The sequence below is a fragment of the Mesorhizobium sp. M0106 genome, from assembly GCF_040322715.1.
Taxonomy (GTDB): Bacteria; Pseudomonadota; Alphaproteobacteria; order Rhizobiales; family Rhizobiaceae; genus Mesorhizobium.
In genome coordinates this window covers 171,673-226,258 of the sequence record NZ_JAMYUA010000001.1, presented here as the reverse complement: position 1 = coordinate 226,258, position 54,586 = coordinate 171,673, and the positions used below count along the sequence as shown (strand labels likewise).

Annotated in this window: 60 protein-coding genes and 1 tRNA gene (2 of these 61 running past the window's edge); 38 read left to right on the top strand and 23 right to left on the bottom strand. The window is 62.8% G+C overall.

Going from position 1 to position 54,586, the window contains the following annotated elements; all coding sequences use genetic code 11:
- The 5 genes from NKJ55_RS01070 to NKJ55_RS01050 all read right to left on the bottom strand — a co-directional run.
- Positions 1–1,213, bottom strand: the 5' portion of a protein-coding gene (locus NKJ55_RS01070; protein WP_352448293.1) for a hypothetical protein. It extends 227 nt beyond the left edge of the window; the window shows 1,213 of its 1,440 coding nt (coding positions 1–1,213); its start codon is at positions 1,211–1,213; its stop codon lies off the left edge, out of view.
- A gap of 200 nt (positions 1,214–1,413) precedes the next feature.
- Positions 1,414–1,596 (bottom strand): hypothetical protein, encoded by a 183-nt coding sequence (locus tag NKJ55_RS01065; protein ID WP_352448292.1) that lies wholly within the window; start codon positions 1,594–1,596, stop codon positions 1,414–1,416.
- Complete coding sequence (locus tag NKJ55_RS01060) at positions 1,596–1,784, bottom strand: DUF3606 domain-containing protein (protein WP_352448291.1); 189 nt, start codon at positions 1,782–1,784, stop codon at positions 1,596–1,598. Before NKJ55_RS01060 ends, NKJ55_RS01065 begins: the two co-directional genes overlap by 1 nt.
- 233 nt (positions 1,785–2,017) lie before the next feature.
- On the bottom strand, positions 2,018–2,248 hold the full coding sequence (locus NKJ55_RS01055; RefSeq protein ID WP_352448290.1) for a hypothetical protein: 231 nt from the start codon (positions 2,246–2,248) through the stop codon (positions 2,018–2,020).
- A gap of 407 nt (positions 2,249–2,655) precedes the next feature.
- Positions 2,656–3,090 (bottom strand): DUF3597 domain-containing protein, encoded by a 435-nt coding sequence (locus tag NKJ55_RS01050; RefSeq protein WP_352448289.1) that lies wholly within the window; start codon positions 3,088–3,090, stop codon positions 2,656–2,658.
- A 505-nt stretch (positions 3,091–3,595) separates the two neighbouring features.
- On the opposite strand from NKJ55_RS01050, the gene NKJ55_RS01045 reads away from it, so the two are divergent.
- The 4 genes from NKJ55_RS01045 to NKJ55_RS01030 all read left to right on the top strand — a co-directional run bounded on the left by NKJ55_RS01045 (position 3,596) and on the right by NKJ55_RS01030 (position 6,272).
- The gene (locus NKJ55_RS01045) at positions 3,596–4,204 is read left to right on the top strand and encodes a YdeI/OmpD-associated family protein (protein ID WP_352448288.1); all 609 of its coding nucleotides are present in this window, start codon (positions 3,596–3,598) and stop codon (positions 4,202–4,204) included.
- Positions 4,205–4,661: 457 nt separating this feature from the next.
- A complete protein-coding gene (locus NKJ55_RS01040) occupies positions 4,662–4,934 on the top strand; it encodes a hypothetical protein (RefSeq protein WP_352448287.1) in 273 nt (90 codons plus the stop codon).
- A gap of 271 nt (positions 4,935–5,205) precedes the next feature.
- Complete coding sequence (locus NKJ55_RS01035; RefSeq protein ID WP_352448423.1) at positions 5,206–5,613, top strand: hypothetical protein; 408 nt, start codon at positions 5,206–5,208, stop codon at positions 5,611–5,613.
- Between the two features lie 383 nt (positions 5,614–5,996).
- The gene (locus NKJ55_RS01030; protein ID WP_352448286.1) at positions 5,997–6,272 is read left to right on the top strand and encodes an Arm DNA-binding domain-containing protein; all 276 of its coding nucleotides are present in this window, start codon (positions 5,997–5,999) and stop codon (positions 6,270–6,272) included.
- Positions 6,273–6,383: 111 nt separating this feature from the next.
- Here the strand turns inward: NKJ55_RS01030 and NKJ55_RS01025 are convergent, their stop codons facing one another.
- Together NKJ55_RS01025 and NKJ55_RS01020 are read right to left on the bottom strand one after the other, a co-directional pair.
- The gene (locus NKJ55_RS01025) at positions 6,384–6,689 is read right to left on the bottom strand and encodes a hypothetical protein (RefSeq protein WP_352448285.1); all 306 of its coding nucleotides are present in this window, start codon (positions 6,687–6,689) and stop codon (positions 6,384–6,386) included.
- A 296-nt stretch (positions 6,690–6,985) separates the two neighbouring features.
- A tRNA-Ser gene (locus NKJ55_RS01020) sits at positions 6,986–7,075 on the bottom strand.
- Positions 7,076–7,504: 429 nt separating this feature from the next.
- Between NKJ55_RS01020 and NKJ55_RS01015 the strand changes: the two genes are divergently transcribed.
- The 3 genes from NKJ55_RS01015 (at position 7,505) to NKJ55_RS01005 (ending at position 9,762) form a co-directional block, all read left to right on the top strand.
- On the top strand, positions 7,505–7,828 hold the full coding sequence (locus tag NKJ55_RS01015; RefSeq protein WP_352448284.1) for a hypothetical protein: 324 nt from the start codon (positions 7,505–7,507) through the stop codon (positions 7,826–7,828).
- A 66-nt stretch (positions 7,829–7,894) separates the two neighbouring features.
- Positions 7,895–8,557, top strand: coding sequence for a peptide-methionine (S)-S-oxide reductase MsrA (gene msrA / locus NKJ55_RS01010; RefSeq protein ID WP_352448283.1), 663 nt, complete (start codon positions 7,895–7,897; stop codon positions 8,555–8,557).
- 215 nt (positions 8,558–8,772) lie between these two features.
- Positions 8,773–9,762 carry a BMP family lipoprotein gene (locus NKJ55_RS01005; RefSeq protein WP_292657345.1) on the top strand — a complete coding sequence of 330 codons (990 nt, stop codon included), beginning with the start codon at positions 8,773–8,775 and terminating at the stop codon, positions 9,760–9,762.
- An 84-nt stretch (positions 9,763–9,846) separates the two neighbouring features.
- Here NKJ55_RS01005 and NKJ55_RS01000 read toward each other — a convergent pair whose 3' ends face one another.
- A complete protein-coding gene (locus NKJ55_RS01000; RefSeq protein WP_352448282.1) occupies positions 9,847–10,056 on the bottom strand; it encodes a SlyX family protein in 210 nt (69 codons plus the stop codon).
- A gap of 181 nt (positions 10,057–10,237) precedes the next feature.
- Between NKJ55_RS01000 and NKJ55_RS00995 the strand changes: the two genes are divergently transcribed.
- From NKJ55_RS00995 to deoA, 6 genes are read left to right on the top strand one after another with little or no spacing between them, the layout of a single operon-like run.
- The gene (locus tag NKJ55_RS00995) at positions 10,238–11,770 is read left to right on the top strand and encodes an ABC transporter ATP-binding protein (RefSeq protein ID WP_352448281.1); all 1,533 of its coding nucleotides are present in this window, start codon (positions 10,238–10,240) and stop codon (positions 11,768–11,770) included.
- Positions 11,767–12,906 carry an ABC transporter permease gene (locus NKJ55_RS00990; RefSeq protein ID WP_023675313.1) on the top strand — a complete coding sequence of 380 codons (1,140 nt, stop codon included), beginning with the start codon at positions 11,767–11,769 and terminating at the stop codon, positions 12,904–12,906. Before NKJ55_RS00995 ends, NKJ55_RS00990 begins: the two co-directional genes overlap by 4 nt.
- A 1-nt stretch (position 12,907) precedes the next feature.
- Positions 12,908–13,879, top strand: a complete 972-nt coding sequence (locus NKJ55_RS00985; protein ID WP_352448280.1) for an ABC transporter permease — start codon at positions 12,908–12,910, stop codon at positions 13,877–13,879.
- A 6-nt stretch (positions 13,880–13,885) separates the two neighbouring features.
- Positions 13,886–14,278 (top strand): cytidine deaminase, encoded by a 393-nt coding sequence (gene cdd, locus NKJ55_RS00980; RefSeq protein ID WP_023675315.1) that lies wholly within the window; start codon positions 13,886–13,888, stop codon positions 14,276–14,278.
- Entirely contained in the window at positions 14,275–15,093 is an 819-nt protein-coding gene (locus NKJ55_RS00975; RefSeq protein WP_352448279.1) for a purine-nucleoside phosphorylase, read from the top strand. The genes cdd and NKJ55_RS00975 overlap by 4 nt, the downstream gene beginning before the upstream one ends.
- On the top strand, positions 15,093–16,412 hold the full coding sequence (deoA, locus tag NKJ55_RS00970) for a thymidine phosphorylase (protein WP_352448278.1): 1,320 nt from the start codon (positions 15,093–15,095) through the stop codon (positions 16,410–16,412). The genes NKJ55_RS00975 and deoA overlap by 1 nt, the downstream gene beginning before the upstream one ends.
- Before the next feature lie 109 nt (positions 16,413–16,521).
- Here the strand turns inward: deoA and NKJ55_RS00965 are convergent, their stop codons facing one another.
- The 3 genes from NKJ55_RS00965 to NKJ55_RS00955 form a co-directional block, all read right to left on the bottom strand.
- The gene (locus tag NKJ55_RS00965) at positions 16,522–17,082 is read right to left on the bottom strand and encodes a TIGR02281 family clan AA aspartic protease (RefSeq protein ID WP_352448277.1); all 561 of its coding nucleotides are present in this window, start codon (positions 17,080–17,082) and stop codon (positions 16,522–16,524) included.
- 100 nt (positions 17,083–17,182) lie between these two features.
- Complete coding sequence (gene upp / locus NKJ55_RS00960) at positions 17,183–17,812, bottom strand: uracil phosphoribosyltransferase (RefSeq protein ID WP_023675320.1); 630 nt, start codon at positions 17,810–17,812, stop codon at positions 17,183–17,185.
- Positions 17,813–17,954: 142 nt separating this feature from the next.
- A complete protein-coding gene (locus NKJ55_RS00955) occupies positions 17,955–18,929 on the bottom strand; it encodes an adenosine deaminase (RefSeq protein WP_352448276.1) in 975 nt (324 codons plus the stop codon).
- 167 nt (positions 18,930–19,096) lie between these two features.
- On the opposite strand from NKJ55_RS00955, the gene ubiE reads away from it, so the two are divergent.
- The 3 genes from ubiE to coaBC all read left to right on the top strand — a co-directional run bounded on the left by ubiE (position 19,097) and on the right by coaBC (position 23,035).
- On the top strand, positions 19,097–19,873 hold the full coding sequence (ubiE, locus tag NKJ55_RS00950) for a bifunctional demethylmenaquinone methyltransferase/2-methoxy-6-polyprenyl-1,4-benzoquinol methylase UbiE (protein ID WP_352448275.1): 777 nt from the start codon (positions 19,097–19,099) through the stop codon (positions 19,871–19,873).
- Positions 19,874–19,937: 64 nt separating this feature from the next.
- Positions 19,938–21,512 carry a 2-polyprenylphenol 6-hydroxylase gene (gene ubiB, locus NKJ55_RS00945; RefSeq protein ID WP_352448274.1) on the top strand — a complete coding sequence of 525 codons (1,575 nt, stop codon included), beginning with the start codon at positions 19,938–19,940 and terminating at the stop codon, positions 21,510–21,512.
- Positions 21,513–21,577: 65 nt separating this feature from the next.
- Complete coding sequence (coaBC, locus tag NKJ55_RS00940) at positions 21,578–23,035, top strand: bifunctional phosphopantothenoylcysteine decarboxylase/phosphopantothenate--cysteine ligase CoaBC (protein ID WP_352448273.1); 1,458 nt, start codon at positions 21,578–21,580, stop codon at positions 23,033–23,035.
- On the opposite strand, the gene NKJ55_RS00935 is transcribed toward coaBC, so the two are convergent.
- From NKJ55_RS00935 to rpsU, 4 genes are all read right to left on the bottom strand, one after another.
- Positions 23,032–24,489 carry an MFS transporter gene (locus NKJ55_RS00935; protein WP_352448272.1) on the bottom strand — a complete coding sequence of 486 codons (1,458 nt, stop codon included), beginning with the start codon at positions 24,487–24,489 and terminating at the stop codon, positions 23,032–23,034. The genes coaBC and NKJ55_RS00935 overlap by 4 nt on opposite strands.
- Positions 24,490–24,899: 410 nt before the next feature.
- Positions 24,900–25,373 carry a DUF992 domain-containing protein gene (locus NKJ55_RS00930; RefSeq protein ID WP_352448271.1) on the bottom strand — a complete coding sequence of 158 codons (474 nt, stop codon included), beginning with the start codon at positions 25,371–25,373 and terminating at the stop codon, positions 24,900–24,902.
- Positions 25,374–25,509: 136 nt separating this feature from the next.
- Positions 25,510–26,355, bottom strand: coding sequence for a tetratricopeptide repeat protein (locus tag NKJ55_RS00925; protein WP_352448270.1), 846 nt, complete (start codon positions 26,353–26,355; stop codon positions 25,510–25,512).
- Between the two features lie 161 nt (positions 26,356–26,516).
- Positions 26,517–26,789, bottom strand: a complete 273-nt coding sequence (gene rpsU, locus NKJ55_RS00920; protein WP_023675331.1) for a 30S ribosomal protein S21 — start codon at positions 26,787–26,789, stop codon at positions 26,517–26,519.
- Between the two features lie 207 nt (positions 26,790–26,996).
- Here rpsU and NKJ55_RS00915 point away from each other — a divergent pair, with 207 nt between their 5' ends.
- Complete coding sequence (locus NKJ55_RS00915) at positions 26,997–27,284, top strand: type II toxin-antitoxin system RelE/ParE family toxin (RefSeq protein ID WP_352448269.1); 288 nt, start codon at positions 26,997–26,999, stop codon at positions 27,282–27,284.
- A gap of 1 nt (position 27,285) precedes the next feature.
- Positions 27,286–27,576: an addiction module antidote protein gene (locus NKJ55_RS00910; protein ID WP_352448268.1), complete on the top strand. Its 291-nt coding sequence runs from the start codon at positions 27,286–27,288 to the stop codon at positions 27,574–27,576.
- A gap of 135 nt (positions 27,577–27,711) precedes the next feature.
- Here the strand turns inward: NKJ55_RS00910 and NKJ55_RS00905 are convergent, their stop codons facing one another.
- The 3 genes from NKJ55_RS00905 to NKJ55_RS00895 all read right to left on the bottom strand — a co-directional run bounded on the left by NKJ55_RS00905 (position 27,712) and on the right by NKJ55_RS00895 (position 29,448).
- A complete protein-coding gene (locus NKJ55_RS00905) occupies positions 27,712–28,098 on the bottom strand; it encodes an SET domain-containing protein (RefSeq protein WP_352448267.1) in 387 nt (128 codons plus the stop codon).
- 109 nt (positions 28,099–28,207) lie between these two features.
- Entirely contained in the window at positions 28,208–28,966 is a 759-nt protein-coding gene (locus NKJ55_RS00900) for an SDR family oxidoreductase (RefSeq protein WP_352448266.1), read from the bottom strand.
- Positions 28,967–29,073: 107 nt separating this feature from the next.
- Positions 29,074–29,448 carry a YrdB family protein gene (locus NKJ55_RS00895; protein WP_352448265.1) on the bottom strand — a complete coding sequence of 125 codons (375 nt, stop codon included), beginning with the start codon at positions 29,446–29,448 and terminating at the stop codon, positions 29,074–29,076.
- A gap of 199 nt (positions 29,449–29,647) precedes the next feature.
- Here NKJ55_RS00895 and NKJ55_RS00890 point away from each other — a divergent pair, with 199 nt between their 5' ends.
- Genes NKJ55_RS00890 through NKJ55_RS00865 form a run of 6 tightly spaced genes read left to right on the top strand, consistent with a single transcriptional unit; the run spans position 29,648 to position 35,467 of the window.
- Complete coding sequence (locus tag NKJ55_RS00890) at positions 29,648–30,901, top strand: sarcosine oxidase subunit beta (RefSeq protein ID WP_352448264.1); 1,254 nt, start codon at positions 29,648–29,650, stop codon at positions 30,899–30,901.
- Positions 30,901–31,323: a hypothetical protein gene (locus tag NKJ55_RS00885; protein ID WP_352448263.1), complete on the top strand. Its 423-nt coding sequence runs from the start codon at positions 30,901–30,903 to the stop codon at positions 31,321–31,323. Before NKJ55_RS00890 ends, NKJ55_RS00885 begins: the two co-directional genes overlap by 1 nt.
- 8 nt (positions 31,324–31,331) lie before the next feature.
- Positions 31,332–31,628 (top strand): sarcosine oxidase subunit delta, encoded by a 297-nt coding sequence (locus NKJ55_RS00880; RefSeq protein WP_292519105.1) that lies wholly within the window; start codon positions 31,332–31,334, stop codon positions 31,626–31,628.
- Positions 31,625–34,618 (top strand): sarcosine oxidase subunit alpha, encoded by a 2,994-nt coding sequence (locus tag NKJ55_RS00875; protein ID WP_352448262.1) that lies wholly within the window; start codon positions 31,625–31,627, stop codon positions 34,616–34,618. The genes NKJ55_RS00880 and NKJ55_RS00875 overlap by 4 nt, the downstream gene beginning before the upstream one ends.
- Complete coding sequence (locus tag NKJ55_RS00870) at positions 34,611–35,189, top strand: sarcosine oxidase subunit gamma (protein ID WP_352448261.1); 579 nt, start codon at positions 34,611–34,613, stop codon at positions 35,187–35,189. Before NKJ55_RS00875 ends, NKJ55_RS00870 begins: the two co-directional genes overlap by 8 nt.
- A 53-nt stretch (positions 35,190–35,242) precedes the next feature.
- Positions 35,243–35,467: a hypothetical protein gene (locus tag NKJ55_RS00865; protein WP_023675341.1), complete on the top strand. Its 225-nt coding sequence runs from the start codon at positions 35,243–35,245 to the stop codon at positions 35,465–35,467.
- 103 nt (positions 35,468–35,570) lie between these two features.
- Here NKJ55_RS00865 and NKJ55_RS00860 read toward each other — a convergent pair whose 3' ends face one another.
- Together NKJ55_RS00860 and NKJ55_RS00855 are read right to left on the bottom strand one after the other, a co-directional pair.
- A complete protein-coding gene (locus NKJ55_RS00860; RefSeq protein WP_352448260.1) occupies positions 35,571–35,810 on the bottom strand; it encodes a DUF680 domain-containing protein in 240 nt (79 codons plus the stop codon).
- Between the two features lie 177 nt (positions 35,811–35,987).
- A complete protein-coding gene (locus tag NKJ55_RS00855; RefSeq protein ID WP_023675343.1) occupies positions 35,988–36,629 on the bottom strand; it encodes a TetR/AcrR family transcriptional regulator in 642 nt (213 codons plus the stop codon).
- Positions 36,630–36,712: 83 nt separating this feature from the next.
- Here NKJ55_RS00855 and NKJ55_RS00850 point away from each other — a divergent pair, with 83 nt between their 5' ends.
- The gene (locus NKJ55_RS00850; RefSeq protein WP_352448259.1) at positions 36,713–37,333 is read left to right on the top strand and encodes a hypothetical protein; all 621 of its coding nucleotides are present in this window, start codon (positions 36,713–36,715) and stop codon (positions 37,331–37,333) included.
- Between the two features lie 35 nt (positions 37,334–37,368).
- On the opposite strand, the gene NKJ55_RS00845 is transcribed toward NKJ55_RS00850, so the two are convergent.
- From NKJ55_RS00845 to NKJ55_RS00835, 3 genes are all read right to left on the bottom strand, one after another.
- A complete protein-coding gene (locus NKJ55_RS00845; protein ID WP_031211357.1) occupies positions 37,369–37,863 on the bottom strand; it encodes a MaoC family dehydratase in 495 nt (164 codons plus the stop codon).
- Positions 37,864–37,902: 39 nt separating this feature from the next.
- Entirely contained in the window at positions 37,903–38,718 is an 816-nt protein-coding gene (locus NKJ55_RS00840) for an SDR family oxidoreductase (protein ID WP_352448258.1), read from the bottom strand.
- A 505-nt stretch (positions 38,719–39,223) separates the two neighbouring features.
- The gene (locus tag NKJ55_RS00835; protein WP_352448257.1) at positions 39,224–40,051 is read right to left on the bottom strand and encodes a MurR/RpiR family transcriptional regulator; all 828 of its coding nucleotides are present in this window, start codon (positions 40,049–40,051) and stop codon (positions 39,224–39,226) included.
- A gap of 145 nt (positions 40,052–40,196) precedes the next feature.
- Between NKJ55_RS00835 and NKJ55_RS00830 the strand changes: the two genes are divergently transcribed.
- The 13 genes from NKJ55_RS00830 to NKJ55_RS00770 all read left to right on the top strand — a co-directional run.
- Entirely contained in the window at positions 40,197–41,021 is an 825-nt protein-coding gene (locus NKJ55_RS00830) for an N-formylglutamate amidohydrolase (protein ID WP_352448256.1), read from the top strand.
- A gap of 22 nt (positions 41,022–41,043) precedes the next feature.
- Complete coding sequence (locus NKJ55_RS00825) at positions 41,044–42,606, top strand: amino acid permease (protein ID WP_352448255.1); 1,563 nt, start codon at positions 41,044–41,046, stop codon at positions 42,604–42,606.
- A gap of 100 nt (positions 42,607–42,706) precedes the next feature.
- Entirely contained in the window at positions 42,707–44,077 is a 1,371-nt protein-coding gene (locus tag NKJ55_RS00820) for a glutamine synthetase family protein (protein ID WP_023675351.1), read from the top strand.
- 179 nt (positions 44,078–44,256) lie between these two features.
- The gene (locus NKJ55_RS00815) at positions 44,257–45,645 is read left to right on the top strand and encodes an aldehyde dehydrogenase family protein (RefSeq protein ID WP_352448254.1); all 1,389 of its coding nucleotides are present in this window, start codon (positions 44,257–44,259) and stop codon (positions 45,643–45,645) included.
- Positions 45,646–45,687: 42 nt separating this feature from the next.
- A complete protein-coding gene (locus tag NKJ55_RS00810) occupies positions 45,688–46,179 on the top strand; it encodes a DUF2569 domain-containing protein (RefSeq protein WP_352448253.1) in 492 nt (163 codons plus the stop codon).
- A 38-nt stretch (positions 46,180–46,217) separates the two neighbouring features.
- Positions 46,218–47,390 (top strand): iron-containing alcohol dehydrogenase, encoded by a 1,173-nt coding sequence (locus NKJ55_RS00805; protein WP_352448252.1) that lies wholly within the window; start codon positions 46,218–46,220, stop codon positions 47,388–47,390.
- Positions 47,391–47,631: 241 nt separating this feature from the next.
- On the top strand, positions 47,632–48,738 hold the full coding sequence (locus NKJ55_RS00800; RefSeq protein WP_352448251.1) for an ABC transporter substrate-binding protein: 1,107 nt from the start codon (positions 47,632–47,634) through the stop codon (positions 48,736–48,738).
- A gap of 64 nt (positions 48,739–48,802) precedes the next feature.
- On the top strand, positions 48,803–49,717 hold the full coding sequence (locus tag NKJ55_RS00795; protein WP_023675356.1) for an ABC transporter permease: 915 nt from the start codon (positions 48,803–48,805) through the stop codon (positions 49,715–49,717).
- The gene (locus NKJ55_RS00790) at positions 49,714–50,505 is read left to right on the top strand and encodes an ABC transporter permease (protein WP_352448250.1); all 792 of its coding nucleotides are present in this window, start codon (positions 49,714–49,716) and stop codon (positions 50,503–50,505) included. Before NKJ55_RS00795 ends, NKJ55_RS00790 begins: the two co-directional genes overlap by 4 nt.
- A gap of 16 nt (positions 50,506–50,521) precedes the next feature.
- Complete coding sequence (locus NKJ55_RS00785) at positions 50,522–51,586, top strand: ABC transporter ATP-binding protein (protein ID WP_352448249.1); 1,065 nt, start codon at positions 50,522–50,524, stop codon at positions 51,584–51,586.
- A 148-nt stretch (positions 51,587–51,734) separates the two neighbouring features.
- On the top strand, positions 51,735–53,285 hold the full coding sequence (locus NKJ55_RS00780; RefSeq protein ID WP_023675359.1) for a cation:proton antiporter: 1,551 nt from the start codon (positions 51,735–51,737) through the stop codon (positions 53,283–53,285).
- Between the two features lie 89 nt (positions 53,286–53,374).
- On the top strand, positions 53,375–54,289 hold the full coding sequence (locus NKJ55_RS00775; RefSeq protein WP_352448248.1) for an endonuclease/exonuclease/phosphatase family protein: 915 nt from the start codon (positions 53,375–53,377) through the stop codon (positions 54,287–54,289).
- A 7-nt stretch (positions 54,290–54,296) separates the two neighbouring features.
- On the top strand, positions 54,297–54,586 hold the 5' end (the start) of the coding sequence (locus tag NKJ55_RS00770) for an EamA family transporter (RefSeq protein ID WP_023675361.1). The gene runs 556 nt beyond the window's last position; only the first 290 of its 846 coding nucleotides appear in the window; it begins with the start codon at positions 54,297–54,299; its stop codon lies off the right edge, out of view.

The window sequence follows — 54,586 nt, the reverse complement described above, 5'->3', positions numbered from 1 at the left end:
ACGTCCTGATGCCATGAAAAATCAGCGTACCGCCGAAATCGTAGGAGTTCAGCAGATTGCCCGACAGATTATGGGTTTGGGCGAAGGCCAGTGCGTCCCTCGCCGAGGTCTTCTGGCTCGGCGCGACCGGATAGGTCGTGAAGGCGGCAGCCGCCAAAACCAGCAAAACGGCAAGTCCAGCGCAAATCCTGGAAAATTTCCGTGCGAAAAATTGTTCAAGTCCGTCGCGCTTTTCCGCCGCCCATTTCTCGGCTGAAAGCACTGGATATTGTTGCGCGACCTCGACGGTAAGGACCACCGGCACGAGAAGAAAGAACAGGTACATGAACCGTATGTGGGTGAGATAGACGTGCAACGTGAAGACAAGGAACAGCGCCTTGGCCCAGCCAATGCGCAATCTCGACACGACCAGCCCGAAAAACGCCACCAGCAGGATCACCTCCTGGAGGGTATGCCGCGAGGCGTCGAATGGCTGCCACTCCGCAATGTAAGGCACCGCCTCATTGCCATAGGCCACGGTGAATGTGGCGAGTATTGCCTTGACGCCATAGGGGTTGAGCAGGCTGACCAGCGGGCAAAGCAGCCCGAAAGCAATCCACTTGGCCAGCAGCCGGGGGTTCGATAAGCGCGTGCGCATAAGCAGATCGAGGCCGGCGAAGGCGGCGATGACGAAACCGAAGGTGAAGGTGGCGTGGAGATTGGCCCACACGCAAAGCAGCGCCAGCAGCCATAAAGGCGGCGCTTTCCCGTCGCGTGCGGCCTGGAAAAGACCGGCGGTCCAGACGACGATAATGGGCAAGGTAAAGATGTGCGGTCGGGCGACATAGATTGGCCCGATCACGAGCGCGAGCACCAGCGTCAGTCCTATCGCCAGCGTCGGCTTCAACCACGCGCTGAGATACCACGACGTCAAGAAGGCCGTCAGCGCGATTACCGCAGTCGCCAGCAGCACCACGCCGTTCCAACCGCCGGCTTCATAGGCAATTGCAAGGAGAACCTGGCTAAGCCATTCCTTGGCGATCCATGGCTGGCCGGCAAAAGTGTAGGAGTAAATGTCGATGGTCGGGAATGTGCGGCTTGCCAGCATATCAATGCCGACCTTAATGTGCCACCAGCTATCGGGATCCTGCAGGAGGGAGGTGGCAAAGGCGAGGAGCGCCGCCGCCATCACAACCGCGGCCAACAGGCAAAACACCAGCCTCACATGCTGCATGTCATCTATCGACGGCCTCGCCTCACCAGACATCCCGCGCATATGGCATCCCTGAGCCGCGACAGCGGAAGGCATAGGCCGAATTTGTTAGAAAACCGATAAGCCGCAGGATTGCGGCCCCTATGCCGCGCGTCCAACCGGCTGGGCGCGTTCAGCAGCGATTGTCAAGTTGCGGGTGACGCACAAAGACCTTCGGCGGCTCAGCCCTCGGCCTTGAAGTTCTTGGCTTCCTTCTCGACCTTCGGGCTGTCCTTGCCGTGCTTGCGCATCAGATCCTTCGCCTGCTTCGGCGAAACGTCGGTGGTTTCAGCCAGGTGCAGAGCCTTCTTTTCGTCCGCATCGCGCGTCTTGCGGTCGGCCATTGCGGTTTTCTTGTCAGCCATTACAACGCTCTTATGCTCTCGGCGATTTCGTTCAGCACCTTGCGGTCGGTGCCGTGGCGCTTGATCAGCGTACGGGCCTGATCCGGGGTAATGCCCGCTTCCTCGGCGAAATGATGTACCTCATAATCTTCGCCGCCCGCCACTCGTGAGCGGTCGCGACTATCGGTCTTGGTTTTGTCGTCGGCCATGGCAGCTCTCCTCATCTCGACGAGAGCATAACGGGCAAGATTTCAGCGAGTTCCTTCGAGCGTGTCGCCCAATTGCCTGCCCTCGGGCATGACCCGGTATGCGCGGCGATTTTGCTCAAAACAAGGGCTTGGTGTCAGGCCGGCCTTCGCGCACAAAAAGGCTGGCCTCTTTGGCGGCGCTGCCAACCGCCCGCCACTGCTCCTGGGAGCAGCCTGGTATTCGTTCCGGATTGCTAATGGGAGCGATGGTCGAACACGACACCCATGGTCCTACCAACGGCCGTCATGACGATAAGCTCGACCAGATCGTCGTCACTGTTGCCGCAGGTCGGAGCCGTCCTGCGAACGATGTCCAGCATCGCCCTCGTCGATATGGTGTCGCCGGCACCGAACCGTGAAAGCGCAGATGAAACAAGCTCTTGGGCCGTCAAGTCGGCGACCGTCACCCGCTGCACCACGTTCATTGGCTTCCTCCCACCATGAACCCTCGCCCGGGAGAATGATACGCCGAACGTCGCGTTTCGCCAGCAAAATGGTGGTCCTACCAGCGTGCGGACGGCGACCGAAAATCATCGGTTTTGAGTGAGACAAGCCGGGCGAGGCGGCAGCGCTTTTGTGCCATGCGACTTCGCCATAGACCCAATCCCGGCGGCCGGGATCGGTCTCAATTTTATTTACTGGCAGTCTGATGCTTGGCAGTGGGGTCTGCTCGGTTGCGGCCGAAGCCAGCGCAGCAAGAACCACGGTGCGGGCAGGACCGGGACGGTTCGTCGTTTCACGGAAACGCCGAACCGGTCTGCATTTTTTGCTTGACGCAATTCCCGACGGAAAACCGTTCACACGTTTTCCTGGAATTGCTTGTCTTGTGACTCTAGGCGGCCAGGTCGCTCGGAAGCTTGCCGCCATTCTCGGCCAGCTTTTTCATCAGTGCGTCGTGCAGCCACAGATTCATCGTTACAGTGTCGTTCATATCGCCGGTGTAGTTCAGCTCGTGGGCAAGCTCCTTGCGGGCGCCGAGGCTGCTGTCGATATTCAGAGCCTTCATCAGGTCGACGATCGAATTCTTCCAGTTGAGTTTCTGCCCCTTCGCGGCCACCGCCTTGTCGAGAATGGCAGCGATGTTCGGGGCAGAGAACGGCGCGGCCGGCGCGGTCGAGGCCGGGGTTGCAGCCGGGGCGGATCGGGTAGGCGCCGTCGGCTGGGTGGCCGTGCTCGAAGCAGGCGCGGGAGACGGTTGCGCCGGCGGCGCTTCGGCCGCAACCGCGTTTCCGAAAATCGCACCTTTGATACTGTCGAAAATGCCCATTGCTATCTCCTGTGTGCCTTGACGGTCGGTGAGGCGACCGGTGCCGAATGCCGCATTGAGCGCCCTGGTTGTACGGGACCACGAACATGGCTGAAGGGCAACTCCGAACTGGCCGAAAGGTAAAGGCTTGGTTGCGCTGAAAAATCGGCCGATACGGCAACAGTTCGGGCCGTATACAGCTCGAGAGACCGTCAAGTGCAATGGATGACGGCCGAATTGAGGGCTCTCGGCACGCATCGGGCTAAATTAGAAGTTGCAAATAGATATGCGGATGCCGAGCGATTCCATACCAGTAAAATCAGTGTCGGTGGCTAATGGAGGCATTGGAGCGGTACGAGGAGGGAGACGCTCTTGATGATGAAAATAGAAAGATCGTCTAGGTTTCGTATTCGCATCGTTGAGAGGAGCGAACCATGATCCTAGTTGTCGGAGCTGAGATGAGCGCGCGCGCGGCCGGCAACCGGTTCGGCGTCGTTACGCGCCTGCGTCACGGGCGGACCGGCTGATGGCGCCCGTCAAGGTCGACCCCGCCAAGGTGCGCGAGTTCAGGGATGCCGAAAGCTTCCATGCCTGGCTTGGCGAGCATCACGACAGCGAGGACGAAGTCTGGATCAAGATCCATAAGCTCGATTCGGGGCTGCCGTCGATCACTCCGAAGCAAGCCATCGACGTGGCGTTGTGCTGGGGCTGGATCGATGCGGTGCGCAAGGCCTTGGACGGCAAAAGCTACCTGCAGCGCTACACCCCGCGCGGCAAGAAGAGCACCTGGAGCCAGATCAATGTCGACAATGTCGCTCGGCTGATCGAGGAGGGCCGGATGACCGAGCATGGGCTGAGGCAGGTCGAGGCAGCCAAGGCCGACGGCCGCTGGGCGCGCGCCTACAAGAGCGGCAAGGAGATGAAGATCCCCGACGACCTCCAGGCGGCAATAGACGCCGAGCCCATGGCGAAAGAGATGCTGGCAAAACTCAGCCAGCAAAACCGCTTCGCGCTCGCCTTCCGCATCCACAACATGAAAACCGAAGCCGGACGCAAGAAGAAGATCGCGGCTTTCGTGGAGATGCTGAAGCGCGGCGAGACGATCTATCCGCAACGAAATCGCGATTCTGGATGAGCATTTGGCCGCGCTTGCCTGCTGCGTCGTGTGCTCGCCCTGTCGGCGAGCCCCGAATGCGGCCGGATCGCAGCTCAAGCGCATTCCTGGCGATGTCGCCGACGATTTGTTTTCGACCAGCGTCGCCTGACATTTCGACTCCATTTCTCATTCGTTTAATCGATGTAGGAACAAAGCTCCGTCCCCACAGTCGGCATACGTATATTAGCAGGCGCTTCTATGACGTTTTTTGCCCATTCAGGAGCCGACTGGCACGTGGGCCGTGTTTGATGCGACGGTGGACGTGCCTGCGGACTTCGCTGGCAGTTGCCTTATCGGCTTGCCGCGGGAGCGGGCGGAGTGGCTCGCAGCAAGAGCCAATCGAAATGCTGCAAAAGGCACTTCGATTTGCCGGTTGTCAGTTGCCGGGCCAACACAAGCCGCGGTTCTTAGACTTAGACCGATAGGAGAGACTTCGATGATGCACGAACAGGTAATGGAAGCTGCGTTGGCAGCCAGGAACCAGGAAGTGGATATTTGTGGTGTCTTCGACATCACCAACAAAACCGATGCGCCAATTGGCTCTCGCCGATTGGGCGAGGCTATCCACTTTGTCGCCAATGCACCTATCGTTGGCTATGATGTTCACGCCGCCGTCATCAGATATGGCCCACTCGGAACCCCCAGCCTCAGAGCAACAGATTGCGAACAGCTGTGGGAGAAGTTTGGCGAGGCCCTGCTGCAACACTGACGGGCAGACCTTTGGCGCGTATGGGCACCACCATCGCGCAGGACAGTTCGCTAGCGAGAACGACATCGAAGCCTGGCCGGTGATGTTGCAATTAAATTAGCGTAAGCGCATATTTTTTGCCGGCTGGACTCGCAACCGGCCAGGCCCGGCGACCGGTCGCCAACGGGCTGTCAGGCCGGCAACACATGCTTCCGCAGGCCCGACGGTCCCTTGGCAAGATCGCCGGAACCACAGCATGATGCGGCGGCAAAACGGGTTTGGGAGAAATAGCATGCCTAAAGTTTCGGAGCTCTTTTTCAAGACAGCCATCGTCTTTCTTATTCTGGGAATTGCAGCTGGCCTGCAGATGGCAATTTCAGGCGATCACGGCGCGTTTCCGGCTCACGCGCACATCAACCTGCTGGGGTGGGTCACCAGTGCAATATTCGGCGGCTATTATGCGCTGAATCCGGCGAAGGCTGCCCGCAGGAGCGCCATGATCCACTACGGCGTCTACAATCTCGGCCTGGTCGTGATGCTGCCGGCTCTTTACCTGATGCTGCAGGGAAACCCGGCGCTCGAGCCGATCGTCGCCACCGGCTCAATGATTGTCGCTGTCGCCGTGCTGATCTTTGCCTTCGTGGTTTTCTCCGCCGAAACAGAGCGCTCGGTCTCGGGAATACAAGCGGTCCCGCGCTAGACGGGGCGGCGATGGCGCCGAGTCGGCCAAGCCCGTGCTTCTGGTGAAGCGCGGGCCGATTGGTTGTAGGCTGATCTGAGGTAAGGGTGCGGCGAAGATGAAAGCCGCTCCGTAGCCTTCGCGCCCCCCTCTGCCTGCCCCAAGATACCTGCACCGCAGCGGCAGTAGCCGTCCAGCGTCCCTTTAGGCTGGCGAACCGGTGAGATTTATCTGGCGGAGAGAGCGGCAGCCAGTCGGCTGTTCGTCTGCGGCCAATGACGTCCAATAACGCTTTGAAATCAAGCCGTTAATTTTTCAGTTCGTCCAACGACATTCATTGCCGTCCAACAAAATCGCCGATACAATGTGGGTGAAAATGTGGGGTGGGGTGAGTTGGGCGGACGATGCAAAAATCGGGAAAGCACCCGGACAAGGCGCTAAGCGCGATCGAGGTGCGGCAGGCTAAGACTCCGGGACGATATGCCGATGGCAATGGCCTTTACCTCGTCGTGGACCCGTCGGGAGCGAAGCGTTGGCTCCTCCGGATCATCGTCCAAGGCAGGCGTAGAGACATCGGATTGGGCGGCACGTCGATCATCTCGCTCGCCGATGCACGAGAAACCGCGCTAGCTTACCGCAAGAAGAGCCCAAATTTCGTGCGCGCAAACCGGATTCGATGACAAAATTTGCAGGCCGCGAACGCAAAATTCTACCCGCGCGAAGCACTATCAGAGGCAAAAATCAGCATGCAGAACAGCCAAAAATCGCTGCGCGGGCCCCAAGTGTCCCCTCTATTTGATCGTCAATCGACCGGTTAAATGCAACAATAGAAACAGCGCAAAGGACACAGTAACGGCAGCGAGAACTGCGATGCACGCCTTTCTTTCGGTCGGCTTGGCGTATCGCATCAGTATCAAGAGACCAAAAATGGAAGCCAGCGGAATCAGGTATTGCCTGACTAATTCGGGCTCCGCAATCCAAGCTCCGGGTACATCGTAGCGGAACATGTGCCAGATCAGTGAAGCAGTCAGTGCCGCATGCATCAATGCCAGCAGCCCAAGTACAGCGATGGCAATCCACTTCAGTATCGTCACCATCTTTCGCTCCCCACAGGATCGGGCGACAGGTCAACACGCCCACCAAAATCAAAGCCTCTCCACACACCCGCCAACGTCGCCGTCGTCCCCGTAGTGACAGGACCATCCGGCCCCAGACTCACATAGTTGGAGGGGCGCTCAACTTCGCTCCACAATGAAGCGCTCTTGCTAGAGATAGCGTCCAGAGAAAGCCTGTGACAGCCATTTTAATCCACACAATTATGTGGGGCAAAAAGTGGGTCAAATACTGCGAGCCATGAAATTTATTAGGTATTTCAGCAATTTGGCGAGGCAACTGGCGGAGAGAGCGGGATTCGAACCCGCGTTACGGTTTCCCGTAAACACACTTTCCAGGCGTGCGCCTTCAACCACTCGGCCACCTCTCCGTCTTTTTAGCATTTTCGACGCGGCCGGTTTCGCCGCGCGGGTTGGGGAGATGCATCTCCTTTGGGATTCCGGCCGGAATTCCGGCCGTGGGCGCCGTCAACCAGCGGATACCCTTTCCCCGCACCCGAGCCGTCAAAGCAACAGGCGCGGGGCTCATCTAGTCGATCCGGTGCCGAATGCCAAGACATAACGGCAGTCTATTCGCTTTGCCGGATACGGATGCTCAGCCCATGTTATCGGAGCACCCGTTGGGAGCCTATCGAAAGGAGCGGCGGAGGTGTGCTTGCCGTCCCCGGCGCGCCGACGGTTTCGGCGAACCCGGCTGCCGTAGGTTCAACTTCGCGTGTCGCGATTGCGGATAAAGCACGCAGATCCTATTTAACAGTCCACACGACATTCTGATAAACTCCTGGGGAGGAAGGGTCCGGATGTTCCGCTTTATCTTCCGTCTTGCCGCAATGATTGCGCTTTCGGTTTCGGTCATCATGGCCGTGCTCGATGCGACCCGCTCGGTGGCGGCTTCGGCGCTGGTGATGACCCCGCTCAACACCAGCTGGCTCGCTGTCTCGCCGGATACGCGCAGCGCCTTCGAAAGCTTCGTCCGCGATAAGATCAACCCGCTGCTGTGGGACGGTGCCATCGCCTGGGTGCTCAGCCAGCCCGGCTTTGCCGTGTTCGCGGTGCTGGCGTTCATTCTTTATGCCATCGGTTACAGGCGGCAGCGCCCCAGCGGGCGGTTCGCCGCAACCTGACATTTCCAGCCTGACCCGGTGTTCCCGTACCAGGAAGGCTCAACCAAGAAGAAAAGGAAGCCACACATGTTTCTCAGCGACATGCTGAACAAGAAGCTCAACCTGCCGAAACCCTCCGAGGCGTTGCCCGGCCGCGACCGGCCGATCCCGACCGCATCGAAGCACTTTGTCTCGAACAGGCCGCTCAAGGGTCCTTATCCCGAAGGGATGGAAACGGCGATGTTCGGCCTGGGCTGCTTCTGGGGCGCCGAGCGCCTGTTCTGGCAAGTCGAGGGCGTCTGGGTCACGGCGGCCGGCTATGCCGGCGGCGTCACGCCCAACCCGACCTATCAGGAAACCTGCACGGGGCTCACCGGCCATGCCGAAGTCGTGCTCGTCGTCTACGACCCCAAGATCGTGTCTTATGCCGAGCTCTTGAAGCTGTTCTGGGAAAGCCACGACCCGACGCAAGGCATGCGCCAGGGCAATGATGTCGGCACCACTTACCGCTCGGCGATCTATACGTTCAACGACGCTCAACACCAGGCTGCGATCGCCTCGCGCGACGCCTACGAGGCTTCGCTGCGCGGCGCCGGACGCGGCAAGATCACCACGGAGATCGCGCCGGCGCCGGAATTCTACTTCGCCGAGGAAGACCACCAGCAATATCTGGCGAAGAACCCCTACGGCTATTGCGGCCTGCAGGGAACCGGCGTCTCCTGCGCCATTCCGGCCGCCGTCTCCGCCTGATTTTATGCCCCTGACGCAAGGAATATGCTGTGGCGCCGCGATGCGGCGCCATGCTTTTCCAAAAGGTCAAAATTCCACGTGAATTTTGTTTCGGGCCGTGCCAGATTGACCCGAAGCGGGAGGAAGACACTCCTGCCCGACACCGCACGCCTGCCGGAGAACCGGGCCGGCATGCGATGCATAATGGACAAATAACCGACAGGGGTGTGGATCACATGAAACGTATCGTTCTCGGCCTCATGGCCGCAGCTGCAATGGTTCTTCCGGCCTTCGCCGCGGACATTCAACCCGCGATCCTCTATGATCTCGGCGGCAAGTTCGACAAGTCGTTCAACGAGGCGTCCTTCCACGGCGCTGAAAAGTTCAAGACCGAGACCGGCATCCCCTATGTGGAATTCGAGGTCAGCAACGCCACCCAGCGCGAGCAGGCGCTGCGCCGTTTCGCCGAGGACGGCCGCAACCCGATCGTCATGGCGGGCTTCTCGTGGGCTGACGCGCTTGACAAGATCGCCACCGAGTTCCCCGACACCAAATTCGCCATCATCGACATGGTCGTCGACAAGCCCAATGTCCGCTCGCTGGTCTATAAGGAGCAGGAAGGCTCCTACCTCGTCGGCGTGATGGCGGCGATGGCTTCCAAGACCAAGAAGGTCGGCTTCGTCGGCGGCATGGACATTCCGCTGATCCGCAGGTTTGGCTGCGGCTATGTCGGCGGCGCCAAGGCGGCCGGCGCCACCGACGTCATCCAGAACATGACCGGCGATACGCCAGCGGCCTGGAACGATCCGGCCAAGGGCGGCGAGATCGCCAAGACGCAGATCGACCAGGGCGCCGACGTGGTCTACGCGGCGGCAGGCGGCACCGGTGTCGGCGTGCTGCAGGCAGCGGCCGACGCCGGCAAGCTCGGCATCGGCGTCGATTCCAACCAGAACGGCCTGCAGCCCGGCAAAGTGCTGACCTCCATGGTCAAGCGCGTCGACGTTGCCGTCTACAACACCTTCATGGATGCCAAGGACGGCAAGTTCACGGCCGGCGTTAACGATCTCGGCCTCAAGGAAGGCGGCGTCGACTACGCAATGGACGACAACAACAAGGCGCTTGTCGACGATGCAATGAAGGCGGCGGTCGAAAAGGCCAAGGCCGACATCATAGCCGGCACCATCAAGGTGCACGACTACATGTCGGACAATGCCTGCCCGTATTGATCGATTGCTGTTATTGATCGACTGGCACTGCTGAACTGACGAGCCGCCGGGTGAAAGCCCGGCGGTTTTGTCTTGTCGGCCCGCTCACCAGTGCGGCGGCTTGGTCACCGGCACGTCGGGTGCGGCCTGTTCTTCCAGTGCCAGGAAGCGCTCGGCCAGCGCGTCGAGCTTGCGCTGCATGCGCTCGATCACCTTCCACTGCTCGGCGATCTGGCCGGACAGTTCCTCGATGGTCTTCTCCTGCTCGGCGGCGCGGATTTGCAGCGTCGTCAGCCGGTCGTCGGGCATGGTCATTTGAAATCCTCGATCAGGCGATTGTGCAGGCTGCGGCCACGTTGGAAATTGACAAGCATGGCGGGATTTGTCGAGAGTGAACCCTGCTCCAGCCAATTGGCACAGACCCAATTGGCACAGACTGGGCGTCATGCTAGGCGTTTGACCAAGCGGTAAAAAAATAACAGTGGGAACAGGCTGCATGGCGCAAGCCGCAATCGAGCTGATCGGCATCGACAAGAGCTTTGGCGCCGTGCGCGCCAACCGCGACATCAATCTGGAGATTATGCGCGGCACTATCCATGGCATCGTCGGCGAAAACGGCGCCGGCAAGTCGACGCTGATGTCGATCCTCTACGGTTTCTACCAGGCCGATTCCGGCGAAATCCGTGTCGGCGGCCAGCCGGCATCGATCAAGACACCGAATGATGCGATCGCGCTCGGCATCGGCATGGTGCATCAGCATTTCATGCTGGTCGACAATTTCTCGGTGCTGGAAAACGTCATTCTCGGCGCCGAAAGCGATGCGCTGCTGAAGAAGAGCATCGCCAAGGCGCGTTCCGAGCTGGAGCGGCTCGAGCGCGAATACGGGCTCGAAGTCGATCCCGACGCCATCATCGAGGAGTTGCCGGTCGGCCTGCAGCAACGCGTCGAAATCCTCAAGGCGCTCTATCGCGGCGCCGAGATCCTGATCCTCGATGAGCCGACAGGCGTGCTGACGCCGGCCGAGGCCGACCACCTGTTCCGCATCCTCAGGCAGCTGAAGGAGCAGGGCAAGACGATCGTGCTGATCACCCACAAGCTGCGCGAGATCATGGCGATCACCGACACGGTGTCGGTGATGCGCCAGGGCACGATGGTGGCGACACGCGAAACCAGGAAGACCACGGTCGAGGAGCTTGCCGAGCTGATGGTCGGCCGGCGCGTGCTGCTGCGCGTCGAAAAGGGCGAGGCGAAGGCCGGCGGCGTCAAGCTCGCGGTCAAGAACCTGACGGTCAAGGATTCCCGGGGCGTCACAATGGTCGACGACGTCTCCTTCGACGTCCATGCCGGCGAGATCGTCGGCATTGCCGGCGTCGCCGGCAACGGGCAGTCCGAACTGCTCGAGGCGATTTCCGGCATCAGGCATGCCGTTTCGGGCTCCGTTATGCTCGACGGAAAGCCGATCGACCTCACCGGCGCCGCCGATCCCGGTGAACTGCGCGAGCGCGGCCTCGCCCATGTGCCGGAGGACCGCTATCATGTCGGCCTGGTGCTGGCCTTCGAGGAGAACGAGAATTCGATCCTCGGCTACCAGGACGACGAGCGCTATCTGAAGGGGCCGTTCCTTGACATCGATGCCATCCGTAACGATGCCAGGGACAAGATCGTCAAATATGACATCCGACCGGCGGACTGCCGCCTCAAGACCGCCAATTTCTCCGGCGGCAACCAGCAGAAGATCGTGCTTGCGCGGGAAATGGAACAAGATCCCGGCGTGTTGATCGTCGGCCAGCCGACACGCGGCGTCGATGTCGGCGCCATCGAATTCATCCACAAGCGCCTCATCGCCATGCGCGACCAGGGCAAGGCGGTGCTGGTGGTTTCGGTCGAGCTCGACGAGATCCGCTCGCTGTCCGACCGCATTCTGGTGATGTTTGCCGGCCGCATCGTCGGCGAACGCGGCCCCGACGCGACCGAGGGCGAGCTCGGCCTGCTGATGGCCGGCGTCGAGCAGCGCGAGGCGGCGGAATGAGCACTCCCTATGCCAAGCTGCCGGCCTGGGCCGACTACGTGCTGATCCCGCTGATCAACCTGTTCGTCGCCTTCGTCGTTGCCGGCTTCGTCGTCATATTGGTTGGCGAGAACCCACTGCGCGCAGCCGTCGTCCTGGTCGAGGGTGCCTTCGGCCGCGGCCAAGGCATCGCGTTCACGCTTTTCTATGCCACCACCTTCATCTTCAGCGGGCTTTCGGTAGCGGTTGCGGCGCATTGCGGCCTGTTCAACATCGGTGGCGAGGGCCAGGGCTATATCGCCGGTCTCGGCATTGGCATTGTTTGCCTGGCCTTCGACAGCGTGCTGCCTTGGTGGCTGACCTTCCCGATCGCCATTATCGCCGCCGCGGCGATGGGCGCGCTGTGGGCGCTGATCCCGGCCTATCTGCAGGCCAAGCGCGGCTCGCACATCGTCATCACCACCATCATGTTCAATTTCATCGCCGCCAGCGTCATGGTCCGTGCGCTGGTCGGGTACTTGAAGCCCCCCGCCTCGATGGCACCGCAGACGCGCACCTTCCTCGAAGGCGCGCAACTGCCGAAGCTCAACTGGGTCATCGAATTGTTCGGCGCCAAAATCCGTTCGGCGCCATTCAACGTCAGTTCCCTGCTGGCGCTAGCCATGGCCTTCCTGGTGTGGGTGCTGATCTGGCGCACCAAGCTCGGCTACGAGATGCGCACCTATGGCCACAGCCCGAAAGCGGCGCGCTATGCCGGCATTTCGGAGATCCGCATCATCATCATCGCGATGATGATCTCGGGCGCGCTAGCCGGCATGATGGCGCTCAACCCGACGATGGGCGACCAGCACAATGTCGCGCTCGAATTCGTTTCGGGCGCCGGTTTCGTCGGCATCGCGGTGGCGCTGATGGGCCGCCTGCATCCGGTCGGCATCGTCATGGCGGCAATATTGTTCGGCATGCTCTACCAGGGCGGCGCCGAACTCGCGTTCGAGATGCCGGCGATCAGCCGCGACATGATCGTTATCATCCAGGGCCTCGTCATCCTGTTCGCCGGCGCGCTCGAGCATATGTTCCGGCCCTACGTCCAGGCGTTGTTCGCCTCGCTCAGCCCGAAATCGGTCGGCATGGAAGCGGTCAAGGGGAAGGGCGCCTGAGATGGATTTCTTCAACGCCATCGTACAGGTCCTGGACTCGACCATCCGCCTGTCGGTGCCCTTGCTGCTCGCCTGTCTCGCCGGCCTCTACTCGGAGCGGGCCGGCGTCTTCGACATCGGGCTCGAGGGCAAGATGCTTGCCGGCGCCTTCGCCGGTGCGGCCGCCGCCTCGGTCTTCCACTCGGCCTATCTCGGCCTCGGCATGGCCATCCTCATTTCGGTCGCCTTCGCGCTGATCCACGGCTTTGCCTCGATCACCCATCGCGGCAACCAGATCGTCTCTGGTGTCGCGATCAATTTCATTGCCGCCGGATCGACGATCATGCTCGGCCAGGCCTGGTTCCAGCAAGGCGGGCGCACGCCGGCGCTGGCCGCCGGCGAGCGGTTCGAGGCAATCACCTGGCCAGGCGCGGAGGCGTTCAGGAGCGTGCCGATCCTCGGGCCGATCTATTCGGAACTCATCTCCGGCCACTCCGTGCTGGTCTATCTCGCCTTCCTGGCCGTGCCGTTCACCTGGTGGGTGCTGTTTCGCACCCGCTTCGGGCTCCGCCTGCGCGCCGTCGGCGAGAACCCGGCCGCGGTCGACACCGCCGGCATCTCGGTCGCCTGGCTGCGCTACCGGGCGCTGATTTGCACCGGCGTGCTCACCGGCATTGCCGGCGCCTATCTGTCGATGGTGCAGAATGGCGGCTTCGTGAAGGACATGACCGCTGGCAAGGGCTACATCGCGCTGGCCGCGCTGATCTTCGCCAAATGGAAACCGGTCAACGCCATGTTCGCCTGCCTGCTGTTCGGCTTCCTCGACGCCGCGTCGATCCGCCTGCAAGGCACGCCGCTGCCGCTGATCGGCAAGGTGCCGGTGCAATTCATGCAGGCGCTGCCCTATGTGCTGACCGTCATCCTGCTTGCCGGCTTCATCGGCAAGGCAATCCCGCCGCGCGCCGGCGGCGTGCCTTATGTCAAGGAACGCTGATCTATCATGGCTCATGATCTGTTCGAAGCGGCGAAAGCCGCCATGGCCAAGGCCTATGCGCCCTATTCGAAATTTCCGGTCGGCGCGGCGTTGCGCACCGAGGACGGCCGTGTCTTCACCGGCGCCAATGTCGAGATCGCGTCCTATCCGGAGGGCTGGTGCGCCGAAACCACCGCGCTCGGCCACTACGTCATGGGCGGCGGCGGCAAGATCACGGAAATCGCCGTGATCGCCGAACGCGTGGCAAAATGCTCGCCCTGCGGCGGCTGCCGGCAGCGGCTGGCGGAATTCTGCCGGCCGGAGACGAAGTTCTATCTGTGCGATGATAGCGGCGTGGTCGAGACCGTGACCATGGGCGAGTTGCTGCCATACGGGTTTGAAGGCGATGTGCTGAAATGAAGGAAGCGCTCGATCACCTCGTCGAAAGGCTGGACGGGCTGGCGCCGACTACCGCCTTGGTGCTGGGGTCAGGGCTTGGCGGGCTTGTCGACCAGGTCGAGGATGCGGTGCGCATCTCCTACGCCGACTTGCCGGGGTTTCCCCGAAGCGGAGTCAGCGGCCATGCGGGCGAGGTGGTGGCGGGGCTCTTTGCCGGCACGCCGGTGCTGATGCTGTCCGGCCGGGCGCATTATTACGAGCACGGCAACGCGGCGGCGATGCGGCCGGCACTCGAGGTGCTCGCCGGCCTCGGCATCTCCAGGCTGATCCTCACCAACGCCGCCGGTTCGGTCGATCCCGGGATGGGCCCGGGCTCGGTGATGCTGATCACCGATCACATCAATTTCTCGGGCTCCAACCCGCTGATCGGCGAACCGAGCGACCGCCGTTTCGTCGGCCTGACCGAAGCCTACGACGCCGGTCTCCGCTCCGCCATCGAGCAGGCGGCGAAGGCCACCGGTACCACGCTGCACAAGGGCGTCTATATGTGGTTCTCCGGCCCATGCTTCGAGACGCCCGCCGAGATACGCATGGCGCGCGTCATGGGCGCCAACGCGGTCGGCATGTCGACGGTGCCGGAGGTCATTCTCGCCCGCTTCCTTGGGCTGCGCGTCGCCGCGTGTTCGGTCGTGACCAACCTTGCCGCCGGCATGACCGGAGCCGAGCTGTCGCACCAGGAGACCAAGGACATGGCGCCGGTCGGCGGTGCGCGGCTGGCGACCATCCTGCAGCGTGTTTTTCAGGACGGGCTTCCGGAGCACAGGGTCGACGCCTGATGCTTCCCCAGGAAATCATCCGCCGCAAGCGCGACGGCCAGAAGCTCTCGGCTGAGGAGACAGCGTTCTTTATCGGAGGTCTGACCGCCGGCACAGTCACCGACGCGCAGGTCGGCGCCTTTGCCATGGCGGTGTTCTTCAACGGCATGAGCCGCGACGAGGCGGTGGCGCTGACTATGGCGATGCGCGATTCCGGCGATGTGCTCGACTGGTCGGATCTGCCCGGCCCGGTCACCGACAAGCATTCGACGGGCGGCGTCGGCGACAATGTCTCCTTGATGCTGGCGCCGATCGTCGCTGCCTGTGGCGCCTATGTGCCGATGATTTCCGGCAGGGGTCTCGGCCATACCGGCGGCACGCTGGACAAGATGGATGCCATCCCCGGCTATATCAGCCAGCCGGATGTTGCGCGGTTCCGCAAGACCGTGCTCGAAACCGGCTGCGCCATCATCGGCCAGACCGCCGATCTCGCACCCGCCGACGCCAGGCTCTACGCGATCCGCGATGTGACAGGAACGGTGGAATCGGTGCCGCTGATCACCGCCTCGATCCTGTCGAAGAAGCTGGCGGCCGGCCTTGGTTCGCTGGTGCTCGATGTCAAGGTCGGCAACGGCGCCTTCATGGAGAAATCGCGCGACGCAACCGCACTGGCCAACAGCCTGGTCGACGTCGCCAATGGCGCCGGCCTTAAGGCCTCGGCGCTGGTCACCGGCATGAACGAGCCGCTGGCGTCCGCCGCCGGCAATGCGGTCGAGGTGCGCAACGCCGTCGATTTTCTCACCGGCCGCTTTCGCGACCGGCGGCTGGAGGACGTGACGCTGGCGCTGGCCGCCGAGATGCTACAATCGGCAGGCCTGGTATCGTCCAACCAGGACGGCCTGCGCCGCGCCGCCGAAACGCTGGCCGGCGGCCGCGCCGCTTCCATCTTCGCGCGCATGGTGGCGGCACTGGGTGGTCCCGTCGACTTTGTCGACAATCCGGAAAAATATCTGCCGAAAGCGGCAACGGAATTCGCGGTCAAGGCGAGCGCGAACGGCTTTGTCACCGGCATCGCGACCCGCGAGATCGGGCTTGCCGTGGTCGGGCTTGGCGGCGGGCGGACGCGGCCCGACGACAGGATCGATCACGTCGTCGGCATCACCAGGCTGTTGCCGGTCGGCGCTGAAGTGCGGGCCGGCGAAGCGCTGGCGCTGGTCCATGCCCGCAACAGCGAGGATGCCGAAGCGGCCGCGGCCGCCGTGCTTTCGGCCTATACCATCGGCACTTCCAAACCGGCCACGGAGAAAACCGTCATCCGGCGGATCCTGCCGCGCGGGTAGAGCCATTCCGATGGTATCGGATGGGCTCTATCTTTCTTTGGACCACGATCTTGTCCGAAAACCGGTCCCCACTTTTCGCTGGCGCGGACCTGCGGTTCGGGATCACGTTCTACTGAACCAGCAGCAGCTTGCCGTCTTCGACCTGATATTTTTCGAGCCGCTGCAGAAAGCTCATGCCGATCAGGTTGGTGTGCAGCGCCCTGTCGTCGAGCACGACGGCCTCGACGCCCTCGACGGTGATCCTGCCGATCTGCAGGCGGTCGATCATGACCAATGCTGCCTTGATCGCCCCGTTGGCGGTGTTGACCTGATGGCTGAAGTCCGTCGAATTGAGCGAGATGCCGATCCTGCGCGCAGTCGAGGTGTTGATGGCGACGAGCGTGGCACCGGTATCGATCATGCCGTCGATCTGCCGGCCGTTCAACTTGAAGACCGACATGAAATGCCCGCGCGAGTCCGCGGCGACGACGACCTTGCGGCCGAGCGGCTGCGGCGTTGTGGGCCTGTCCCGGACGGCGGCGAGATTCAGGTCGGTTTGTGTGTCCGCCGGCCTGGCTCCGATGGCGGATTTCAACAGCCGCTCGATTACCTGTGAATTGGACTGATACACGATCGGCAGCGATGCCGACGTTCCGGCAAACACGCCAAGGATGAGGAGCTTGCGCAGCATGGACCGGCCTTTGTGGTTGCCGATCCTTAGTCCGACATGGTGATTGCCGCTTTAACGAGTGCGGAAACCAGCCGTTTGCGTAAACAATCGGTAAACGGATCTATTTGGTGCCGTACATGCGGTCGCCGGCATCGCCGAGACCCGGCATGATGTAGCCCTTTTCGTTGAGCTGGCGGTCGATGGAAGCGGTGAAGACCGGAACATCGGGATGTGCCTGGGTAAACCGCTCGAGGCCCTCTGGTGCCGCCAACAGGCAGAGGAAGCGGATGTTGGTGGCACCGCGGCCTTTCAGCTTGTCGATCGCCGCGATCGCCGAATTGGCGGTCGCCAGCATCGGATCGACGACGATCACCAGCCGGTCGGCGAGGTCGCCCGGCGCCTTGAAGAAATACTCGACCGCTTCCAGCGTCTCATGGTCGCGATAGAGGCCGATATGGGCGACACGCGCCGCCGGCACGAGATCGAGCAGGCCTTCGAGCAAGCCGTTGCCGGCGCGCAGCACCGAGGCGAAGACCAGTTTTTTGCCCTCCAGCGTCGGCGCCTCCATCGTTTCGATCGGCGTCTCGATGGTCGTCGTCGTCAGTTCCAGGTTGCGGGTGACCTCGTAGCCGAGCAGCAGCGAGATCTCGCGCAGCAGCCGCCGGAAGCCGGCCGTCGAAGTCTCTTTCTTGCGCATGATGGTCAGCTTGTGTTGGACAAGCGGATGGTCGACGACGGTAACGCCCTTCATGGTGTTCTCCAACTGCGCAGGTGAATAGTGGATGGTGAATGGTGAATAGTGAATAGTGAACTGGTTTGCGAGTCCTTGGTTGCGCGGAAAAACTCGCGGTTGACGAACCGAAGCGCCGGTTTCACCATTCACCATTCACCATTCACCTGCCCTTGGCGCCGAGCCTGCCCAGCAGCACCGCCCTGGTCTTCCTGTCGACGAAGGCTGCCTCGATGGCCGTCCTGGTGACGGCGGTGAGCGCCTTGTCGTCCATCGCAAAATGCTCGGCAGCGATGTCGTATTCGCGTTTCAGCGAGGTCCAGAAATAGGGCGGGTCATCGGAGTTGAGCGTCACCTTGCAGCCCGCTGCCCGCAAGGCGGGGAAGGGATGGTCGGCGAAGCTGTCGAAGATTTTCAGGGCGATGTTGGAGCCAGGGCAGCATTCGAGCACGACGCCTTCGTCGGCGATGCGCCGCATAAGCTCGGGGTTCTCGATGGCGCGCACGCCATGGCCGATGCGAGACGGGCGGATGTGGTCGAGTGCCGCCTCGACGCTCTCCCAGCCCATCAATTCGCCGGCATGGACGGTGATGCCGAGGCCGGCCTCGCGGGCGATCTCGAAGGCCCTGACATAATCTTCCAGGTCGCCTATCCGCTCGTCGCCGGCGACGCCGAAACCGGTGACCAGCGGATGCCCGCAGCGCGCGGCGAAACGCGCCGCCCGCTCGATCGATTCGACACCGAAATTGCGCACGCCGGTGACGATCATGCGGCCTTCGATGCCGGTCTTCGCCTTGGCGCGGGCCATGCCTTCGCCGAGCGCGTCGGTATAGGCCTTCGGCGACAGCCCGGCCTTGCTGGCATGGTCGGGCGAGGTGAAAACCTCGGAATAGATGGCGCCGTCGCGGGCGAGGCTGGTCAGGTAATGGTCGGCCAGCCGCGCATAGTCTTCTTCGGTGCGGAACAGATCCGACGAGAAGTCGTAGGCGGCGAGGAAAGAGGTGAAGTCGCGCCAGACGAAGGAGCCGTCCTGGATGTAGCGCGAGGCTTCCTTGCCGTATTTCTCAGCCTGGCGGAGGACGAGTTCAGGCGCCGCTGCCCCTTCGATGTGGCAGTGCAGTTCTGCTTTCAAAGGCATTCAATTATCCCGTCAGGCTTTTTCTTATGACACAAGTTCCTGTCGGAAAACCGTGTGACACTTTTCCGGAACCCGCTTCGAAGCGCGGCCGAACACCGCGCCTTAAACAATAGCGCCCGCACCATCGATCGGCTATGGTCCCGCCGATTTTATGGCGGATCAAAACGATGTCGGTTGAAAGAACCACTGCTGCGGGCGGCATGGAAACCTCCTATGGTTTCAAGCGGGTAGGGCCAGGCGACAAGCAGTCCCTGGTCAATGATGTTTTCCACAAGGTGGCGAACCGCTACGACCTGATGAACGACCTGATGTCGGCCGGCTTGCATCGATTGTGGAAGGACGCCATGGTCGCCTGGCTCAATCCACCGAAGCGGCCGGGCTGGAGCGTTCTCGACGTTGCCGGCGGCACCGGCGATGTCGCCTTCCGCATCGTCGAGGCGAGCGGCAGGCACGCTCATGCAACGGTTCTCGATATCAACGGCTCGATGCTCGCCGTCGGCCGCGACCGGGCCGAGAAAAAAGGCCTGTCGGCAAATACCGATTTCGTCGAAGCCAATGCCGAGGAACTGCCTTTTGCCGACGCTACTTTCGACGCCTACACCATCGCTTTCGGCATCCGCAACGTGCCGCGCATCGATGTGGCGCTTGCCGAAGCCTATCGCGTGCTGAAGCCTGGCGGGCGCTTTCTCTGCCTTGAATTCTCCGAGGTCGAGATGCCGCTGCTCGACAAGGTCTATGAAGCATGGTCGTTCAACGCCATTCCGCGGATCGGCAAGGTGGTGACCGGCGATGACGAGCCCTATTCCTATCTGGTCGAATCGATCCGCAAGTTTCCCAATCAGCAGAATTTCGCGGCGATGATTTCGCGCGCAGGCTTCGAGCGCGCCTCATTCCGCGATTATTCCGGCGGCATCGCCGCGCTTCATTCGGGCTGGAAGCTTTGAGGCTGGCCCGCATTTTCCGACGTGCCTTGCGCCAGTTCAGGAAACCGGCAGGGCAAAGCCAGCCATGAGCAGCATCGGCGCTGGTTTCAGGCTCGTGCGGGCCGGCTGGGTGCTTGTGCGCGAGGGTGTCATCGCGGCTTTGCCCGGTGACGAGCTCTTCGGCTTGCCGAAATTCGGCTGGCGTATGGCCCGGCTGTTCACCCGCCGTCGGGCGCTTGCCTATGAGCGCGGCGACAGGCTGGCCAAGGCGGTCGTGCGGCTCGGCCCGTCCTACGTCAAGCTCGGCCAGTTCCTGGCGACACGGCCGGATGTCGTCGGCAACGATATCGCGCTTGATCTTGCCATGCTGCAGGACAAGATGCAGACGTTTCCCAAGGCCGAGGCTGTCGCCGCGATAGAGGCCTCGCTCGGACGCAGGGTCGACGAGCTCTATGTCAGTTTTGGCGAGGCCGTCGCCGCCGCCTCGATCGCCCAGGTCCATACCGCCGAAACGCTGCAGGACGGCGTCGTTAGGCGAGTGGCGGTGAAGGTCATCCGGCCGGGCGTGCGCCGCCGCTTCTTTCGCGATCTCGAAAGCTATTTCCTCGCCGCCCGGCTGCAGGAAAAGTACATCCCGTCGTCGCGCCGGCTGCGGCCGGTCGAGGTGACGGAGACGCTGGCCCAGACTACCAAGATCGAAATGGATTTGAGGCTGGAGGCAGCGGCTTTTTCGGAGCTCGGCGAGAATACCAAGGACGATCCCGGCTTCCGTGTGCCGTCGGTCGACTGGGAGCGCACCGGTCGTGACGTGCTGACCATGGAATGGGTCGACGGCATCAAGATGAACGATATTGCCGGCCTGACCGCCGCCGGCCACGACCTGAAGGCGATTGCGGCCAACCTCGTTCAGTCGTTTCTGCGCCATACGCTGCGTGACGGTTTCTTCCACGCCGACATGCACCCGGGCAACCTGTTTATAGAAGCCGATGGCACCATCGTCGCCGTCGATCTCGGCATTGCCGGCCGGCTCGGCAAAAAGGAGCGCCGCTTCCTCGCCGAAATCCTCTACGGGTTCATCACGCGCGATTACCAGCGCGTCGCCGAGGTGCATTTCGAGGCCGGCTACGTGCCGCGCCAGCACAATGTCGCGGCCTTCGCCCAGGCGATCCGGGCGATCGGCGAACCGATCCACGGCCAGCCTGCCGAGACCATCTCGATGGCCAAGCTGCTGACGCTGCTGTTCGAAGTGACCGACCTCTTCGACATGGCGACGCGGTCCGAGCTGGTGCTGCTGCAGAAGACCATGGTCGTCGTCGAAGGCGTCGCCCGCACGCTCGACCCGGCCTTCAACATGTGGAAGACGTCGGAGCCGGTGGTGAGCGGCTGGATTGCCCGCAACCTCGGCCCGCGCGCCCTGCTGGCCGATGCGCGCGACGGTGCCAACGCGCTGCTGGCGCTGGCCCGCCAGGCACCGGACCTCGCCGCCCGTACCGAGCGGCTGTCGCGTGAGATCGACCTGATGGCCGAACACGGCCTGCGCTTCGACGAAAGGACCGCACGCGCGATCAGCAAGGCCGAGGCGCGCTACACCCGCTCCGGCCGGCTGGCGCTGTGGGTGATTGCATTGACGCTGGTGTATATCGCCTGGCGTATTTTCTAGCGCTTGTTGCAAAGTGATTGCATTGCTATCATTGCACTCAGCAATTCCCGGCAAGGTGCAATCAGATGGCCAGCATCACGATCCGCAACCTTGATGACGAGGTCAAGGACCTGCTGCGCCGACTGGCGGCGGAGAATGGCCGGTCGATGGAAGACCAGGCGCGGGTGATGATCCGCGCAGCGGTCGAAGGTCAGTTCGGTTCGGCCGGTCGCATCGACCAGATCGAGAAAACACTGCGCGAACTGACGAGTTCGCAGAGTCCAGCAGCGCCGGTGGTCGCCGTCTCCAGCCCGCGAGGCATCCTCTCCGGCAAGCGCATCCTGCTGATCATCGGCGGCGGCATCGCCGCCTACAAGGCGCTCGACCTGATCCGCCGGCTGCGCGAGCGCGGTGCGGCAGTGCGGGTGGTGATGACCGCGGCGGCGCAGGAGTTCGTCACTACGCTGTCGGCCGGGGCGCTGTCGGCCGACCATGTTTTCACCGAATTGTTCGACCGGCAGGACGAGCACGACATCGGCCATATCAGGCTGTCGCGCGAGGCCGACCTTTTGGTCGTGGCGCCGGCCACCGCCGACCTGATGGCAAAGCTCGCCAATGGCCATGCCAACGACCTTGCCTCGACCGTGCTCATCGCCACCGACAAGCGCGTCTTGGTGGCGCCGGCGATGAACCCGAAAATGTGGGCGCATCCGGCGGTCCGCCGCAACCGTGCGACGCTGAGCAAGGACGGCGTCGCATTCGTCGGCCCGGCGAAGGGCGAGATGGCCGAGAGCAACGAGGTGGGCGAGGGCCGCATGGCCGAGCCGCTGGAGATCGTCGCCGCGATCGAGGCGCTGCTCGACAGCCGGCCAAAGCCGCTGGCGGGCAGGAAGATCATCGTCACCTCCGGGCCGACGCATGAACCGATCGACCCGGTCCGCTACATCGCCAACCGGTCGTCGGGCAAACAGGGCCACGCCATCGCGGCGGCGCTGACCAGGCTCGGCGCCGACGTGCGTCTCGTCTCCGGCCCGGTCGGCATTGCCGATCCGGCCGGCGTCGCCACGCTGCACGTCGAAACGGCCGTCGAGATGAAGGACGCCGTCGAGCAGCTGCTGCCGGCCGACGCGGCAGTGTTCGTCGCGGCTGTCGCCGACTGGCGCACTCAAAGTTCGGCCGGGGAAAAGATCAAGAAGGTGGCGGGCGAGGGGCCACCGGCGCTGCAGATGGTGGAAAATCCCGATATTCTCGCCGGTGTCGGGCATCACAAAAAGCGGCCGATGCTGGTGGTCGGTTTCGCCGCGGAGACGCAGGACCTGGTCAGGAATGCCCAGGCCAAGCTTGCAAAAAAGGGTGCCGATCTTATCGTTGCCAACGATGTCTCCCATGAAGATGGTTCCCCGGGCGTGATGGGCGGCGACCGCAACAAGGTGCGGATCGTCTCGAAGGCCGGCGTCGAGGAATGGCCGGAGATGAGCAAGGACGAGGTGGCGACGCGGCTCGCGGCGCTGATCGCCGACCGGATGAAGACGGTCGTTGTCTAGTCAATCTCCCCCACGGAGATTGACAGCTTCGCCGGCTTCGTGTCGGTCGCCCCCGAAATCCGCAAGGCGGCAAGGCATCCCAGGATTCCGAGCGGGATAAACGCCAGGAACAGCCAGGCGGCGACAGTTGCCGCGGCCTCACGGTTCAGGCCTTCGGAAAAGCCGCTGGCGTTGGCGACGATGCCGGTCAGTGCCGCACCCACGGCATAACCGATGCGCTGCATGGTCGGCACAGCGGCCGAGGCGATCGTCTGCTCGCCTTCCTTGGCCGATGCCACGATGACACGCGTGACGAACGGCCAGGCGATGCCGAAACCGCCGCCTTGCAGCAAGGCACAAAGCAGGATCAACGGGATAGAGCCGGCCGGCACCGTATAGGCGAAACCGGCGACGCCCGTGGCGATCATCAGCGCCCCGCCGATGATGATCAGCCGCTCGCGCTCCGGCGGCGCATTGGCGACGAGGATCGACAGGATCGACCAGGCGATCGATTCGGCGGCGATGATGTAGCCGGTGGTCAGGATCGGAATGCCGTGCAGGCTGGTCAGAAGCAGTGGTCCGTAGACCGCGAACGAGCAGGTCGCCACCGAAAACGCCGCGACCATGGTCATGCCCGCGCCGACCGGCGAGCGCCATGAGAACAGCCGCGACGGGAACAACCGCGAGCGCGGCTTCAGTGCATCGATATGGATGAACAGCGCCAGGCTGATCAGGCCGAGGGTGAGCAGCAGCGACGAGCGCAGCAGGGCGATGTCGACGCCAGCGGTGGCGATCAGCACGACGCTGACGGCGAGGCAGCCAAGTGCCGCAAAGGGGAAGGGCGGCGCCGAGCCGCCCGTCGCCTGCGGCCTCGTTGCTTCAGGCGTATCGAGCACAAGGAAGCTTGCCAGCGCCATGGCCGTGCCTCCGAGGGTAAAGACGCCGAAGGCCCAGCGCCAGGACAGCAATTCGGTCATGACCGCGCCGAGCACCGGCCCGCTGAAGGCGGCGACACCCCAGATCGCCGACATGACGCCGAAAAGCTGCGGCCAGATCGCGCGGGCAAACAGCCGCTCGACCGAGACGAAGGCGAGCGACACCAGCGCGCCGCCACCGAGCCCTTCGATCAGGCGGCCGCAGAGGAACAGCGGCATCGAAGGCGCGGTGGCGCAGACCAGCGCGCCGGCGGCATAGAGCATTGCGGCGACCATCATGTTGGTACGCAGCGCGACATAGCTCACCAGCCGTCCGGCGGCCGCACCGGCAACGATGGCGCCGAGCTCGTAGATCGCCAGCGACCAGCCGACCAGTTGCACGCCGGCAAGTTCGCCGACCATGGCCGGCATGACCGTTGCTACCATGGTTTCGTTGGTGGCGTGCAGCAGAATGCCGAGGCTGATGAAGCAGAAGCGCGCCAGATCGCCGCACGCCCACAGCGCGCGCCAATCGACCCCGTTTGTGCTTGTTTTGGTCATTCAGTCCCCCGAGCTTCCCTAGACGCTGGTCTAAAATATTGGAGCGCTCTTCACGTCCAAATGAGTACATGCCGCAGTATGGGAGGACTTCTAGAACCTCAACCATAGTTGAGATCAAGCGGTTTTGATCGCCGTTGACGTGGCGGATTTCAAAATTGTGCGATGGGGGACGATCACGAGGCGTTGAGATTCTGGTCAGACCGAAGACAAGCAATATTGGATCGCCGCAATCTTCGGTCACGGTAACGGCATGAACACAGTTGCCATGCCGTGATCTTCGAGCGCCGCAACTTTGAACATCAGGGCGGCCCATCCTCTGCGGAGTGGGCCTGCCGGAATCTATGAGCCTTCGGCAGCTATTCGCAGGCCGACACCTACGCTCCCCGCCGCTCGGGAGCCATGCTACGCCGTTATTTGAAGGAGTGGATCAGGTCCAGCGACGTGACGGCGACCGCCAGGTTGACGCCGGTCTGTGCCTGGACACTGAGCGGCTGCAGCGAAAAGGCGCTGTCGAGGCCGCCGACCAGGAGATTGGCGCCGCCACCGGTGACCGCGCTGGCCTCGGCGTTCACGCCATAATAGCTGCCGGCAAGGTCGCCTTCATCGTGGTTGCGGGTCGCCGCCAGAACCGCCCATACCAGCTGGCCCTGATACGTCCGGCCAACATCGACGCCGAGCTTGGAAATCACCCCGGTATAGACTTCGGAGGGGCCGCCACGATGCGGACGAAAGACACAGGAAACACCCTTGTTGGAGGTGACGAGATAGGCCGTGCCGCCGTCGATGGTGCAGTCGAGCACGCCGAGCTGGAGCTTGCTGGCGCTGGCGGGAGCGGCAACGACGGTCGTGGCGAGAGCAGCGGCACAAGCGAGTTTCTTGATCATGGCAGGGTCCTTTCGAAATTGCCTTGTACAAACGGCTGAGCACGCCGAGCGTTCCGCCGAAAACTTGGCGCCAGCAAGGCGGAGCTAAACGCAGGGTTGTCGGAGTGCGGAAACGGAGGCCCGATTAACCGGCCGCTCAGCCGGCACTGGTGCGGGCCAGGCCGTCCTTGGCCGGCTGGTAGGTCGGATTGAGGTGCACGGCTTCGCGGTAGGATTTCGCGGCCCTGACCTTGTCGCCGCGCCGCTCGTAGATCAACGCCTGGTTGGACCAGGCCTCGGCATTCTTGCCGTCGAGCTTGATGGCCATGTTGAAGTCGGCGAAGGCATTGTCCTCGTCGTTCATGGCAAGGTAGGAGAGGCCGCGCCCGTTGTAAGGCTCGGAGGCATCCGGCGCCAGCGAAATGGCGGTCGAGAAATCCTCGATGGCAAAGGCGTGCTGGCCCTGACTCTGGTAGATCAGGCCGCGATTGTGATAGGCGCGCGCATCGGTCGTGTCGAGCTGGATGGCCTTCTGGAAATCGTTGAAGGCTTCCTGGACCCGGCCCGCCCTGCGGTAGAGATTGCCGCGGCCGATATAGGCGGCGTCATAGTTGGAATTGATCTGGATCGAGCGGTTGTAGTCGGCGAGCGCGCTCGCCTGATCGCCGAGGAAGCGCTGGATGAGCGCCCGGTTCGAATAGGCCTGGTAAAAATTCGGATTGAGCTGGATGGCGGTGTTGAAGTCCTTCAGCGCCGCCTGGTATTGGCCGCCGCGGCCATAGGCCGAGCCGCGCACATTGTAGGCTTCCGGATCCTGGGGGTTGCGCTGGATCACCGCCGACAGCGAGGAGATGTTCTCGCTCGAGGCTTGCGCCTTGTCGATGTTGTTGAACTCGCCGGTCGGAACGCTCTGGCAGCTGGCAAGCGCCATCCCGGAAAGCAGGGCTGCCGTCAGGGCGAGGCCACGCCACGCGGTTCTGCGCTCTACGGTAATTGCGTCCATGTCTGCCCTGTCCTTACTGCGCCGTCTGGTCCGTTCCCCCTCCGAACCGGCATCTCTCCCAACCGGTCCTCTCGGACCGGGTCGAACTCACAACAAAAAGGTGGCGGCGATTCCGCATCGCGCCACCTTGGGTATCCTTGGAAAAGGACGAAAAATTGACGTCAGAACCGCGGCGGACGCGGAGCACCGGCACCGGCAGCACCGGCCGCGACCGGACGCGGCGTCATCGGCAGCAGGCCTTCGCGCTGGGCGCGCTTGCGGGCCAGCTTGCGGGCGCGGCGCACGGCTTCCGCCTTTTCACGGGCGCGCTTCTCGGAGGGCTTCTCGTAATGTCCGCGCATCTTCATTTCGCGGAAGATGCCTTCGCGCTGCATCTTTTTCTTGAGCGCGCGAAGCGCCTGATCAACATTGTTGTCGCGGACGAGTACCTGCACGTGCAATCCTGTCTTTCGGGTTTGAAATCAACAGGCAAGCGGCCATAGCCGCAAGCCTCCGCGGCGCGTTACACCACGAATTGGGGCGGCTGATAGCAGAATCAAGGGGCTCTGTCCACAGCCGATTGAGAGGCGGTGCCGTCCGGGCGGGCACGACAGTCCCACATGGCGGCTTGATTTTTTCAATCTGTGAACTATAGTTCACGAGTGACCATCGTTGAACAAACCGCCGAGTTCCGGGACTGGCTCAAGGGTCTAAACGATATGCGGGCGGCCGAGCGGATTGCGATCCGCGTGGCACGTATCCAGTCCGGACTGATGGGAGACGTGAAGTTCTTCGATGGCATCGGCGAGCTTCGGATAGACTACGGTCCCGGTTACCGACTGTACTTCGTCAAGCGCGGCAGCGCGCTCGTTATCCTGCTCTGCGGCGGCGACAAGTCCTCGCAGAAGCGCGATATCAGGAAGGCCATTGAAATGGCCAAGGAGATCTGAAATGCCCCACGAGACCTTGCCTTTTGATCCTGCCGAACATCTCGGCCGCGCGGAGGCCCAGGCCGAACTTCTTGCCGACGCCTTTGCCACGGGCGATACCGGCTATATCGCGAATGCTCTCGGCATAGTTGCCCGCGCGCGCGGCATGTCCAAGGTGGCGAAAGATGCCGGCGTCACCCGGGAGGCCCTGTACAAGGCACTGAGCCCCGATGGCGACCCGCGCCTCTCGACATTGCTTGGCGTGGTGAAGGCCTTAGGGGTGAAACTCACCGCCGAAAAGACCGAAGCCTGAGGCCGCCGAATCCCGAAACGAAAAAACCCGCCTCGGCGGCGGGTCGCTGGTGTGAATTAGCACCATAGAGAAGTTAATAGCATAGCTGCCGGCACAAAGCAAGAACAAAATTCGCCTTGGGTCAGATAGGCGCCGCTATGCGGTGGCCAGGTGAAGCTGCTCGAAACCCTCGAAGAACTCGCCGTAGTCGCAGGTTATCTCCTCGCCGGCGGCGATGTCGCGGGTTGCGGTGGCCCCGCCATATTGCGAAAAGTCGGTGTTCGGCTTGTCGGCGTGGTTCATGAAGCGGCCATTGTCGACCTCATAGACCGTGAAGCCCGGCCGGTCCGGACTGGGATAGGCATATCTGTCGAGCAATTCCTTGAGGTGCGGCGGCGCTGCCTCGTATCTTTCCATCGGGATCAGCCGGTCGAAGTCCGGATCGAGCCGCCAGATCTGCGCGCCTTTCCGGATAGGCTCGGCGGCGAACACGCCGACGCCTTCGATTGCGCTCGCGGCGATATAGGTTCTGATCAGCAGCATGTTTCCAATCCGTCTTCGAGGCGAAGACGGAATCGTCAAATCGCCGGAAAAAGCAAGGCCGGTTTTTCCGGCATTGCGGCTGGCGGGCCCACGCCAACCGCGAAACGCTTCACGTCCGGGTGATCGAGACACCGCCGTCGGCGAACAGTGCCGTGCCGGTGGTGAAGCTCGATGCATCGGAAGCCAGGTAAAGCGCAGAGCGGGCGATCTCCTCTGGCTCGGCGACGCGCTTCAAGGCATGCAGGTTTTCGACGAAGGCCCGCGATTCAGGTGTCTTGAACGTTGCCGAGGGCGTGTCGGTGCCGCCCGGCAGCAGCGCGTTGACCCGGACGCCCTTGGCGCCATATTCGGCGGCCAGCACCTGCGTCAATCCGATCAGTCCGGCCTTGCTCGCCGCATAGCTGGTCATGCCGGGCATGCCGACGGTGTAGCCGACAAAGGTGGAGGTAAAGATCAACGAGCCGCCGCCGCGTTCGACCATCGCCGGCACCTGGTATTTCGCGCCGAGAAAGGCGCCGGTCAGATTGGTATCGAGCGTCTCGCGCCAGCCCTCCAGCGACAGCTCCGAAACCGGCCCCATCCCACCGACCGAGCCGGCATTGTTGAAGGCGATGTCGAGCCCGCCGAATTTCTCGACCGCCAGGCCGACCAGGACTTTCGCGTAGGCTTCGTCACGGACATCGCCGGCAAGAGCGATAGCCGTGCCGTCGGCGTCTTCGATTTCGGCAACCAGCGCATCGAGTTCCGCCTGGCGGCGGGCCGCGACGACGAGCCTGGCGCCTTGCTCGGCAAAGAGTTTTGCCGTGGCGCGGCCGATGCCGGAGCTAGCGCCGGTGACGATGGCAACTTTGTTGATAAGTGCGAGCATTTTTTTGCATCCTTTTTGGCGCCGGCCCTTGCCGGCAATCGGGATGCTTGGTCGCAAATCGGGGCGGCGCGAACCACCCGATACCTGCGAGGTGGTGTCGGCCTGGACTATTGCCTAAGCAGCCAGCCGAGCCGATCGAGCGAAAATGCGTAGCTGACGGCGATCAGCAGGGCGACGGCCATGCCGGCCGTCGTGTAGCCGGCCAGGTGGAATCCGGCAGCGCCGCCGAACAGGATGACGAGTTCGAGCACCAGCCGCAAACCGCCCGGCACCGGAACCGGTGCCCGCCCCGAGCGGCTCGGATCGTTCGGCACCGCGAAGACTCCCCAGAGCGCGGCGGCAACGAACGGCAATGCCACGGCAAGGATCCAACTCCACATGCCCGCTGCGAGGCTCCAGCCCGCCATGCCGAGGCCGAGCAAAGCGGCGAGCTCCAGCAAGAAGCGCAATGTCAGGTTCCACCAGACGTTACCCACCGCCATAATCCTCCGATCGTCAGGCGACGGATAGCGGTGGAAGGCAATTGCATCAACCTGCCCGGATGCGGCTTTTTCACCACGGCGCAAAACGGCAAGCGCCGTCGCAAACAGTGCAAGGCTGGCAGCGCCGTTTCGCTAGTGATACAGCTCGCGCGCCGGCGTTCGAGTGAATGCCCGGCCGTCATTTGCGAGGCCTGCGACGTTGAAGAAATACTCGGTATTCGCCATCGCCCGCGAGGCCATGCGCGGTCACAAGGGCTGGGAGGAACAATGGTCCTCACCGGAGCCGAAGAAGGAGTACGACGTCATCATCGTCGGCGCCGGTGGCCACGGCCTGGCCACCGCCTATTATCTCGCCACCGTGCACGGCGTCACCAACGTCGCGGTATTGGAAAAAGGCTGGCTCGGCGGCGGCAATACCGGCCGCAACACCACCATCATCCGTTCCAATTATCTCTATGACGAAAGCGCCGGCATCTACGACCATGCGCTGAAGCTGTGGGACGGGCTCAGCCAGGAGCTCAACTACAACGTCATGTATTCGCCGCGCGGCGTCATGATGCTCGCCCATAACATCCATGACATCCAGGTCCTGAAGCGGCACGTCCATGCCAACCGGCTGAACGGCATCGACAATGAATGGCTGACGCCGGAGCAGGCCAAGGAATTCTGCCCGCCGCTCAACATTTCGCGCAATGCGCGCTATCCGGTGATGGGCGCCTCCCTGCAGCGCCGCGGCGGCACGGCGCGGCACGATGCCGTCGCCTGGGGCTATGCGCGCGGCGCCTCGGCGCGCGGCGTCCACATCATCCAGAATTGCGAGGTCACCGGCGTCAAACGGGCGCCGAACGGCGCGGTAACCGGTGTCGAGACGACGCGCGGCTTCATCGGCGCCAGGAAGGTCGGCGTGGTTGCCGCCGGGCACTCATCGGTGATCATGAACATGGCCGGCGTGCGCATGCCGCTGGAAAGCTATCCGCTGCAGGCGCTGGTGTCGGAGCCGGTCAAGCCGGTGGTGCCTTGCGTGGTGATGTCGAACACCGTGCATGCCTATATCTCGCAATCCGACAAGGGCGAGCTGGTCATCGGCGCCGGCACCGACCAATATGTCTCCTATTCGCAGACCGGCGGGCTGCACATTTTGCAGCATACGCTGGACGCCATCTGCGAGATGTTCCCGATCTTCACGCGCATGAAGATGCTGCGCTCATGGGGCGGCATCGTCGATGTGACGCCGGACCGTTCGCCGATCCTGGCCAAGACGCCGGTGCCCGGCCTCTATGTCAATTGCGGCTGGGGCACAGGCGGCTTCAAGGCGACGCCGGGTTCGGGCCATGTCTTTGCCCATACGATCGCCAGGGACGATCCGCACCCGATCAACGCGCCTTTCACCATCGAGCGTTTCCGCACCGGCCGCCTCATCGACGAGGCGGCGGCGGCAGCGGTGGCGCACTGATGATGACCGAGATGGCCGTCGCCATGCCGCTGATGCTCGCCGGCGAGCAGGGCCTGTTCCATATCCCCACGCCAGAGGAGGTGCGCCTGCAGCCCATCAGCCGCGTCGGCAATGAAGCGGATTGGCCGTTTTCCGTCGACGAGGGTGTACTCGCCTGCGCCTGGAGCGCCGGTCAGAGAGTGGTCACCTTTATGGAGAACCGGCCAGCCGATCTCGAGGAAGGCGAAAAATTCGAGCGGCGCTACGTCATCGTGACGACCGAACCGATGACGCTTTCGGTCGGCAATATGGCGTATCGCGACCTTTTCCGCCCGGTAGCCAGCATCGAGGAGCGCATCCGGCTGGTCGCGCCCTTCGTGACGATGGGCCAGAGGCTTTGCGACCAACCTGCCGGCGCTCGCGTCGGCCACGGCGAACTGTAGGACCAACCATGCTTCTCATCCGCTGCCCCTATTGCGAGGAAGAGCGTCCGGAGCTCGAATTCCGCAACGCCGGCGAGGCGCATATCGCGCGTTCCCCCAACATCGCCGGCGAGAGCGACGACGACTTCGAAAAGTTCTTCTTCATCCGCTCAAATCCCAAAGGCATCATCTATGAGCGCTGGCGGCACATGCATGGCTGTGCGCGGTTCTTCAATGCCGTGCGCGACACCGTCAGCGACAGGTTCCTGATGACTTACAAGGCCGGCGAACCGAAGCCCACCAAGCTGCCGGGAGCCGCCAAATGAGCGCCACGTTCCGCATTGCCGGCGCCGGGCGGCTCAAACAGGCAAAGATAGCTGGCTTCAGCTTCGACGGCCGCCCCTATACCGGCATCGAGGGCGATACGTTGGCCTCGGCGCTGCTTGCAAACGGCGTCCATCTCGTCGGCCGCTCGTTCAAGTACCACCGGCCGCGCGGTTTTCTGTCGGCTGGCGCCGAAGAGCCGAACGCGCTGGTCGAGATCAAGCGCGACGCGGCACGCAAGACGCCGAACGTGCGTGCCACGGTGCAGGAACTCTATGACGGATTGACCGCACAGTCGCAGAACCGCTGGCCGTCGCTCGCTTTCGACATCGGTGCCGTCAGCAGTATTGCCTCACCGATGCTTTCGGCCGGCTTCTACTACAAGACCTTCATGTGGCCGAAGGCCGCGTGGAAAAACCTCTACGAGCCCAAGATCCGCGCCGCCGCCGGTCTCGGCGTCGCTCCTGACCAGCCGGATCCCGACCACTATTCGGCGCGCTTCGCCCACTGCGAGGTGCTGGTACTTGGCGGCGGTGCCGCGGGCATTGCCGCGGCATTGGCCGCGGCCGAGACCGGCGCGCGCGTTATCCTTGCCGACGAGCAGGCGGAATTCGGCGGCAGTCTGCGCTTCGAGAGCGGCGCGAAGATCGAAGGCCAGGACGGCTTTTCCTGGGCGCAATCGGCTCTCGCCAAGTTGAGCGCGATGGACAATGTCCGCGTGCTGCCGCGTACCACGGCCTTCGGCTATTACGCGCAGAATTTCGTCGGGCTGGTCGAGCGCGTCAGCGACCATCTGCAGAACCCCGGCCGCGACCTTCCGCGCGAGCGGCTGTGGCAGGTTCGCGCCAAACGCGTGGTGCTGGCGACCGGCGCCATCGAGCGCCACATGGTGTTTGCCGACAACGACCGGCCGGGCATCATGCTGGCGTCGGCGGCGCGCACCTATCTCAACCATTACGGCGTCGCAGTCGGCAGGAATGTCGGCGTCTATACGGCGAACGATTCCGCCTATGCGGCGGCGATCGACCTGAAAAAGGCCGGCATCAACGTGGCGGCGATCGTCGACCTGCGCGACAACCCGACCGGGCCGGCGATCGACGAGGCGAGGGCGCTCGGCATCGAGGTCAATTTCGGCCGCGCGGTGATCCGCGCCGGCGGCAAATTGCGGGTGTCGTCGATGACCGTACAGCCGAAGAATGGCGGCGGCGAACGCACCATGCCGGTTGACGCAATCCTGATGTCGGCCGGCTGGACGCCATCGGTGCATCTGTTCTCGCAATCGCGCGGCAAGGTCGCCTTCAATGACGAGACCAAGCGCTTCGTGCCCGGAATTTATGCGCAGGACTGCGTCTCGGTCGGCGCCTGCAACGGTACCGACGGGCTGTCGGCGACGATCGACGAGGCCTATGCAGCGGGCGCGAAGGCGGCCAAGGACGCCGGCAGCAGGCCGGCCAAGGGCACCAAGCCGAAGGTCGACGCCGGCGAGAGCTGGTCGCGCGGCATGCTGGGTGCAGCACCCGGTGCCGGATCGGATACGACGGTCAAGGCCTTTGTCGACTTCCAGAACGACGTCACCGCTAAGGACATCCGCCAGGCAGTGCATGAGGGCATGCGCTCGATCGAGCACGTCAAGCGCTTCACCACCAATGGCATGGCGACCGACCAGGGCAAGACCTCCAACATGCACGGCCTGGCGATTGCCGCCGAGACGTTGGGCAAGCCGATCCCGCAGGTCGGGCTGACGACGTTCCGCGCGCCCTATACGCCAGTGACATTCGGCTCGATCGTCGGGCACGCGCGGGGTCCCCTGTTCGACCCGACCCGCAAGACGGCGATCCATCCCTGGGCCGAGCGCCAGGGCGCTGTATTCGAGGATGTCGGCCAATGGAAGCGCGCCTGGTATTTCCCGAAGCCGGGCGAGGACATACATGCCGCCGTCGACCGCGAATGCGTCACGGTGCGCAAGACAGCCGGCCTGTTTGACGCCTCGACGCTGGGCAAGATCGAGGTGGTCGGGCCGGATGCGGCCAAATTCATGGAACTGCTCTACACCAATCCATGGGAGAAGCTCGAGCCCGGCCGCTGCCGTTACGGCATCATGCTGCGCGAGGACGGCTTCATCTATGACGACGGTGTCGTCGGCAGGCTTGCACCCGACCGTTTCCATGTGACGACGACGACCGGCGGCGCGCCGCGCGTCATGAACCATATGGAAGACTATCTCCAGACCGAGTTCCCGCATCTCAACGTCTGGCTGACCTCGATCACCGAGCAATGGGCGGTGATTGCCGTGCAGGGACCGAAGTCTCGCGACATCATTGCGCCGCTGGTCGAGGGCATCGACATGTCGGATGAGGCGCTGCCGCATATGTCGGTGCGCGAAGGCCGGATCTGCGGCGTGCCGACCAGGCTGTTTCGCATGTCGTTCAGCGGTGAGCGCGGCTTCGAGGTCAACGTGCCGGCCGATTACGGCGAGGCAGTCTGGGAAGCGCTATGGGCCGAGGGCCAGAAGCATGGCGCCTGTGCTTACGGCACCGAGTCCATGCATGTTCTGCGCGCTGAAAAGGGCTACATCATCGTCGGCCAGGATACCGACGGCACGGTGACGCCGAACGACGCCGGGCTCGACTGGGCGGTCGGCAAGAAGAAGACCGACTTCGTCGGCATTCGCGGCATGGCGCGGCCGGATCTGGTCGCCAAGGGCCGCAAGCAGCTTGTCGGCCTGAAGACCAGGGATCCCAAGGTGGTGCTGGAGGAGGGCGCGCAGATCGTCGCGGACCCGAAGCAGGCAATCCCGATGAAGATGATTGGCCATGTCACCTCAAGCTATTGGTCGCAAAATTGCGGCCGCTCGATCGCGCTGGGGCTGGTCGCCGGCGGCAGCGATCGCACGGGCGAGAGGCTCTATGTGCCGATGCCGGACGGGGTGATCGAGGTGGAGGTCACCGGCATGGTGTTCTTCGACGAGAAGGGAGAGCGCCTCAATGGCTAAGGCCGCTTTGAAAACCGACGCCGCCGGACCCTCAGTCGAACGCCGTCCGGCTCTCGCCGGCCAGTCGCTTTCCGCCGCCGGCGTTGCACTTGCCGTGCTGCCGCCGGCCGGGCGCATATCGCTGCGCGCGCCGGAAGCCTCGATTGCGGCACTTTCGAAAGCGCTCTGCGTCGTCCTGCCGCAAAGGCCGAAAACCTCGGCGGCAAAGGCCGGACGCACGGCCTTGTGGCTCGGGCCGGACGAATGGCTGGTCATCGACGAGAGCGGAAAAGATCCACTCGCCGACTGCGCCAGCATTTCCGTACTGCATTCGGCGGTCGGCATCTCGCACCGCAACGTCGCCATATCGGTTACCGGTCCGGCTGCCGCGGCAACGATCAATGCCGGCTGCCCGCAGGATCTGTCGCTCGACGCCTTTCCGGTCGGGGCGGCGTCGCGTACCATTCTCGGCAAGGTCGAAATCGTGCTGTTGCGCACGGCGGCCGACGCGTTCCGCCTCGAATGCTGGCGTTCCTTTTCCGATTATGTCTTTACTTTTCTGTCGGAGGCAGCGCGCGACGCGGCAGCATAGGCATGTTCGCCGCGCCCGACCGTTCTGCGACAGCGAGCCGAGGGAGAATGCAAATGCCGCCGAACTCCGCGCCGAAGTCGCCGGTCAAGACGCCGGCCGTGCGCTCTTTCGAAGACGAGCAGCGCACTGGGACGGATATCGAAGAGGAACTCGAGGAAGGTCTCGAGGATACATTCCCGGCCAGCGATCCGGTGTCGATCACCGGAACGGCCATTCCCGGCGCACCGGCAAGACCCGGCAAGCCCAAAAGCGTGGTGGGACAGAAGCGCAAGAAGTGATCTGCGCGGGGTGACAAAAAGCAGGGCTGAGGCCGGCACGATGGGCGGCCGTAAATTGCTGCCGCCCTTTCGTTTCCTCACCGCGTATTGTTGCCCGATCGGCTCAGAAGCTGCTTGGCACGATCCATGGGTCGATGCCGATGCCGAGCCTCGGGCCCTTGCTGCCGGCCTTGTGGGCCGCGGCATCGGCCTTTTCAAGCGATCCGGTCGGCGCGCAATCAAGCTTCGCACCGGTCTTGGTATCGATGCAGGTCACTTCTTGCTTGCCTGACTGATTGCTGCCGGCAAATGCGGCGCCAGAGAGCGCCAGCAGGGCGGCGAGCGTGAGGATTGCCTTCTTCATCGTCGGTCTCCGGTTCAGCTATTGAATTTCTCGTACATGTACGTCATTGCGTACAGATACGCCCTGGACTCCCGGTGTTCAAGCAAAATCGTACGCGTACGGAGAATTGCCGAACGCCCGGCGCCGCAGCGCAGATCGTTCGGAGAAGATCCTGCAGATCGGCAGGAGCGCCGCTCTTCAACAGTTGACCGGCGGCGTGAGCGGCGCAATCTCGTGCGCGGCGATGGCTTCGAGCATGATGTCGCCGATCCGTGTGATGAACGTCGTCTGGTCGCCGAACGGGTAGAACGGGAAGGTGATCAGCAGCGAGATGGCGCCGTGGCCGACCGCCCACAGCATGGTGGCGATGGCGCGTGGATCGCCTTTGAGCCTGCCGGCGGCAACGCAGGCTTCGACCCTCGCGATCAGCACTTTCATCGCCGGGTTGCCGCTCTCCATTTCGGCGAAGGTCTTTCCGGCTGGCGGCCTGACTTTTTCGGTCATGAAGACGGTGCGGTATTCGTTGGGATTTTCCAGTCCAAAGGCGGCGTATTCGACAAGCACCGCCTTGAGCGCCTCGATCGGGTCGTCGGCCGTATGATTTGCGATGCGCCTGGCCAAGGTCTCGAAGGCATCCTCGGCCAGCGCGAACAGGATGTCCTGCTTGTCGGCGAAATAGGAATAGACCGACATCGGCGCATAGCCAACGCGCTTGGCGAGCTTGCGGATGGTGAGGCCGTCATAGCCTTCTTCCTGGACAAGCTTGTGCGCGGCGTCGACAAGTTCGGAACGCAGTTCAGCCTTTTGTTTTTCGCGGCGCTCCTGGACGCTTAGCTGCAACTTTCTACTGCCTTATGACTGATGGCTGGATGCAGCATATATACGCTGTACGGCGTCGGGCAAGGGTGGCACGAAGCAGAAGCTTGACTGTCGCGTGGCTGGCGATCGCGCTCGGCTTCGCCATGGAAGCTCTCATTCTGACCGTCAGATTTGCGGCAGGTGCCTACCCGGCGACGACGCAGGTTCTGATCGAACTGGCGCAAGGCGTGACCTGGTCGTTCTTCGCCTGCGCCGGCGTCAGCCTCGGCACGGCGCTCACCAAGGTGCGAGGCTCGCTCGGTGGCCTGATCGGTGCGATTTCGGCGCCACTGGCGATGGGCATCGCCAAAGGGACGCGAAAGGTTATGGTCAGCGCGCTGGACGCGGCGGCAAAGCCGGCCATCCTGTCGCTCACGACGCTCGGTGTGCTGCGGGCGATCGAATACGGGCTGCTCGGCTGGACACTGGCGTCGCTGGCATCGAAGGAAGAACCGCGTCCGCTCCATTTCGCGCTGGCAGGCGCCCTGATAGGCGCGGTATTCGGCGGCGGCATCACGGTGCTGACCATCGAGACGGCCGCGGCAAATGACGCTGCTCTCGCAATGCCACAGGCGATCGCAACCGGCCTCAACGAGATCGTGTTCCCGATCGGTTGTTCACTAGTCGTCTACATTGCGCTGCAGGTCAGCCGCCACATGAAGTACGTCGCGGCCGAAGCCAAATAGATTTGGCACAGATAGGCTTCTCCGCCTGACGAGAGTCAGACCGCTTCCGGCTGGCGTTCGATCAGCGTCAGCGTCAGCCAGCGCGCGGTCAGCGCCGGTTTTTTCGAGCCCTCGATCTCGATCGTCACGTCGTGCGCCGTCTGCACCCACCCCGACGGCCTGACCTTGACGTCGGCCAGCACGAAACGGGTGCGGATGCGCGAGCCGGTCTTCACCGGAGCCAGGAAGCGCAGCGAATCGAAGCCGTGATTGACGCCCATCTTGCTGTTTTCCAGCGGCGGCATGGTTTCGAAGGTCATCGCCGACAACAGCGAAAGCGACAGGAAGCCATGCGCGATGGTGCCGCCGAACGGCGTTTCGCGGCTGGCGCGTTCCGGATCGCAATGGATGAACTGATGGTCGTCGGTGGCATCGGCGAACTGGTCGATCATGCGCTGGGTGACGACCCGCCATGGCGACACGCCGACTTCCTTGCCGACGTTGGCCAGAAGCACATCGAGACTGATCGGTTCCACGCTGATGTCCTCCATCTTCACCCCCGGCATTTCACTCGCCGGATGGCGTGCGTCTCATTCCTTGAACAATGTCAGCCCGTGTTGCACCGACTGCCCGCCATCGATCGGCAGGATGGCGCCGGTGACATAGCTGCCGGCCCGGCTGCACAAATAGAGCGTTGCGCCGGCAATGTCATCCGGTGCGCCGATGCGGCCGATCGGAACGTGGTTGCCGATATGTCTTGCCTGGTCCTCGGTGCCGGTGGCGAAGGCCGTCATCCGGCTCCGGAAAGGGCCAGGCGCAAAGGCGTTGACGGTGATGCGGCGGGCGGCGAATTCGATCGCCAGGATGCGTGTCAGGTGGTGAACCGCAGCCTTCGAGGCCGAGTAGGAGTAGGCATCTTCGGCCAAAGGCTGCGTGCCCATCACCGATCCTAGGTTGATCACCCGGGCCGGGTCGGCATCGCTGGCGGCGGCCTCGAGCAGAGGCAGCAATTCGCGCGTCAGATGGAAAACCGCGGTGACGTTGACGCCGAACACCTTGGCCCAGGCATGGTAGGGAAAGCTTTCCAGCGGCGCGCCCCAGGAGATGCCGGCATTGTTGACCAGGATATGCAGCCGCTCGGTCCGCGCCTGGACCTCGGCGATAAGTGCTGCAATGCCGGCCTCGCTGGAGACGTCGCCGGCAAAACCTTCCGCCCGGCCGGAGGCGCCAAGCCCGTTCAGTTCGCCGGCAACCCCGACGCAATCCTCGCCCTTGCGCGAGGCGATCATCACCGAGGCGCCGGCCATGACCAGAGCGGTCGCCGCCATGCGGCCGATGCCGGTGGCGGCGCCGGTGACCAGCGCCGTCTTGCCGGCGACTGAGAACAGCTCGTCCAGATAGCTCATCGTACCCTCCGTGCAGTTCACCGCGCTTTGGTTCAAGGAAGCGGCTTCACGTCGACAAGGCTAGCCGAACTTCGATCATGCTTGCCATGGGTAAAGTAGCTGGGGTGGGGCACGCTTAGCGGCTGAATGGTTAAGCCCGAAATGCAAGGTGGTCATTCGGCCGTGACATGGGTCGGATGAATGATGCGGCCATTTCCGTTAACGAGCACCTTGTAAGCGGTTAATTTCGCACGTGAAGCAAGTCGTCATTACTCCTCCGCCCAAGCCGCAGGCGGGTCTTGAGGAGTTGGGAGGTGGCCGAGCAGTGGGGCGGGACTGACATTCGTATTCGTGGACGGGGACTATGCTTTCGGGGGGAAAGCCATGGGTAAGAAACAACGCACCGTCCTGCTGGCAGCGATTTTTGCGACTGCCTTTGGCGTCTTTTTGCTGATCCTGATCCTGCAGATGATCAGTTTTTTAGTGGACTAGACCGAAGCGAAACGCGTCCCTTTCCGGAGGGGCTCTACCGCAGGCTTTCCAGTTCGCGGATGCGTTTGGCGCCGTCGGCTTCGAGCTGCCTTGTGACCGCGCCGATCAGCGCTTCGGCAACGACGAAAAGTGCGGCGGATGAGTCCCACGCCGAAGGCACTGCGGTGCGCCCGGCGATGACGTGGCGGGCGAAGCGGGCGATCGGCGACAGCCACTGGTCGGTAAACAGCACGATCTGCACGCCGCGCTGGTTGGCGGTCTCGGCAAAGCGGACCAGGCTGTCCTGATAGCGCCTGATGTCGAAGATCACCAGCACGTCGCGCTTGCCCATGTCGATCAGCCGGTCGCGCCAGACGCTTTCCTGCCCGCCGAGGTGAAAAACGTTGGGCTGGATGATGGCGAGGTGGGCGGCCATGTAGCGTGCCAGCGGGTCGGTGAAGCGGCCACCGATCAAGAATGTCTTGCCGCGCCGGTCGGCCAGCTTGGCGACGATGTCGGCAAGCTGCTTGTCCGAGAGATGCCGGAATGTCTCGCGCATATTGTCGAGCGTCGCCTCCAGCATCGGCGAGACGGCGCTGGCGCCCTGCGATGGCGGATTGAGCGTGCGCGAGGCCGGCGACTGCAATTGCGCCGCCAGTTCGTCTTGCAGCGTCGACTGGAATTCCGGATAGTTCTGGAAGCCGAGCCGGGCGACGAAACGCAGGATCGTCGGCGACGACACGCCGGCGGCAGCCGAGAATTCGGCGACCGTCTTCAGCCCGATCAGCGGATAGCTGGCGATCAGCGTTTGTGCTGCGCGCCGCTCGCCTGCCGGCATGGTGCCCATGCGGTCGGAGATCAGTTCGGCAATGCTGGAAACCATGTTTTTCCCCACCCAGGCCGTGCCGTTACCGCATTATCGAAATCGCGTTTGACAAAGCCGGCCAAACTGTATGAAATCATCCGCAGGGACGCAATGAGGCAAAATACGTAACATACGATACAGCGCTCCCCGGGGACAGCAGACAATGGAGACAGCACGGCCCGCCAGCCTTGCATCGCCTGAAACCGTAAGGGTGACGAACCCCGGCGGATCGAGCCCCTTCGTGCTGACCTGCGACCACGCCTCCAATTTCCTGCCACCGGAATTCGGAACGCTCGGCCTTGCCGCCGAGGATCTTTCCCGCCACATCGCCTGGGATCCCGGCGCCTTGCCGGTGGCGCGCCGCATGGCCGAGGCGCTCGATGCGACGCTGGTCGAGACCTGCATCTCGCGGCTCATCATCGACTGCAACCGCCCGCTCGACGCGCCGGACCTGATAGTGACGGTCAGCGCCAGCGAAAAAACCGTGGTCCCGGCCAACCAGGGACTTTCGGCCGACCAGCGGGAGGCGCGCATCGCGCTGGCGTGGCGACCGTTTCACGAGCGGATCGCAACGGTCATCGACGAGCGCCTGGCGGCTGGGCGGGAGACCAGGCTGGTCTCGATCCATTCCTTCACGCCGCTCTACAAAGGCAAAAGCCGGCCCTGGCACATCGGCATCATCCACGACGAGGATCGCCGGCTGGCGGCGCCGCTGATCGCGACACTGAAGCGGCTTGCCGGCGTCAGCGTCGGCGTCAACGAACCCTATTCGCCGGCCGACCGGGTCTATTTCACGCTGGAACGCCATGCGCGCTCGCGCGGGCTGCCCTGCGCAATGATTGAAATCCGCAACGACGAGATCGCCGGCGCGGCCGGGCAGCGGAAATGGGCGGATCTGCTCACCGGTATTTTTCTCAATCTGGAGCCCGAAGCGGCCAAGGCCTCCAGACCAAGCGCAGTCGGAAAGTCAGTTCAATCGGCCAGCTAAGAAACCAAAAGGGGACTTTAAAATGGTAGCACCGGGTTACAGCGAAGTTGACAAGAAGGAGGACCTGAAAGTTCTCCACGGAATGGGCTATGCTCAGGAACTGTCGCGAAGCATGAGCCGCTTCTCGAATTTCGCGATCTCGTTCTCGATCATCTGCATCCTCTCAGGCGGCATCAATTCCTTCGCGCAAGCGACGTCGTCCATCGGTGGCGCCGGCGCTGGCATCGGCTGGATCGTCGGGTGCATGGTTTCGGGATTTTTCGCGCTCGCCATGGCCCAGATCGCCTCTGCATTTCCGACCGCCGGCGGCCTCTATCACTGGGCATCCATCCTAGGGAACCGTTTCACTGGCTGGCTCACCGCATGGCTCAATCTGCTCGGCCTGATCACCGTGCTCGGCGCCATCAACATCGGTACTGCTTTCTTCTTCGTCGGCACTTTCGGCGGAGCCTTCGGCATGACTGGCACGCCTGGTGAGATCGTCGGGTTTGTCGCCTTCATCACCGTGTTGCAGGCGCTGCTCAATCATTTCGGCATCAAATTGACGGCTATGTTGACGGACGCCTCCGGCTTCCTGATCCTGGCAACGACAGCCGTGCTGATCGTCGCCTGCCTGATGTTTGCTCCAGCGATCGACATCACGCGGCTGTGGACGTTCACGAACTATTCGGGCGACGCGGGCGGCGGTGTTTTCCCGCAGTCCGATTCCATGACGTATCTCTTCCTGCTCTGCCTGCTGCTGCCGGTTTACACCATCACTGGCTATGACGCGTCGGCGCATACTTCGGAAGAAACGTTGAGGGCGGCGCACTCGGTTCCGCGGGCAATCGTTTCGTCCGTAGTCTGGTCGTCGCTGATCGGCTGGGTGATGCTGTGCGCGATCGTACTGGCGATTCCGGATCTGGCGGCCGGCGCCAAGCAGGGCTGGAGCGTGTTCTTCGCCACGATGGACGCGATCTTGCCGGCGTGGCTGAAGACACTGCTCTATCTGGGCATCCTGATCGCGCAGTTCCTCTGCGGTCTGGCAACGGTCACCTCTGCCTCGCGCATGCTTTTCGCCTTCTCGCGTGACGGCGGCATGCCGGTCGGCTCGGCCTCGCTAGCCAAGGTCAGCCCGACCTGGCGCACGCCGGTCAATGCGATTTGGACGGCTGCTGTGCTCGAGGTCATCTATGTCTTTCTTGCCCAGTTCATCTCGGTCGGCGGCACGAACATCTATACCATCGTCGTCAATTCGACATTGGTGTTCCTGTTTCTGTCCTTCATCATTCCGATCGTGCTCGGCATGATGGCTTTCGGAACGGAAAAATGGCCGAACCCCGGCCCATGGAACCTCGGCGCCGGCCTGTTCAAGCTGTTTTGCATCCTGTCGGTCATCGGCATGGCGATCATCTTCTACATCGCCATCCAGCCGCCGAACGACAAAGTGCTCTATATCACCTTGGGCTTCATTGTGCTGACCGCGGTGCTTTGGTTCGGTTTCGAGAACCGCCGCTTCCAGGGTCCGCCCATCGGCGACCAGATCGCAAAGCGTCAGGCGGCGATCAAGGCAGCCGAGCTAGCCATAGGCGAAGCCGGCGCCTGACCCCCTCTCATGACCATGGCCGGCATTCGCGCCGGCCGTGGTTTTCGTTTCCTTTTCAAAGTGACAAGCCCGAAACGACAAGCGCTGGAGTGCCAAAGGAATGGCCGGAAATTTCTCGTTCGATCAGTTGAAGCAAGCGGTCTCCAGCGGCGAGGTCGACACGGTGCTGGCCTGCATCGTCGATATGCAGGGGCGGCTCGCGGGAAAGCGGTTCCTGGCCCGTTATTTCGTCGATTCCGCGCATGACGAGACGCATGGCTGCAACTATCTCTTGGCGGCAGACATCGATATGGAACCGGTGCCCGGCTACAAGGCGGCGAGCTGGTCGAAGGGTTATGGCGATTTCGTCATGAAGCCGGACCTTGCGACGCTGCGGCTCGTTCCGTGGCTGGAGAAGACGGCGCTGGTGATCTGCGACGTGCTCGACCACCATACCCATGACGACCTGGCGCATTCGCCACGCGCCATGCTGAAGAAGCAGGTCAAGCGGCTGCAGGATCGCGGCTATATCGGCTATTTCGCTTCCGAGCTCGAATTCTATCTGTTCAGCGAAACCTACGATTCCGCCCGCAAGAAGCACTGGCAGGGCCTCGAGACGGCATCGCCCTACATCGGCGACTACCAGATCGGCATCACCACCAAGGAAGAAGGCGTCATGCGCCGGCTGCGCAACGAGATGGAGGCGGCCGGCATCCCGATCGAGAATTCGAAGGGCGAGTGGGGGCCAGGCCAGGAAGAGATCAATGTCCGCTACGCCGAGGCGCTCGACATGGCCGACCGCCACGTCATCCTGAAGAACGGCGCCAAGGAAATCGCCGAGTCCGAAGGCAAGGCGATCTCGTTCATGGCCAAGTACAATTACGGGCTCGCCGGCAATTCCAGCCACATCCATAATTCGCTGTGGAGCGCCGACGGCAAGACGCCGTTGTTCTACGACAAAAATGCCGAGTGGACGCTGTCGACACTCGGCCAGCAATGGGCGGCCGGCCAGCTCAAATATGCCAAGGAATTCACCTGGTTCCTGGCGCCCTACATCAATTCCTACAAGCGCTTCCAGGCCGGCACGTTTGCGCCGACCAAGATCATGTGGAGCGAGGACAACCGCACCGCCGGCTTCCGTCTTTGCGGCGAGGGCACCAAAGGCATCCGCATGGAATGCCGCATCGGCGGCGCCGATTTGAACCCCTATCTGGCTTTCGCCGCGCTGATCGCGGCCGGGCTTGCCGGCATCGATGAAAAGCTTGAGCTGCAGAAGCCCTTCGTCGGCGATGCCTACCAGGCCTCGCAGCTGCCCGAAATTCCAAAGACATTGCGCGACGCCGCGGCGACACTGGCGGAATCGAAAATGCTGAGGCAGGCGCTCGGCGACGATGTGCTGGAACATTACGTCCACACGGCACACTGGGAACAGTTCGAGTACGACCGCCGGATTACGGACTGGGAACTGCACAGGGGGTTCGAGCGGTATTGAATAATCTGGCAACGTTGGCGCCGCTCCTCACCCTCAGCCTCTCCCGTGAAGAACGGGGGAGAGGGGGCCCGGCGCTGAGCTTGTCCCTTCTCCCCGTCAGTATACGGGAGAAGGTGCCGGCAGGCGGATGAGGGCGGCGCTAACCAACGACATTATTGTAGAATGCGAGGACCCAAGGCATGACCGAAACGGTCAAGATAAAATCCCCCGTCGACGGTTCGATCTATGCCGAACGGCCTCTTGCCACCGACCAGGCGATCGGTGCCGCGGTCGAACGTGCCAAGGCGGCGCAGGAGAAGTGGGCTGAGACGCCGGTCGTCGAGCGCGGCAAGTACATGCTTGCCATGCTGGAAGCGCTGGTCGCCATGACCGACGAGATCGTGCCGGAGATCGCCTGGCAGATGGGCCGGCCGGTGCGCTATGGCGGCGAGTTCGGCGGCGTCAGGGAACGCGTCAGCTACATGGTCGAGATCGCCGAGGCGGCCTTGAAGCCGGTCATGGCCTCCAACCCGAAGGACGGCTTTCGGCGCTATGTGAAGAAGATGCCGCTCGGCGTCGTCATGGTGATCGCGCCGTGGAACTATCCCTATCTCACCGCCGTCAACACCATCGTCCCGGCGCTGATGGCGGGCAGCGCCGTCATCCTCAAGCATGCGGCACAGACATTGTTGGTCGGCGAACGGTTTCAGCAGGCGTTTGATAAGGCCGGCCTGCCCAAGGGCCTGTTCCAGAACCTCGTCCTGAACCACGCGCAGACTGAAAGGCTGCTCGGCTCCGGCAAGATCGACCATGTCAACTTCACCGGCTCGGTCGCCGGCGGCCGCGCCATCGAAAAGGCGGCGGCGGGCACCTTCATGACGCTCGGCCTCGAACTCGGCGGCAAGGATCCGGCCTATGTGCTGCCGGACGCAAAGATGGACCATGCCGTTGCCAATCTGGTCGACGGCGCCTTCTACAATTCCGGCCAGTGCTGCTGCGGCATCGAGCGCGTCTATGTCCACGAGAAGGTCTACGATGAATTCGTCGAGGGCTTCATTGCCGAGACCAGGAACTACGTCGTCGGCAATCCGCTCGACCAGGCGACCACCATGGGGCCGATGGCGCAGGCGCGCTTCGCCGACCTGATCCGCGAGCAGAAGGCCGAGGCGTTGCGCAAGGGCGCCAGGGCGCACATCGATATGAAGGTGGCCAACGACAGGCAAGGTTCGCCCTATCTGGCGCCGGAAGTGCTGACCCAGGTCGACCACCAGATGAGCGTCATGCGCGAGGAAAGCTTTGGCCCGATCGTCGGCATCATGAAGGTGCGCAACGACGAGGAAGCGATCGCGCTGATGAACGACAGCCCCTATGGGCTGACGGCCTCGATCTGGACGCGCGACACCGGCCATGCGGCGGCGATCGGCGATCGCGTCGAGACCGGCACCGTGTTCATGAACCGCTGCGACTATCTCGACCCGGCGCTGGTCTGGACCGGCGTCAAGGACACCGGCAAGGGCGCGGCACTGTCGGCCATCGGCTACGACAATCTGACCAGGCCGAAATCATACCATCTGCGCGAGGTGATCTAAGGTGGCGATCGACAAGCATGCGATCGCTGTTGAGGGGGAGTAATGGCGGATACACAACAATCGACGCTGCCAGATGGTGAGGGTCCCGAGAGTATCGGCGGATGGCTTGTCCTGCCGATGCTCGGGTTGATGCTCACGCCGATACTGGGGTTGGTACAACTGCACAATACCGACTATCTCGGCATGTTACAGAACTGGCAGGCCTACAGTTTGTCCCAAGGTGTGCTGATTCTTGCCGAATTGGTGATATCCGGCATCCTAAACCTTACAGCGCCGATCCTGTTATTGTTCTTCATGTTCAAGCGCTGGCAGATATTCCCCGGCTGGTACATGATTTGGGCATTCGCGATGCCGGTATATGCCGTTCTCGATCCATGGGCTGTGCATCTGGCTTTTCCTACCGCCGTTCCAGAATTGGCCGACGCGTACGACGCAGACACCGTGGGCGGAATTTCGCGCTCGATATGGGCCGCAGTCATCTGGGTTCCGTACATGATGCGGTCGGAACGTGTGGCCAACACCTTTGTAAACTAATGACATCCAAGAGCACGAAAGCAGTCAAGAAGGTCGAAATGACAAAACTCGTTTCCAAATGGAATTACCCGACGACCGTCCGCTTCGGCGCCGGACGCATCAAGGAGCTGCCGGAGGTGCTGGCGGCGACCGGCATCAAGCGGCCGCTGTTCGTCACCGATCCGGGACTGGCCAGGCTGCCGGTGGTGGCCTCGACGCTGAAGATCCTCGACGACGCCAAGGTGCCGTATGGCGTATTTTCCGAGGTCAAGCCGAACCCGGTGGATTCCAACCTGACCGCCGGCATTGCCGTGTTCAAGAAGGGCAAGCATGACGGCGTCATTGCCTTTGGCGGCGGCTCGGCGCTCGACCTCGGCAAGCTGATCGCCTTCCAGGCCGGGCAGACACGGCCGGTCTGGGATTTCGAGGATGTCGGCGACTGGTGGACACGCGCCGATGCCGATGCGATCGCGCCGATCATCGCCGTGCCGACCACGGCCGGCACCGGCTCGGAAGTCGGCCGCGCCGGCGTCATCACCAATGAAGCGACCCATACCAAGAAGGTCATCTTCCATCCAAAGCTTTTGCCGGCGATCGTCATTGCCGATCCGGAGCTGTCGGTCGGCATGCCGGGCTTCATCACCGCCGGCACCGGCATGGATGCGCTTGCCCATTGCCTCGAAGCCTATTGCGCGCCGGGCTATCACCCGATGGCCGACGGCATCGCCGTGGAAGGCATAAGGCTGGTCTTCGAAAACCTGCCGAAAGCCTACGCCAACGGCAAGGATCTGGTCGCCCGCGCCAACATGATGAGCGCCGCTGCCATGGGAGCGGCCGCCTTCCAGAAAGGGCTTGGAGCGATTCATTCGCTGTCGCATCCGATCGGCGCGCTCTACGATAGCCACCACGGCATGACCAACGCCGTGTTCATGCCCTACGTGCTGGCCTTCAACCGCGAGGCGATCGAGCCGCGCATCGCCCGGCTTGCCGCCTATTGCGGCATCAAGGGCGGCTTCGACGGTTTTGCCAAGGCGATCATCAAGCTGCGCAAGGAGCTCAAGGTGCCGCATGCGCTGCCCGGCCTGATCAAGGGGCTCGACATGGACAAGAGACGCAAGGGCCTGATTGCCGACATGGCGGTGGTCGATCCGACCGCCGGCGGCAACCCGGTCAAGCTGACCAAGAAGGCGGCGCTGACGCTGCTCGAAAACGCCATCGCCGGCACCGTCTGAGACAATTTTCGCATCGGAAATCGACTTGGGAAAAGAGGCAAAGGAAAGGGGAAAGATGAAAGGCAAGATCGAAACTAGTTAGCCGGAAAAAGAATCGCGAAGCGATTGCTACAGCCGGTTAAAAAGAGTTTACTTTTTCATACTGCGGGGCATCGCTTTCACAAAGCTTTCATCTGGCTGTCACACGAAAACGATACCGCATCGCAGGCGTCCAACGGCGTCAGTTCAACGGAGAGAACACATGTTCAAATTCACGGGAAAACTGCTTTCCCTTTCGGCCGTCGCCCTGATGGCGACCTCTGCCATCTCGTCGGCCCAGTCCATGGATGAACTGGTCGCCGCAGCCAAGGCTGAAGGCCAGCTCACGGTCATCGCGCTGCCGCATGACTGGTGCGGCTACGGCGCGGTCATCGACGGCTTCAAGGCAAAATATCCGGAACTCACCATCAACGAGCTCAACCCCGATGCCGGCTCCGGCGACGAGGTCGAGGCGATCAAGGCCAACAAGGACAACAAGGGCCCGCAAGCGCCCGACGTCATCGACGTCGGCCTGAGCTTCGGCCCGACCGCCAAGAAGGATGGCCTGATCCAGGCTTATAAAGTATCAACCTGGGACTCGATCCCGGACAGCGCCAAGGATGCCGAAGGCTTTTGGACCGGCGACTATTACGGCGTGCTTTCGTTTCTGGTGAACAAGGACCTGGTCAAGGAAGCGCCGGCCGACTGGGCCGACTTGCTGAAGCCGGAATTCGCCAATACCGTGGCGCTCGCCGGTGACCCGCGTGCTTCGAACCAGGCCATCCAGGCAGTCTATGCCGCCGGCCTTTCCGGCGGTGCGGCTGCCGGCGAAGCCGCCGGCACGGCTGGTCTCGACTTCTTCAAGAAGCTCAACGCCGCCGGCAATTTCGTGCCGGTCATCGGCAAGCCCGCGACGCTTGCCCAAGGCCAGACGCCAATCCTGGTGACCTGGGATTATAACGCGCTTGCCGGCCGTGATACGCTGAAGGGCAATCCGCCGGTCGACGTCGTCGTGCCGAAGACCGGTGTCGTCGCCGGCGTCTATGTTCAGGCGATTAGTGCTTACGCGCCGCACCCGAATGCTGCCAAGCTGTGGCTGGAATATCTCTATTCCGACGAAGGCCAGATCGCCTGGCTGAAGGGCTATTGTCACCCGATCCGCTTCAACGACCTCGCCAAGAATAGCAAGCTCCCGGCTGACGTGATGGCCAAGCTGCCGCCGGCCGAGTCCTATGCAGCCGCGGTGTTCCCGACGCTCGACGAGCAGGGCAAGGCCAAGGAAGCCATCACCAAGAACTGGGATGCCGTCGTCGGCGCCAACGTCAAGTAAGACTTGAGATCAGCCGGGCGGCTTAGATGGCCACCCGGCATACCTCCAGGACGGTAGCCGGCGCATGACCGATATCTCGTTGTCCGATCACGCTGTTGCCGGGAAGACCGCGCCTCCTGCCGACGCCCGCAGCATGAGGCTGCCGACGCAATGGCTTGGCGTTGCGCCTTTCTTCATCTTCGCCATCATGTTCCTGATCCTGCCCACGCTCTATCTAATGCTTGGCGCATTCCGGAACGATGCGGGCGAATTCACTTTCGAAAACATAGCGGCCTTGGCGCAGCCGTCGATCGTTGCCGCCTACTGGATCTCAATCAAGGTCAGCCTCGCCTCGTCGCTGATCGGTGCTTTCGCGGGGCTTGCCATTGCCATCGCCATCGTGCGCGGCGGGCTGCCGGAGTGGATACGCTCGGCGACACTGACCTTTTCCGGCGTGGCCTCCAATTTTGCCGGCGTGCCGCTGGCCTTCGCCTTCCTCGCGACGCTCGGCCGGCTCGGGCTCGCCACGGTGCTGCTCAACGTCTTGGTCGGCTTCAACATTTATGCCCATGGTTTCAACATCCTGTCGTTCTGGGGCCTGACGCTGACCTATGTCTATTTCCAGATCCCGCTGATGGTGGTGATCATCGTGCCGGCGATCGATGGGCTGAAGAAGGAATGGGGCGAAGCGGCGGCAACGCTTGGCGCGACCCAGGCGCAGTTCTGGCGCATGGTCGTCATTCCGGTGATCTGGCCAAGTTTCCTCGGCACCGTCATTCTCTTGTTCGCCAACGCCTTCGGTGCCATCGCCACCGCTTACGCTCTGACCGGCTCCTCGCTTAACATCGTCCCTATCCTGCTCTACGCGCAGATCCGCGGTGACGTGCTGCACAATGCCCATCTCGGCTACGCCATTGCCTTCGGCATGATCGTCATCACCGGGCTGGCCAACGTCTTCTACATCTGGTTCCGGACGCGCTCTGAGAGGTGGCTCAAATGAAGTCCGGCAGATTCTGGGCCTGGATCGTCTTCGCGCTGGGCGCGGCCTATTTCTTCATTCCGCTGATCGCGACCGTGGAATTCTCCATGCGCATGCGGCGCGGCGCGTATTCCTTCGATGCCTATCAGGTCGTGCTCGGCGATCCCCGCTTCCAGGCGACGTTCGTCTATTCGGTGGTCGCCGCCATCTTCACCATCGTCCTTGGCGTGCTGGTGGTGGTGCCGGCGGCGTACTGGATTCGTCTGCGGCTCCCGCAGCTAAGGCCCGTCGTCGAGTTCATCACGCTGCTGCCGCTGGTCATCCCGGCCATCGTTATCGTCTTCGGCTACATCAGAATGTACGGGTCGAACTCACCGCTGCCGTTCCTGGCCAGCGACACAGGAGCCAATGCCTTGCTGGTCATCGGTTATGCGACACTGGCGCTGCCCTATATGTATCGTGCCGTCGACACCGGGCTTCGCACCATCGACGTGCGGACACTGACCGAAGCGGCGCAGATCCTCGGCGCCGGCTGGGGCACGATCATCACCCGGGTCATCCTGCCCAATGTGCTGATCGCGGTGCTGTCAGGCGCCTTCCTGACCTTCGCCATCGTCATCGGTGAATTTACCATGGCCAGCCTGCTCAACCGGCCTGCTTTCGGACCCTATCTGCAGAACGTCGGCGCCAACCGCGCCTACGAGCCGGCGGCGCTTGCCATCATCGCCTTCGCCATCACCTGGGGCTGCATGTCGCTGATCCAGATCCTGTCGCGCTTCGCGCCGCGATCGGCGAACCGTCCGAACTGACCCGAAGGAAAAAGCCATGACCGAGCCATTCCTCTCAATCCAGCATGTGCAGAAATCCTTCGGCGCCGCCATTGTGGTGCAGGATTTCAACCTCGACGTCGAGCCGGGCGAATTCGTCTCCTTCCTTGGCCCGTCGGGCTGCGGCAAGACGACGGTGCTGCGCATGGTCGCCGGTTTCGAGGAGCCAAGCGCCGGCAAGATCGTCGTGGCCGGCAAGGACATCACCCGGCTCAAGCCCAACCAGCGCAATGTCGGCATGGTGTTCCAGGCCTATGCGCTGTTTCCGAACCTCACCGTGGCGCAGAATATCGGCTTCGGGCTGAAGGTCGCCGGCATGCCGAAGGCCGATGCCGACAGGCGCGTTGCCGAGATGCTCGACATCATCAAGCTGCCGCAGATGGGCGACCGCTATCCCTATCAGCTCTCCGGCGGTCAGCAGCAGCGCATCGCGCTGGCGCGGGCGATTGCGCCCAAGCCGAAACTGCTGCTGCTCGACGAGCCGCTGTCGGCACTCGACGCCAAGGTGCGCGTGTCACTGCGCGAGGAAATCCGCTCGATCCAGAAGAAGCTCGGCATCACCACCATCTTCGTCACCCACGACCAGGAAGAGGCGCTGTCGATCTCCGACCGCATCGCCGTCATGTATGGCGGCAAGGCCGAGCAGGTCGGCACGCCGTTCGAGATCTACAACCGTCCGGCAACCAAATTCGTCGCCAATTTCGTCGGCACGCTGAACGTGCTCGAAGGCACGGTCACCGACGCCGCTTCGGGCAAGGTGCGCGTCAACTCGCAAGAGGTCTCGCTCAAGGGCAAGCTCAACGGCTCGAAGTCCGGCGACACGCTGTCGCTGGCGTTGCGGCCCGAGGCGATCTCGCTCGGCCGACACCCCGGCCGCGATTCCAGCCTTTCGGGCGAAATCGCCGAGGTGCATTTCCTCGGCTCGGTCATCCGGGTTCGCGTCGGCATCGGCGGCAGCACGGTCTCGCTCGACACGTTCAATAGTCCGGCCACACCGCCGCCGGCCGTCGGCGAAAAGGCCGAGATTTCGTTCTCGTCGGGCGACATGCTGGTGCTGCATTAGGAGAAGAGTGAATGGTGAATAGTGAATAGTGAGAATGCGCTTTACGCGCCGAAATTCCTCTGCACGCAGCCATTCACCATTCACGAGCAGCCAAAGCCGTCGCCGTTTTTGCAGTGCCAATCGCCCGGCTTCACCGCTACGATAAGGCATGGCGCTTTTTGAACTCACCCTTGTCCTGCTTCTCATCGCGGTCGCCCTGACCGCGCTGTCGCGGCGTCTGCAGATTCCCTATCCGTCATTGCTGGCGCTGGCCGGCGCCGGCATCGCCTTCCTGCCGTTTGCCCCGACCATCGAGATCGACCCGGAGCTGGCGCTCGCTCTGTTCATCGCGCCGGTTCTGCTCGACGCGGCCTATGACACGTCGCTGCGCGATCTCAACCGCTACAAGGTTTCGCTCATCCTGCTGGCGCTTGGCGCCGTCATCTTCACCACCGTGACGGTCGCGCTGGTCGGCTGGACGATGGCAGGCCTGCCCATTGCCGCGGCCATAGCGCTCGGCGCGATCGTAGCGCCGCCCGATGCGGTGGCGGCGGCGGCCGTGCTCGGACAGTTCAAGGTGCCGCACCGCATCACCGCCATCCTGGAAGGCGAGAGCCTGCTCAACGACGCCACGGCGCTGTTGATCTACAGGATGTCGGTTTCCGCAGCCGCCGGCTCCATCCTGTTGAGCAGTGCCGTTCCAATGATCCTGCTGTCGACGGTCGGCAGCCTTGCCGCAGGCTATGTGCTCGGCCGGTTGTCTCTCGCCATACTCGGCCGCATCGACGACCCGGCGAGCGGCACCGTAGTGCAATTCGCCTCAACCTTCGGCGTCTGGATCCTGGCCGACAGGATAGGGCTTTCCGCCATCATCACGATCGTCGTCTATGCCATGACGATCGCACGTACATCGCCGCGCCGCATGCCGGCAAGGAATCGTGTCAGCTCCTACTCGGTCTGGGAGACGGCGGTGTTCGTGCTCAACGTGCTGGCCTTCGTTCTGATGGGCCTGCAAGCGCGGTCCATCGTCGGCCGACTTGCCGAGCAAGGACAAAGCGAGGCGTTCGTCTTTGCCCTGGCTGTGCTGGCCGTCGTCATCGTATCGCGGCTCGTCTGGGTTCTGGGCTGCGGCGCGATCCTCAGAGCGCTGGCACGTCTGGGCGACGAGGACAGGCGGAAGGACGCACCGACACTCCGCGGCGGCGTGCTCATCGGCTGGTGCGGCATGCGTGGCCTGGTGACGCTTGCGGCAGCCTTCGCCTTGCCGGCCGACTTTCCGGGCCGTGATCCGATCGTGCTCGCCGCTTTCACGGTCGTGCTCGGCACATTGGTGCTGCAAGGCGTCAGCCTGAAACCGTTGCTGCTTCTGCTCAATCTCGACCTCGATCGGACGGTCGACCGGGAGGTGGCGCAGGCGCGCGTCGCCATCATGCAGGCGGCGCTGGACGTGCTCAGCGGCAAGACATCGAGCGCGGCCGGGGCGGTGCGAGAGCAATATGCCGCCCAGCGCGCCATCGCCGAAAACCCGGAGGATGCCCAGGCGGCGACCGAGTATGACAGGTTGCGTCTTTACGCCATCAAGAGCCAGCGCGATGCGCTGGAGCGTTTGCGCATCGACGGAACGATCGGCGACGAAGCCTACCACCGCCTTGAGGAAGAAATCGACTGGTCGGAACTGGCAGCATCCCCGCCCGGTCGGTTCCAGCCGCTGACCACTTAGCATCTGGCCCAAGCTCCCTCCGCCCGGCTGCACATTGCAAGGCTGTCAGCGAACGGCTACTGCCAGCAGGAAACTGAGCCGGATAAGCAATGAAGCTGGTCAGCTATAACATCCAGTACGGCTTCGGCAGCGATGGCCGCTACGACCTGGCGCGTTGTGCCAAGGTCGTGGCCGGCGCCGACATCGTCGCCTTGCAGGAGGTGGAACGGCACTGGTTGCGCAGCAACGAGGACGACCAGCCGGAAGTTCTTTCGCAATTGCTGCCCGACTATCATTGGGTCTACGGGCCGGCCTTCGACATGGATGCCAACCACCGGCGTGAAGGCCGCATCGTCAACCGGCGGCGGCAATTCGGCACCATGGTTCTGTCGAAGCTTCCGATCGTCTGGTCGCGGCTGCATACGCTGCCGCTCAGGCGCACGCTGCGGCCGCTCAACACCCGCAATGCCGCACTCGAATGCATGATCCGCACCCCTGCCGGTCCGGTGCGGGTGCTGTCGTTGCATCTGGCGCATATCGCGGCCGAGGAGCGGCTGGAGCAGATCGACTATTTGCTCGCCGAGCATCGCCGCGCGCCGTCCGAGGGCGGCCCATGGAGCGGCGCCGACGACGAGCCGGCGCGCAACTGGAGCAATGGCGAACAGGAGCCAGAAAACCCCGTAGCGGCGATCTGGTTGGGCGACTTCAACATGGAGCCGGATAGCGCCGAGTACCGGCGCATTGTCGGCAGCGCGCCCTATCATCGCGGTGCCGCCTATCTCGACGGTTTTGTCGATGCCGCCGCCGTCGCAATGGAACCGACAGCGGATTTCCACACCCATGTGAAGACTATCGATGCCAGGCTGGCAAAGCGCCGGCTCGACCATTGCTTCGTCGGCGGCATGTTTGCCGGGCGCGTGCGCTCGGTCAGCGCCGATATCGAGCAAATCGCTTCCGACCATTTTCCGCTCTGGGTCGATATCGACCTGGAGACGCCGATCGTCATCGGGACGGGCGGCGGATGAACCGCCGATGAGCCTGTTTGTCTTTTTCGCGGTGCTCGCCGCCGCTTCCATGCATGCGATCTGGAACGCGCTGGTCAAGGTCCATCTCGACCGTTTCCTGTCGATCACACTGATGACGCTCGGCATGGGTGCCGCTGCGCTGGTGACGTTGCCTTTCGTCGAGGTGCCGAAGCCGGAAGTGTGGCCATACATCCTCGCCTCGGTTGTCTTCCACATGGGCTACAGGACGTTCCTGATCGGCGCCTACAAGGCCGGCGATTTCGCCCAGACCTATCCGCTGGCGCGCGGCACCGCGCC

Coding starts and splice junctions, on each gene's coding strand:
- NKJ55_RS00800 (WP_352448251.1), top strand. CDS start 47,632: ATGTTCAAATTCACGGGAAAACTGCTTTCCCTTTCGGCCGTCGCCCTG.
- NKJ55_RS00830 (WP_352448256.1), top strand. CDS start 40,197: ATGGAGACAGCACGGCCCGCCAGCCTTGCATCGCCTGAAACCGTAAGG.
- NKJ55_RS01030 (WP_352448286.1), top strand. CDS start 5,997: ATGCAAAAATCGGGAAAGCACCCGGACAAGGCGCTAAGCGCGATCGAG.
- ubiE (WP_352448275.1), top strand. CDS start 19,097: ATGTCGGTTGAAAGAACCACTGCTGCGGGCGGCATGGAAACCTCCTAT.
- NKJ55_RS00935 (WP_352448272.1), bottom strand. CDS start 24,489: ATGACCAAAACAAGCACAAACGGGGTCGATTGGCGCGCGCTGTGGGCG.
- NKJ55_RS00810 (WP_352448253.1), top strand. CDS start 45,688: ATGGCGGATACACAACAATCGACGCTGCCAGATGGTGAGGGTCCCGAG.
- coaBC (WP_352448273.1), top strand. CDS start 21,578: ATGGCCAGCATCACGATCCGCAACCTTGATGACGAGGTCAAGGACCTG.
- NKJ55_RS00965 (WP_352448277.1), bottom strand. CDS start 17,082: ATGCTGCGCAAGCTCCTCATCCTTGGCGTGTTTGCCGGAACGTCGGCA.
- NKJ55_RS01050 (WP_352448289.1), bottom strand. CDS start 3,090: ATGGGCATTTTCGACAGTATCAAAGGTGCGATTTTCGGAAACGCGGTT.
- NKJ55_RS00880 (WP_292519105.1), top strand. CDS start 31,332: ATGCTTCTCATCCGCTGCCCCTATTGCGAGGAAGAGCGTCCGGAGCTC.
- NKJ55_RS01065 (WP_352448292.1), bottom strand. CDS start 1,596: ATGGCTGACAAGAAAACCGCAATGGCCGACCGCAAGACGCGCGATGCG.
- NKJ55_RS00820 (WP_023675351.1), top strand. CDS start 42,707: ATGGCCGGAAATTTCTCGTTCGATCAGTTGAAGCAAGCGGTCTCCAGC.
- NKJ55_RS00860 (WP_352448260.1), bottom strand. CDS start 35,810: ATGAAGAAGGCAATCCTCACGCTCGCCGCCCTGCTGGCGCTCTCTGGC.
- NKJ55_RS00975 (WP_352448279.1), top strand. CDS start 14,275: ATGAAGGAAGCGCTCGATCACCTCGTCGAAAGGCTGGACGGGCTGGCG.
- NKJ55_RS00825 (WP_352448255.1), top strand. CDS start 41,044: ATGGTAGCACCGGGTTACAGCGAAGTTGACAAGAAGGAGGACCTGAAA.
- NKJ55_RS00780 (WP_023675359.1), top strand. CDS start 51,735: ATGGCGCTTTTTGAACTCACCCTTGTCCTGCTTCTCATCGCGGTCGCC.
- NKJ55_RS01000 (WP_352448282.1), bottom strand. CDS start 10,056: ATGACCATGCCCGACGACCGGCTGACGACGCTGCAAATCCGCGCCGCC.
- NKJ55_RS00805 (WP_352448252.1), top strand. CDS start 46,218: ATGACAAAACTCGTTTCCAAATGGAATTACCCGACGACCGTCCGCTTC.
- NKJ55_RS01035 (WP_352448423.1), top strand. CDS start 5,206: ATGCCTAAAGTTTCGGAGCTCTTTTTCAAGACAGCCATCGTCTTTCTT.
- NKJ55_RS01060 (WP_352448291.1), bottom strand. CDS start 1,784: ATGGCCGACGACAAAACCAAGACCGATAGTCGCGACCGCTCACGAGTG.
- NKJ55_RS01005 (WP_292657345.1), top strand. CDS start 8,773: ATGAAACGTATCGTTCTCGGCCTCATGGCCGCAGCTGCAATGGTTCTT.
- NKJ55_RS00785 (WP_352448249.1), top strand. CDS start 50,522: ATGACCGAGCCATTCCTCTCAATCCAGCATGTGCAGAAATCCTTCGGC.
- NKJ55_RS00885 (WP_352448263.1), top strand. CDS start 30,901: ATGATGACCGAGATGGCCGTCGCCATGCCGCTGATGCTCGCCGGCGAG.
- NKJ55_RS00775 (WP_352448248.1), top strand. CDS start 53,375: ATGAAGCTGGTCAGCTATAACATCCAGTACGGCTTCGGCAGCGATGGC.
- NKJ55_RS00900 (WP_352448266.1), bottom strand. CDS start 28,966: ATGCTCGCACTTATCAACAAAGTTGCCATCGTCACCGGCGCTAGCTCC.
- NKJ55_RS00990 (WP_023675313.1), top strand. CDS start 11,767: ATGAGCACTCCCTATGCCAAGCTGCCGGCCTGGGCCGACTACGTGCTG.
- NKJ55_RS01015 (WP_352448284.1), top strand. CDS start 7,505: ATGTTCCGCTTTATCTTCCGTCTTGCCGCAATGATTGCGCTTTCGGTT.
- NKJ55_RS00795 (WP_023675356.1), top strand. CDS start 48,803: ATGACCGATATCTCGTTGTCCGATCACGCTGTTGCCGGGAAGACCGCG.
- NKJ55_RS00985 (WP_352448280.1), top strand. CDS start 12,908: ATGGATTTCTTCAACGCCATCGTACAGGTCCTGGACTCGACCATCCGC.
- NKJ55_RS00930 (WP_352448271.1), bottom strand. CDS start 25,373: ATGATCAAGAAACTCGCTTGTGCCGCTGCTCTCGCCACGACCGTCGTT.
- NKJ55_RS01025 (WP_352448285.1), bottom strand. CDS start 6,689: ATGGTGACGATACTGAAGTGGATTGCCATCGCTGTACTTGGGCTGCTG.
- NKJ55_RS00955 (WP_352448276.1), bottom strand. CDS start 18,929: ATGCCTTTGAAAGCAGAACTGCACTGCCACATCGAAGGGGCAGCGGCG.
- NKJ55_RS00835 (WP_352448257.1), bottom strand. CDS start 40,051: ATGGTTTCCAGCATTGCCGAACTGATCTCCGACCGCATGGGCACCATG.
- upp (WP_023675320.1), bottom strand. CDS start 17,812: ATGAAGGGCGTTACCGTCGTCGACCATCCGCTTGTCCAACACAAGCTG.
- NKJ55_RS01045 (WP_352448288.1), top strand. CDS start 3,596: ATGGCGCCCGTCAAGGTCGACCCCGCCAAGGTGCGCGAGTTCAGGGAT.
- NKJ55_RS01040 (WP_352448287.1), top strand. CDS start 4,662: ATGATGCACGAACAGGTAATGGAAGCTGCGTTGGCAGCCAGGAACCAG.
- ubiB (WP_352448274.1), top strand. CDS start 19,938: ATGAGCAGCATCGGCGCTGGTTTCAGGCTCGTGCGGGCCGGCTGGGTG.
- NKJ55_RS00790 (WP_352448250.1), top strand. CDS start 49,714: ATGAAGTCCGGCAGATTCTGGGCCTGGATCGTCTTCGCGCTGGGCGCG.
- deoA (WP_352448278.1), top strand. CDS start 15,093: ATGCTTCCCCAGGAAATCATCCGCCGCAAGCGCGACGGCCAGAAGCTC.
- NKJ55_RS00815 (WP_352448254.1), top strand. CDS start 44,257: ATGACCGAAACGGTCAAGATAAAATCCCCCGTCGACGGTTCGATCTAT.
- NKJ55_RS00905 (WP_352448267.1), bottom strand. CDS start 28,098: ATGCTGCTGATCAGAACCTATATCGCCGCGAGCGCAATCGAAGGCGTC.
- NKJ55_RS00910 (WP_352448268.1), top strand. CDS start 27,286: ATGCCCCACGAGACCTTGCCTTTTGATCCTGCCGAACATCTCGGCCGC.
- NKJ55_RS00895 (WP_352448265.1), bottom strand. CDS start 29,448: ATGGCGGTGGGTAACGTCTGGTGGAACCTGACATTGCGCTTCTTGCTG.
- msrA (WP_352448283.1), top strand. CDS start 7,895: ATGTTTCTCAGCGACATGCTGAACAAGAAGCTCAACCTGCCGAAACCC.
- NKJ55_RS00870 (WP_352448261.1), top strand. CDS start 34,611: ATGGCTAAGGCCGCTTTGAAAACCGACGCCGCCGGACCCTCAGTCGAA.
- NKJ55_RS00875 (WP_352448262.1), top strand. CDS start 31,625: ATGAGCGCCACGTTCCGCATTGCCGGCGCCGGGCGGCTCAAACAGGCA.
- NKJ55_RS00865 (WP_023675341.1), top strand. CDS start 35,243: ATGCCGCCGAACTCCGCGCCGAAGTCGCCGGTCAAGACGCCGGCCGTG.
- NKJ55_RS00840 (WP_352448258.1), bottom strand. CDS start 38,718: ATGAGCTATCTGGACGAGCTGTTCTCAGTCGCCGGCAAGACGGCGCTG.
- NKJ55_RS00995 (WP_352448281.1), top strand. CDS start 10,238: ATGGCGCAAGCCGCAATCGAGCTGATCGGCATCGACAAGAGCTTTGGC.
- cdd (WP_023675315.1), top strand. CDS start 13,886: ATGGCTCATGATCTGTTCGAAGCGGCGAAAGCCGCCATGGCCAAGGCC.
- NKJ55_RS00925 (WP_352448270.1), bottom strand. CDS start 26,355: ATGGACGCAATTACCGTAGAGCGCAGAACCGCGTGGCGTGGCCTCGCC.
- NKJ55_RS00845 (WP_031211357.1), bottom strand. CDS start 37,863: ATGGAGGACATCAGCGTGGAACCGATCAGTCTCGATGTGCTTCTGGCC.
- NKJ55_RS01055 (WP_352448290.1), bottom strand. CDS start 2,248: ATGAACGTGGTGCAGCGGGTGACGGTCGCCGACTTGACGGCCCAAGAG.